Here is a 57,671-nt window from a genome sequence, read left to right as displayed (position 1 = left end):
ATATAAACCGAGGCAGCATTCGCGACCAGGTCATAGCCGTCGCCGAACGTCGCGGTGTGCATGCCGGCCGGCGCGAACTGGCGCTCGGCGAAAAAACGCTCGTGCGGCATCTTGCTCTGCCGGGCGATGATCTGGCCCAGCAAGGCATAGTTGGTCTGGTTGTAAGCGAAGCGCTCGCCGATGGGCGCATCCATGGGCAGTGCCTTCACCGCCTTCCACGCTTCGGCTTCGCCGCCGCCGCCGATCAAGCCTTGCGCGCCGACGATGTCGGGAAGTCCTGAGGTATGCGCCAGCAACTGGCGCACCCGCACCGCGCGCCATGCCTCGGGCAGATCGTCCAGGTAGCGCGAGACCGGCGCATCGAGATCGACCAGGCCGGCTTCGGCCAGCTGCATCAGGGCAACGCCGGCGAATGACTTGGTGGCGGAATTGATGGGAAACAGCGTGGTCTTGCTGGTCGCGATGCGGTCTTCGACATTGGCCAGGCCATAGCTTTCCGACAGTACGATCTGCGCGTCCTTGACGATGGCGATCTGCAGGCCTGGTATGCGCTGCTCTTTCATCGTCTGCCGGACGAATTGCCGGGTGTGTTCGTTCGCGGCATCGACGTCGCCGGCCGCGCTGCAAAGGCCGGGAATCAGCAGCAAGGCCGCAACGACGAACGCGGTGGCGCGGTACTTTCCAGACAGCATGAATCTTCCTCCGGCGAACTCGCCATTGACAGGGTGGTTGACGGTTGCTGCGCGCCAGGAGATGCCTGCCGGCGATCGATGGATCGGTTTCCCGTCGACGTCGACGCGCGCAGCCGCTAGCGCCGGATCGGTCGGCGCCTTCGCTTCGATGCGCGATGAGGCGCCGCGGTTTGCTGGCTATTGCATCGGACCGCCACGGCACTGCCGGTCGATCGCATGGCGCAGGCCATCGCGTAGGACGTCACGGCATCGAAGTGCGTCTTCTGCGCCAGATCGACAGCTCATCGAACGGAACGAATGATTGCTGCAGACACGACTCTGCGCTTGGATGTTCGGTGGGTCTGCCGCAGCAGGCGGCAGTCGCTGCGGCGAACGCCGCGAGAATCGCCGTTTCTGCGCATGTTCTGCGCCCGTCGATGGCGAATCAGGTCTTTTGTCCGATACGGCGGCGCCGTGTTTTTTGCTATGGTCCTCGTCGGACGTAATGGTCCGCTCGTCCCTGCTGTGGCCGTTTACGGGCTGGCAGGGAACAGGCGCGGACTCATGCGCAGGCGTCGATTGCTACGTTCGTCACTTCATTTTCAGGGGATCTCATGTCCACATCGTTGCGCCGTCATGCCTTGGCTGCGGCTGTTGCTCTCGTACTCTCGTCGTCGTCGATGGCGGCCACGTTGTTCCTCGAAGATTTCCAGACCCGTATCGATCCGGATACCCAGCAGCCGGTGCTGCGTTGCTCGGGTCCGGGCGGTCCAGGTACTTATCCGTTTCCGGCCGGCTGGCTGCTGCGCAATGTCGACAACCGCACACCGGCGGCGAACGTTTCTTACGTCAACGAGGCGTGGGAAGTGCGCGAGGACTTCGGTGGCGACGGTTTGGACGTCAACAACTGCGTGGCATTCAGCACCTCGTGGTACGCCCCGGCCGGTGCCGCGAACGACTGGATGTGGACGCCGGCGATCGGTCCGATCCCGGCCAGCGGCGGCGCACTGTCCTGGCGCGCCAAGAACTACGACGCGCTCTACCTCGACGGCTACGAAGTGCGCGTGATGGCCGCGCCGACCGTGCCCACGGGCGGCACCGGCACGATCGGCAACCAGATCACCAACAGTACCGTGGTGTTTTCCACGCCCGGCGAGGCGGCGGTCTGGACCAGCCACACCGTGGATCTTCTGCCTTACGCCAATCAGACGATCTATATCGGCTTCCGCAACAACGCGAACGACAAGTTCCTGCTCGTCGTCGACGACATCAAGGTGATCAGCACGACGACCGATCTGGCTGCCGTGGCGGCAACCGGCTTCGCCGTGGACTATCCGCGCGTGCCGGCGGGAATCAGCGTCGATGCGAACTTCAAGGTCGTGGCGTCCAACATCGGCACCACGACGTTCACCACAGTGGCGGGCAGCGCCCAGCCGGCACTCAACGGTTCGCCGCAGGGTTCGCCGCTGACCGCATCCGGCGCGCCGTCGCTGGCGCCGGGCGCCACCGCGAACATTGCCTTCACGCCCGCGTTCGCGCTGGGCACGGCGGGCACCTGGAGCGTGAGCTATGCCGTCACCTCGGACCAGAACGCCGCGGACAACGATCCGGCCAACAATCTGCTGCAGGCCAGCCTGACCACGATCGGCGGCAACGAGTGGAGCCGCCACGAAGGCGCCGTTACCGGCACGCTGGGCATCGGTGCCGGCAACGGCGGCGAGCTGGGTACGTCGTACACCTTGGGCCAGACTGCGTCGTTCGAAGGCATCCGCTTCGGCCTGGGCACGGTGACCGATCCGGCGCCGCCCGATCCGCCCTCTTCCTGGCCGGGACAGAACGTCGTGGCGAATCTGCGCGCGACCGACGGCACCGGCAAGCCGGCAGGCCTTATCGCCACCACCGAGGCGATCGTCAGTTCGTACCGGGGCGGCGTATACGACGTGAAATTCGTCGGCGGGCCGCAGACCCTGGCGCCGGGCACGTACTTCGTCAGCGTGGTGGAACCGACCGGCACGGGCGGCGCCATGCCGTTGCAGCTCAGCCTGAACCGCTACGTCGATACGGCCAACTGGGTGAACTGGCCGACCAGTCCGGCCGGCGACTGGAAGAACCTGTCGTACTTCGGCCCCACCTTCCAGCGTGTGCCGCACGTATCGCTGCTGAGCGAAGTGTCGCTGTTCAAGGACGATTTCGAACTGCACGGCGACGCGCCGGTCGCGCGGAACGCCGCGCCTGCGGCTGGCACGGCTTCGCCGAGCACGCGCCGGCAAGGCGAGCGCGCCGCGCTCGCTGCACCGCGCCGATAAGCGCAACGCCGTAGCCGGCGATGCATGCCGAACGCTATCGCCGTCGTCTCGACGGCCATGTCAGCCAGGGCCGCCTCGATGCGGCCCTGGCTGTACTGGCGAGCTGGCAGGCGAGTGCGCCGCACGATCTCGAACCGGAACTGCTGCGTGCGCGTGTCGAATTGGTCAGCGGCCACTACGTCGCCGCGCGGGCGCGTTTCCTGGCCGCCGTGCGCGAACGCGCCGTGCCGCCGGCACTTGCTGCGGAAGTCGTCGAAGGCCTGCGCCTGTTCGTCGCGCACGATGCCCTGGTGCAGTGGGCGCAGGCGTACGCGCAGCGTGCCGCGCTGCCCAGCGCCGAGCAGGCACGCATTGCCGCGGCCCTCAGCGCGGTCGGCGCCCATGCGCTGGCACGCGAGTGGGCCGATGCGGCCGTGGCGGCCTCGCCCGGCGATGGCGTCTGCCGCGTCAATCGCGCGCTGATCCACCAGTACGCCGGCGAGTTCGCGCAGGCCAGTGCCGATCTGGCGCACGCACTCGGCACGCCGCAGGAGTCGGCGATGGGCTATTGGCTGCAATCGCGCCTGCGCCGGCAGACGGCCGAATCCAATCATGTCGCGGTACTGCGCGCCTGCCTGCAACGGCAGGGGCTGGACCGGCGTGATCGCGAACTGCTGCAGTTCGCGTTGTTCAAGGAACTCGACGACCTCGGCGAAATAGATGCCGCCTGGCAAGAGCTGTCGGCCGCATGCGCCTCGGTGCGCGCCCGCGTGCCCTACGATCGTGCCCGGCATGAACGCATGTTCGAACAACTGAAGCAACCGATCGCAGTACCTGTTGCGCCGCCGCGCGCCGGCGATCAGGTTCCCCTCTTTATCGTCGGCCTGCATCGCTCCGGCACCACCTTGCTGGAAAGCATGCTCGGCGCCCACGCGTCGGTGCACACCTATGGCGAATCGCAACGCCTGGGCGCTGCGCTGCGCCAGGCGGCCGACTACCACTGCCCGACCATGATCGACGAAGAGCTGGCCCGGCGATTGCCGCATCTGGACTATCGCGGCGTGCGTGCGCACTTCCAGGCCGAAGGCCGCCACGCGACAGGCGATGCTGCCTACGTCAGCGAAAAGACGCCGGACAATTTTCAGTTGATCGGCGCGATCCGCCACGCATTCCCCGAGGCCAAGGTGCTGCATCTGCGCCGCGACCCCATGGACCTGTGCTTTGCCAATCTGCGCGAACATTTTTCCGGCGCCGTCGCCCACGCCAACGACATGGACGATCTGGTGCACTACCACGGCCTTTACCAGGATCTGATGACGCACTGGCATGCGGCCTATCCGGGCTTCGTGCTGGATATCGATTACGAAGACCTGGTATCCGACCCACTGGCCAGCTCGCGCCGCGTATTCGATTTCTGCGGCCTGGCCTGGGACGAGGGCGTGGTCGATCCGGCGCGCTGGAGCGGACGCTCCATCAACACGCTGAGTTCCGTGCAGGCGCGCAGCCGCGTCAACCGCGGCAGCATCGGGCGTTGGCAGGCCTATGCCCACTGGCTGGAGCCGTTGCGGCGCGGGCTGCAGGGGTAGGGCGCCGTGGTCCCGCAGGCTGCGGACATTCATGCCGCCTTTTCGCCGGAGTGGCGAAGAAAAATATAATCGTCAACAAGTCAGGTAAGCGTTTTTTACCCTCGGCACTCGAATAGCGCCCAGCCACGCAGCGGCCGGGTTTGACCGATGTAGCCGTTCTACCGGCGATCCGCTGTCCTTCGGTTCCGCGGCAGGTGCACTGCCGGTACCGATCGTTGCCATTGCGTATTTCCCGCTCCGAGCCAGTGCGGGAGCGTGTGCCGTCTATCCACTCCGGCGTGCAGTTCGTACCACGAAAACGGTGGCCGGTCACATCGGCGTTGCCGGCTATGGCGCAGTCGTGTCGACTCGCGCAGCAGCACCGCCCGGCGAATGCTTTGCCCCAATGCCTGCCCGCTTGCCGGGATTGCAGACGATGCGCGCATTCATCCTGACAGAAACAAGGCGGCGGGTGCGGCCACACCCCAGACAGGAGATTGGAAATGCGTTTGGAATTCGCAATCGGTTTGCTCAGTACATTCTTGCTTGTGCCGGCGCTGGCCTCGGCACAGGTTGTTCCTGCCGACGAGTATCAGAAGAAAATCAGGGCGGCTAACGAATTGTCGGCGCTGACGGACGATTCATTCGGCAACTCGACGTCCGATGCAACCGGCAGGACAGTGTTTACCAATGTCGACATCAGCATCCCTGGCAACAACTCGTTGCCTGTGCAGCTCGGCAGGCGCCTGGTCGTCGATCAACGCTATGTGCCGGAAGAATTGGGTGGCATCGGCAACTGGGACATCGACGTGCCGTTTATCGAAGGCACATTCTCGAAGCTGAACGGCTGGGCCGTCGCTGCGTCGAATTCTCCCAATCGCTACAAGCGCTGCTCCATTGCAGGCCGGCCGGTCATCGAAGGCGTAAATTTCGGCGTCGACGAGGTCTCGCACGGATACAACATTCATGTGCCCGGCGTCACCGACGAGGTGCTGCTCAAGGATGCGAATACCTATACCGATCCGGCCGATGGCGTCAGCTATCCCTGGATCCTGAAGTCGCAGGCCAGGCTCAGCTGCCTGGCTACGCTGAAGAACGGTTATCCCGGCGAAGGCTTCGTCCTGAAACTGACGGACGGCACCAAGTATTACTTCGACTATCCGGTCGAGCGGGAACTGCAGACGCTGCGCAAAGGGCCAAAGTACCTGCCGGGATACAGCATGCCGCGCAAGCGGATTTTCCTGCTGGCGTCGCGTATCGAAGACCGGTTCGGCAACTACGTCGACTATCAATACACCAGCGGCAAGCTCACCGGTATCAGTGCGAATGATGGACGCCAGATCACGCTGCAGCACGGCACAAACACGATAACTGCCAGCGCCAATGGCCGGGTCTGGACCTATGGGTTGCAGAATGGACATCTGGCCACGGTAACCAATCCGGACCAGTCGACCTGGACCTATTCTCCGCTGGGCGGCACTGCGGCACGCCCCCAGACAGCCGATGAGGGTCTCAATATTCTGTCGTTTGTTCCGGAGAATTTTTGTCTCAGCGTCGACAGCGCGTACGGTGGTACGTTCTCGTTCAACGTCAAGCACCCCAGTGGCGCGGTGGCGAATTTCGGCTTCGAAGGGCGTACGTTCTCCCGCAGCAGAGTGCCTTATGGCTGCGTCATCGACTTTTTCGATCACCAGGTGAGGCGCGTCAATCTGCACAGCATGTTCCGTGGAACGAATAGCGTGGATTGGGCGACCCTTGTGCATCTATTCGAATCCAATAATGGGCAAATGGATTTTGGAGTGCTTTTGGACATGTTGACTCTGCCGGACATGGACCCGCCGCCGGAAGAGTATTACGAGCTGTCGGGTTATGCGCGAATCAGCGTTCCGAATTACTTCGGCGTTTTCTCGCTCAAGGAAAGGACTGTTTCCGGGCCTGGCATGTTGCCGGGCGTGACCCGCTATGCCTACGGTGAAGATGTCTATCCCTACTGCGACCAGTTCGACAGCCAGACCGGTGAAATTACCGGCGTCCGCTGCAACCAGGACCCCTGCCCCGAATCCGGCTGTATCGACGGCGAAGGCCGCTGGACGGAAATTACCCTGCCTTCCGGTGACAAGGTGCGCAAGCGTCATGGCGTGATCTATGGCCAGAACGAGGGCATGCTGCTTGCCGAGCAGGTGATCAGCGCGACCGGCACGTTGATGAAGGATATGAAATACCGCTACTACGATCCGGCTACGCCGGCGACGCAGGCGTTTGCAAAGCAGATCGGCTGGGCGTTCTCGCCCGATCCCATGCAGGGCAAGCAGCTGCCGCTGCTGTCGAGCGAAACACTGCAGGGCGGCGTGACCTTCAAGACCGAAGTCAAACTCTGCGGCACAGGCGTGTACTGTTTCGACGGCTTTGCACGCCCGACCCTGCAGCAGCAGTCGAATACGCTGGGCTATAACCGCAGCGACGCGACCGAGTACCACGACGACCTGGGCAAGTGGGTGCTAGGCCAGATCAAGCGTCAGTACAACGCCGATACCGGCCTCGTCGCCAGCCAGACCGACTACGACGCGCAGGCCTTGCCCTGGAAATCCTATCGCTTCGGAAAACTGCAGCAGACCCTGACCTACAGTGCCGACGGCACGCTGGCCACGGTGGCGGACGGCGGCGGCAATGTCACCGCGCTGTCGAACTGGAAACGCGGCATTCCCCAGTTGATCCACTTTCCTCCCACGCCTGAGGCGCTGGCAGGAGCAACTGCCTCTGCCGTGGTCGACAACGACGGCCTGATTGCTTCGGCGACCGACGAGATCGGCGCCAGGACCTGCTACACCTACGACGCGATGGGACGTATCGCCAGCATCATCTATCCGTCGGAAACCCAGCCCGGTGTATGCGACGGCTCAGGCTGGAACCCGGTGAGCCTGGGTTTCCAGCAGGTCTCATCCGACGAGCACGGCCTGCCTGCTGGTCATTGGCGCCTGCATCGCTACGAAGGCAACAAGCACGCCTACACCTACTACGACGCCATGTGGCGGCCGGTGCTGGAAGAGGTGTTCGACTACAGCAACGCCGGCGATACCCTGAGCCAGACGGTCCGCCGCTACGACACCCTGGGACGGCCGAGCTTCGTGTCATATCCGCAGCGCGGCGTGGGCAGCTACCTCGATGTGAGCAACGGTTCGCGCACCAGCTACGACGCGCTGGGGCGGACGATCCGCGTCGAGCACGACAGCGAGTGGGGTGTACTGGCCACGACGACCGAGCACCTCGACGGCCTGCGCACGCGCGTCACCAACCCGCGCGGCCTGGCCACGACCAGCAACTACATGGCCTGGGGCGAACCGGACTACGCGCTGCCGCTGGGCGGCATCCTGCCCGAGGGCAAGGTCGTGGAGATCGAGCGCCATGCGCGCTTCGGCTGGCCTTTGCGCGTCGTGCAGCGCAGCGCCGATCATGCGCAGCGGCAGGAACGCCGCTATGTCTACGACGGCAATGCGCAGTTGTGCAAAATTGTCGAGCCCGAGTCCGGCGCCACGGTGATGGGCTACGACGCGGGCGGGAATCTCGCCTGGTCGGCGGCGGGGCTGAGCGGTGGCACGTACGACGCCGACAACTGCACTCACGCGGAAGCCTGGGATTCCGGCCGGCGCGTCACGCGCAGCTATGACGCGCTCAACCGGCTGAGCAGCCTGGTATTCCCCGACGGCCGCGGCAACCAGAACTGGACGTATACGCCCGACGGCCTGCCAGCCAGCGCTGCGGTGAGCAACGAACCCGCCAATGCGGCGCTGGTCACCACGAGCTATACCTACAACCAGCGGCGCAAGCTCACCAACGAATCGGTCAACCAGGCCGGCTGGTATATCTGGAACATCGGTTACTCCTACGACGGTATCGGCAATCTTGCCTGGCAAAGCTATCCGACCGGCCTGAGCATCGACTACGCGCCCAACGCGCTGGGGCAGGCGACCAAGGCCGGCAGCTACGCCAGCAACGCCCAGTACCATCCCAATGGCATGCTGAAGCAGTTCACCTATGGCAACGGCGTCAGCTATCTCATGCAGCAGAACGAGCGCCAGCTGCCGCTGGGCAGCTTCTCCGTCGGCGTGTCGCATCTGGAGTACAACTACGATGCCAACGGCAATATCGACCGCATCAAGGATGTGACCAAAGGGCCTGCCTACAGCGTGCGCAGCCGCAGCATGGTCTACGACGATCTGGATCGACTGACCGACGTCGGTGCCGGCGTATTCGGTGGCGACAACTGGCATCGCTTCACCTACGACGCGCTGGACAACATCGAGTCGTGGAAGCTCGCCGGCGTCAAGGACCATGCCGACTATGTCTACGATGCGCAGACCCACCGTTTGACCTCGATCCGCAACAGCCTGGGCGCGACCGTGATGAACCTGGGCTACGATGCGCAAGGCAATCTGCAAAGCAGAGACGGCCAGGCCTACGATTTTGACTTCGGCAACCGGCTGCGCAACGTACCGGGCAAGGAGCGCTATCGCTACGATGCGCTGGGCCGCCGGGTCATGTCCGAAGCGCCGAGCGGCGCCGCCAATGTCTGGCAATACAGCCAGGGCGGCCAGATGCTGTTCTCCAGTTCCTGGGACGGTGCGAACTATCTGAACCAGCAGACGCGCGAGCATATCTACCTCGCCGGCAGCCTGGTCGCCACTGTCGATCACAACTGGCCAAGCAATGCGGTGATCGCCACCCAATACCACCACACGGATGCACTGGGCAGCCCGGTTGCGGTTACCAATACCAGCGGGCAGGTTGTCCGGCAGAACGATTACGAGCCCTACGGCGCGGTGATCGGTCAGCCTGGCTATTCGGGCATCGGTTATGGCGGCCATGTCATGGACGGTGCTACGGGGCTGACGTATATGCAGCAGCGTTACTACGACCAGGGCGTCGGCCGGTTCCTGAGTGTCGATCCCGTCAGCGCGGACACTGCGACAGGTTCCAACTTCAACAGGTATCGCTACGCGGCGAACAATCCCTATACGTTTGTCGACGCCGATGGCCGTCAGGAAAAGCCGGCCAACGGCGGAGGCTTCCTGGGTGATCTGACGCGTAGGGTCAGAGCCGTCGGCGATGCGATTGCTGTCGAAGCCAAGCTGGGTCTTTTCCCGGGTTTCGAGGTCATGCTTGGCAGCGCCGCCAAGCTGAAGATCCAGCAGGCAAGCATCACCACGATTGGTCTCAACGGAACACTTTCCGACGAAAGAACCTTCTTCCAGGAAATAAAAGGCCCGTCGGCTGTGATCAGCGTCGGCAAGCGCGAAGCGGGCTATGAAGCCGCAGAAGTGCGCGACAACTACGAGTTCGGCGGGGGAAATCCCGACCGGAATTATCGTCAGCGCCGGGAAGGCGGTTTTGTCGGCAATCTTGGTCCGGTGTCGGCCAAGACCAACGGCAGGCATCAGGTAAAACTGATCAGCAAGGACGTCGAGTTCGGCGGCAAGACAGGATTCCTGGGGCTCGCCGTCAAGATCAATCAACAAAAACTCGGGTCCGCGTTCGGCCCGGCTCCGGCAGTACCCAAGGAAAGAATCGTGGTTCCTCCCTTGCCGGCAGAGCTGCGCGAATAGGCTCATTCAGCACCATGTTTGCCAGGACCGCCGCAACGGCAGTGCCGAGCCGGCAGCCGGCCATCGCTTCCGAGCCGATTTGCAGATGATCGGGCTTGGGTGACCGCACTGTCTGCACCAGGAGCCGGCAATGATTTGCCGGCTCCTTTCCACATTGCCGCAGCGAAAAAGCGCCAGGCATTCATTCCACTCACGCATTGCACGGCTACAGCCCTGCAATGCGTTTCTGCGAAGGACCGGTGGCACTACGCCGCCGGTCCTGCCCCTGTCCGAAGATCGCCTGCCGGAGACGCAGGTGCCAGTCGCGCCAGTTGCCGATGCTTTGCTCCATCGCGATACAGCTCCCCGCATCGGTCTGCGGACGTTTGCGCCCCATCCGGCGCCATGAGAAGCTCGCGCCCCCCTCGCGGGGCGGCGGCTGTGAAAAATGCCGCAAAATCTTTAATCAACCTAGGATGGGTAGATAGACATGCCGGATGTTTCAGTAACGCCGTTCACGCGCAACGCCAGCCAGGCAATCCGCATCGCCCTGGTCAGTGGCATCGCCGTTCTGCTGGGTGCATGCAGCTCGGCAGAACCCGAGGCGCGCAAGGCCGTCCTGGCCAAATTGCTCGCCGCCGACACGGCGCAGTTCGGTGCCTATACGGAAATCAAGCACAAGGCTGCCTGCCTCACCGTTAATTCGCTGGGCGGCAACGGCAAGCCCACCGGCGATCTGCAGGCGGTGGTGTTCAAGGTCGACGAGGTGTGGAAAGTGGCCGATATAACGCGCATCAGCCATGACGAATGTGTCACCGCGGTCGAACAGATCGTCGCGGAAGCGGGCAAGAAATCCGGCTGACGGCCGTACCCTCGGCGAATCGGCTGCCGCCGCCAGCGCCGAGGGGTTTTCCGCTGCGCCGGCAGCAGCAAGTCCTGCGCGGCCAGGACGACTGAGCTGCTATCGACTTGTCCGTTACAGGCCACTAGGGCAGGCGGCTTCCCCGGTCGCCGCCTGCGCCTTGCCAGTACGCAAGGCGGCGTAGTAAACGTGCAGCCTCAGCGAGGCGCGGCCCGCCGGCAGGGTGTCTTGCGACAGCGGCGCAGTACGAGCCGATGACTATCCCGCAACCGTCCCCAACGCCTCCCGCAGCTGCAGTGCCGCCCGATGCCTGGCTGCGCGCGAAGGAACTGTTTGCTGCCGTGGTCGCGCTGCCGCCCGACAAGCGTGCGCCGTTGCTCGACGCGGGCTGCGGCGACGACGCGGCCTTGCGGCGATTCGTCGAGGCGCTGCTGCGGTCCAACGACGCGCTGTCGACGGAGCGCAGCACGACCGCAGACCTCGGCCTGGGCCCGCTCGTGCGCCGCGCCATCCAGCAGCGCTGGCCGCAGGTCGAACGCGGCCGCCGCTTCGGCGCGTTTGCCGTGGTCGAGGAAATCGCCACCACGCTAGACGCGGCGCGTGCCGACGGCGAGGCCGACGAGCAGCGTTTCCTCTCGCCGCAGACGGCGGCGCCGGAACAGTTCCTGGGACAGCCGGCCAGCGTGGCGACCGACATCTATGCGCTCGGCGTGCTGCTGTGCGAACTGTGCGCAGGACAGCGGCCGTTCGACGGCACGGATGACCGCGAGGAACTGCGCCGCCGCGCGCTGCACGATGCGCCGCGTCTGCCCAGTCATGTCGCGACGGCTGTAGCTGCCGGCCTGAGTGCGTCAAGTGGCGGATCGTGCCGGTCAGATCCCGAATGTTGCCTGGTCGAACTTGCCGCTGCGGTAGGCGATGCTGCGCAAACGGGTTCCCGCGCCGCATGAGCGGTTCGCAGGTGTTATAGGCTTGGTGCTCGACCCACGGGGCTGCACTCGATCCGAATGAACCGCCAACAGCTTCAGGCCTATTGCCGGCGTCTGCGCGCGAGCGAGGAGCGGGATCTGGGCGAACCCAGCAACATCCTGGTGTATTCCGTCGGCGGTCGTAATTTCGCCTGGTTCAAGACCAGCGAGCCGGAGCGCTGGCGCTTCAGCCTGAAGGTCAGCAGCGAGCGTTTCGTCGAACTCACCGACATGCCCGGCGTGAAGCCGGCGCGCTACATGGCGCGCTTCCGCTGGATCACCATCGTCAAGGTCGAAGAATTTCCGCCGGCCTATCTGCGCGAACTGGTGGACTGGTCCTACCGGCATGCGCTGCTGGCACTGAGCCGGCGCCGGCGCCAGGCACTGGGGCTGGAATGATCGACCTGCTGCCTATCCCGGCGCTGCTGACCCCGCAGCAATGCGTGCACTGGTGCGACGCGCTGGACGATGCAACGGCCGCGCCGGCGGCCGTGCTGGACCCGGCCTACGGCGGCCGCGTCGCGCCGCAGATACGCCGCGTGGCGCGGCTGCAGCCACCCGCAGCGCTGCAATCGCAGGCGATGCAGCTGCTGGGCGCCCTGCAGCCGCAGCTGCAGGCGTATTTCGGCCAGGCGCTGGGCCGCTGCGAGCCGGCGCAGTTCCTGCGCTACGAAGTCGGCGATTTCTTCGTCGCCCACCAGGACGGCAATACACCGCTGCTGCGCGATGCCTCGCTGAGCCGGCGTGTCTCGCTGGTGCTGCTGCTCAACGATGCCTCGCTGACGGCGCAGGAGGGCTGCTACGGCGGCGGCGAGCTGGTCTTCCATCCGCACTACAGCAGCGCCGCCGCGCCCAGCCGGCACACGCCGGCTGCCGGCAGCCTGCTCGCCTTTCGCGCCGAGACCACGCATGAAGTGCTGCCGGTGACGCATGGCCGGCGCTACAGCATTGCCGGCTGGTTTCATGCGGCGGAACCTGCCTGAACGCTCCAGCCTCTGCGGGCCGCCGGCTGGCGGCCGGGGTCTCGCCATGTCTGTCGGCCGATGCCGGCGGATAGCGAGCAAGGCGCCGGTCATCGAGCCGGGCGTGGCTGGCGTGGGGTAATGGCGCGGCAGCAGCCGTACGACGACCCGCAACTTATGTATGTTTCCACGATGCAAAAAAGTGAAGCCGGGCGACAGTCGCCCGGCTTCGTTGTCGGCAGCAATAGTGCAGCTGCGGTTTATGGGAAGGTGGACTTGAAGTAGCTGATGGCGTCGAGCACATCCGGTGTCAGGCGGCGGATGCCGTTGGGATAGTCGTCCTGTGCCGAGCAAGTGGTGCAGACCTGGGTGCTGACGATACCGACGACGACGTTGTTGGCACCGGCCCAGCGGTTGGTATAGATGGCCGAACCGGAATGGCCGCCGGACAGGTCGCAGTTGGTGGTGAAGCGCGCATTCCAGCCGTCGCTGCCCTTGCTGCCGAAGTTGCCGATATTGCAGGGCTTCACGTCCTGATAGGCCCAGCCCTGCTTGCAGGTTTCATAGCGTACCGGCGCATTCGACAGGCCGCAGGCCGGATAGCCGCGGTTGTAGCACTGGCCTGCACTGAAGGTGTTGGCATCGCAATAGTCGCGCAGGCTGTCTTCGCCCAGGGCGACATAGCCCAGCCAGCCGGTTTCGTCGCCGGGTGCGGTGCCCAGCACCATGATCGCGTAGTCGTACGTCCAGTCGCTGTCGCTGGAGCGGAACGCATCGGGCGTGAAGTACCACACCGCGTCGTGGGCACCGTAGGGCTCGCAGGTTTCGCCGCTGCAGCCGCCTTCGCGGCCCGGACGGAAGCGCGTGGCGGAAAGCGGGTACCAGTAGTCGTCCTTGCGGTCGTACAGGCAGTGCGCGGCCGTCAGCACATGGCGGCGGCCGACCAGGGTGCCGGAGCAGCCGGATTTCTCGCCGCCGCCCATCTGGCCCAGCGCGCGGTTCGGGAATGCCGTGTTGTCGTAGCGGCGGGTACGCGTGTCGTCGCCGTCGCTCCAGCCTTTCAGTACTGCGTCACCACTGGCCTCGGCGAGCACATCGCCGGCACCTTTGGTATCGCCCGCGGCGACGCCCGATTGCAGGGCAAGACGATGCAGTTCATGCGCCAGTTCGCGCGGCATCTCGACGCGATACTTGGCGCCGGTGCGGGCGTTGACCGCGGTCCAGTACTGGTCGCCGCTGGCTACGGTTTTGTCGTCGCTGCTGCCGGCTTTGGCGCTGTCGCTGCCACGGCCTTCGGCCCAGGCGGCTTCCGCCGATTTCGCATCGGCCGGTGCGAAGCGCGCCGTGCCTTCATGGCGCCAGATTTCCTGCGTAAAGCCCTTTGCGCCCGGCAAGCCGGCGGTGACGTCGACAACCAGGTCGGCGCCGTCCGGCGACGCCTCGGCCGTGCGGCCGCCGGCGGCCAGCGCCGCATCGGCGCAACCCATACCCAACATCAGCAGCAGCGCTGCGCGAATCGTCGTGAACTGCATGGTCTTACCCTCCGTATCGTGGATGAGTGCCGGTGCTTCCGGCGGTGTCGACTACACGTACGCAGAAGCGCAGCGCAGGGATCACGGCAGCGCAAAGACGGTGATGCGGGCAGCGATCGGCTTGCGGCCGGCATCGCGGCGGCCGCGGAAAAGCGCCTGTCGATTTTTGCCGCCTCGCGGCGACGGCGGGCGCTGTACTGCGCTTAGTCGCGCGATTCGCGCGCGAAACGGAAGTACGGCGAATCCTCGCCGAACCCGAAGTTGCGGCCCTGATCCTGCCGTCCGTAGTGCAGCGACAGGCCGGACTGGCCTGTGCCCTGGAAGTAGTCGAGGGCGAGTTCGTGTTCGCCGGCATTCAGGCGTATGCCACAGGTCTGCAGCGGCACCATGGCCCGTGGCCGCGGGTCGGCACACAGCGGGCGGTTGTCGATGCGCAGCGAAAAGCCGTCGTCGCTGCCGACGAGGAAGCGATAGTCGCCGTCCGCGTTGACGCGGAAGCGTTTGCGCAGGCTCAGGAAGAAATGCTCGGCGTAGCCGATGTCGCCGAGTTGCACATGGCGCAGGCGTCCGCCCTGCGACAGATCGAGGCGATCGACGAATACCTCGCGCGATTCGATGACCTGGCGCACCTGGTCCAGGTGCAGGACGGGGCTGGCATTGCGCTCCAGCTTCAGGCGCAGCACCGGCGCCACGTGCTGCGGCCACATGGCGCAGGCGAGCACGCTGCCGCAGGTCAGCAGCAGTGCGCTGAGTGCCCAATCCTGGCGGCGACTATCCATCTCAGCGCACCGGCTGCAGCTGCCACACATCGAACCACGCACGCTGCTGCATCTGCGTGGTGCTCAGCGGCCAGCCGTAGGTCAGCGGTGCGAAGTAGACAAAGCCCGCGGCCACGAGCAGCAGAAACAGCAGCAGATTGACGCGCGCATGCCAGTGGCCCTGGGCCAGCCCTGCGCCGAACAGATAGTTCCAGACCAGGGCAAGGTTGGCGATGCCGAACAGCAGCGGCAGCAGATAGTGGTAGAGGTACATCACGCGCTCGATCTGCAGGATTGCAGCGAAATAGGCAATGTACAGACTGCTAAAAAGCAATATCCAGCAGAAGTCGCGCCGCCGGGCGGGATCGACGGCATGGCCGAACACCGCGCGCCCGAGCAGCAGCGCGACCGACAGCACCATCGCGCCGAGCACACCCAGCCATACCACCGGATTGGATACCAGGTAGGTGTATTCGACGTAGCTCACGCCTTGCACCATTTCGCGGTTCCAGCGGTAGTTGATGGTCTTGCCACCCAGCGGCCAGCGCGTCGCGTCGCTGCCGTTCTCGCCAGGCTTGCAGACATCCAGGCGCGGAACGCCGTCGGCGTATTCGGCCATGTAGCGCAGATGGTCGCGCAGGCCGGCGCGGAATCCGGCTGCTGTCCAGGTCGTGCGCTCGCGCAGGTGCTGCAGGTATTCGGCCGAGGCCTTGTAGGTATGTCCCGGCACGACCTCGGTCGCCGTGGCAATGAAGACATAGAAGCTGCCGAAGAAGACCAGCAGCGCCGGCAGGCAGAAGGCGGGAACAGCACGGGACAGTCGCCGCGCCACGGCGCGCCAGCGTGCTTCGTTCAGCACCGGCCATTGTTCGGCGAGGAACAAGGCCACGGGCAGGGTCAGCAGCACCGCGCCGTTGAGTTTGACGGCAATGCTCAGGCCGACCAGGGTGCCCAGCGCGGCGTAGTGATAAAGCCGTACCCGGCCGCCGCGGCGCAGGGCGAAGGCGAGCACGCCGATCGCGCCGAGTGCGAAGGCGAGCTGTATGCCTTCGAGCATGGCGGCGCGCGCGTGTACGACCAGGGCGTTGTCCAGCGCCGGCAGCGCGGCAAACACGAAGGCGAGCAGGCGCTGCCGCGTAATCAGCAGCAGCGTGGCGTAAAGCAGCATGACGGCGGCAATCATCGCCAGCACCGAAGCCAGCCGCACGCCGGCAAAGGAATAGCCTGGCGGCAGCTGTACCTGTTGCACATGGTCGCTGCGCAGCAGGGCGCTGGTGTCGAGCGCCGCGTTGCGCGCCAGTGCGGCTTCGCCCAGGGCGATCAGCATCTTCCCCAGCGGCGGATGCGATTCCATGTACATGACGCCGTCGATATGTTTCTGCGCCGAGGCGACATGGTAGTTCTCGTCCCAGAACAGCGAGGCCGGCAGCCAGTAGCGCGTGCCTATGCTCATTGTGGACAAGGCCAGCAGCACCAGTGCAACGAGCCAGTCCTGCCGGCGCGTTTTTGCCGGCGCCACTGCGGCCCGATCTGCTGCGGTTTCGCTTGCTGGCGTCATTCTTCACCCGGTGGGAGAGGCGCTGCCCGCCTGTCCCGCAGGACAAGGCGAGGCACATTTGCATTTCGCTGCAGTGCAGATTGACACCGGTGGCAGAAGCGGTCAACGTCGCCGCCGCAACGAATCCGTCCCGTACGGATCCGGGATTTCGTGCAGTCTGGGAGGGCTGACATGAGACAGGCCATGCCTGTAGAAAAGTGCATCCAGCAACCGTCCGATGTCGCAATCGGTGTTGCCCGGCGCGGCCTGCATACGAGTCCGTGGCCGTTGGTATCGCGTGCGGCTGGCTGCTGCGTTTCGCCGGCACTGCTCGGCAAAAGTCTGTCCAAAAATGATACCGGTGTCATTGCCTTGCCGGCGCGTCATCGATGGCGATGACGGCGCTATCCGTGGCGCTTGCCGTCGCGGTTTTTCGTGCCGGCGCACAGTCCCGGGTCTAGCCAGCGGCGGATAGCGGCGATGGCGTCCGTATTGCGCCTGTTGCCAGACTCTGCAGGCGTTCCGGCCCGCTGCGTTTGTTTCCAGAAATACAGTTGTTCACCAGAAATTCTGTTGGCCGGTTGCCCGAAGCGGCGCCCAAGTCCTGTCACGCACTTTTGTCCGGGGATTTCCACGATGGTCGTGAACTCACTGCAACGCGCCGCCCGCAGGGCAGCGCTGTCGATCGCCCTGCTGTTCGGCGCTGCGCCCTCTGCCGCGCTGGCACAGGCCAGCGTGCCGTTCGCCGAGAATTTCGATACGGCCACGACCGCCACCTTCACCACCGCCGGCTATCGCGCGCTGCCGGGCGACGCGGCCAGGCCGATGTATTTCGCCACCGGCGGCGGCAGCAATATCACCATCACCCCGGCCGGGCAGCTCAGCCTGACCAACGGCCGCTTCAGCATCGGCAATACCGATACCAGCGTCACGACCACGGCCGCCCTGGCGCCGGCCGGCATCTTCGACCTGAGCCAGCAATACACCGTGTCGTTCTGCCTGGTGAGCAGTTCCGGTGCGGGAAATTTCCAGATCTATATCAATAACAACACCACCGGCGCGGCCAACTCGCCACTGGGCAATGCTTCGCGCATCGCCAACCTCGCCGTGACCAGCCTGGCTGCGGGCACGGTGTATTCGGTCACCTCCAGCGTCGGCTCGCCGACCGCTTTCCTGCAATTGCGCGCCGAGAGCAGCGCGCTGGTGGTGATCGACAACTTTCGTATCGACTACGGCGCCAGTGGCAGCGCGAGCTGTCCGGCGCCGGGCCAAGCGCAACTCACGCTCGATCCGGCCGCTGCCAGCTGGACGGCACCGGCCGGCGGTGCCGCGTACGGCGTCAGCGTGAATGCGCTGACGGCGGCCGGCACCGCGGACACCTTCAGCGTTGCATCGAGCAATCCTGCCGTGGTCAGCGCCGTCGCCAAGGGCAGCGCCGTGACACTGAGCCCGCTCGCTGCCGGCAACGCCACGATCACCTTCACCAGCGGCTCGGATGCGACGGTGCAGAAAACCATCGCCGCCACGGTGCTGGCCGAATCGACGACGGTCTACGACCTGAGCGGCGTCGCATCGCCGCCGGCCCTGGCCAGCGGAGTACACGCCGACACGCGCCTGCGCCTGCACTTCGATGTGCCGCCCAGCCTGGGCACGGCGGGCAGCGTGCGCATCGTGCGTGCCAGCGACGGCGTGGTGGCCGATACGATTGCGCTGGCCGGCGACATCGATGCGCTGGGCTATCCGGGCCAGGACCGCGTGCGCGTGATCAGGCGCGATGCCATCAGCGTTGCCGGCAATGCCGTGACCATTGCGCCACATAGCCATGCACTGGCCTACGACACCGAATACCGCGTGCTGATCGACAACGGCCTGATCGTCGGTGCCACGCTGCATGGCATGGCGTTCGACGGCATCGGCGCGAATGCCGGCTGGCGCTTCACCACGCGCAGTGCGCCGGCCGTGTCCAGCCCGCTCATGGTCGACGATGACGGCCTGGCCGATTTCCGCACCGTGCAGGCCGCCATCGATTTCGCCGTGCAGCAGTTCCCCGGCGATACGCCGGTAGACATCCATATCGGCAACGGCAACTACCGCGAGCTGCTGTACCTGCGTGGCAAGAACCGTCTTTCGCTGATCGGCGAGACGCGCGACGGCGTGGTGCTGAACTACCGCAATTCCGAAGCCTTCAACAGCGGCACCGGCACTAGCCGCGCACCCGGCCCCGGCGCAGCCAATGGCGGGCGCAGCGTATTCCTGATCGAAAACGCCGACCTGCTCACGCTGGAAAACCTCACTCTGCGCAACACCACCTTGCGCTCCGCGGCGGCCAGCCAGGCCGAGACGCTGTACTTCAACGGCGACGGCACGCAGCGCCTGATCGGCAAATACGCACGCTTCCAGAGCGAGCAGGACACGCTGCAGCTGAAGTCATACGCCTGGTTCTATCGCTGCCTGGTCGAAGGCAATGTGGATTTCATCTGGGGCGCGAACCGCGTCAGCCTGTTCGAGGAGAGCGAGATCCGCTCGCTGGGCGATACGCAAAACCCCAGCCAGGGCGGCTATGTGCTGCAGGCACGCAGCGTTGCTGCCGGCGACAAGGGCTTCGTCTTCCTCAACAGCGCGCTGACCCACGGTCCCGGCCCCGGTCCGCTCGCCGGCGACGTGCCGCCGGGCGCGACGTATCTGGCCCGCAGCGGCGGCAGCACGGCGTATTTCGACAACGTGGTGTTCGTCAACACGCGCATGGATGCTCATGTGGCCGGGCTGGGCTGGGCTGCGGCAGGCGTGAACGGCCAGCCGGCGTCCAATCCGGCGACAGCGACGGCCAGCAGCGGCTGGCGCGAATACGGCAGCACCGACCTGTCCGGCACACCGCTGGATCTCGCCAGCCGTGTCGGCGGCTATCTGCTGCAGCCGGCCGAGGTCGCGGCGGAGTTCTCTACACGTGCACAAATATTTTCCGCCTATGGCGGCGGCGCGGGATGGGACCCCCTGGCCGACGGCAGTCCGGCCGACCGCGTATTCGCCAATGGCTTCGACGCGGCGGCCGGCCCGGCCAGCAACCTGCCGCTGACGGAAAGCTTCGCCGATGCCACGGTTGGTGCCGGCAGCGGCGGCAGCATCAGCAGTTTCTGGTCGCCGGCCTACCGTTCCATCCCGGGCCAGGCGCAGATACCGATGTACGTCGCGACCGGCGGCGGCAGCGGCCTGCTGCTCACGCCGGAAAAAACCCTGTCGCTGACCGGCGCGCGCTTCACCATCGGCAGCACAATCCCCAGCCAGGTGAGCAGCGCGACCAGCGCACCGCCCGGCGTGTTCGGCCTGGACCAGCCGTATACGATTTCGTTCTGCGTGCTGTCGCGCTCGGAGACGGGTTTCTTCTACGTCTATATCGACAACAACACCACCACGTCGGCCAACTCGCCGCTGGGTGCGGCATCGCGGCTGGGCGAATTCCCGGTCGCCGACATGGTGCCGGGCACGGTGTATTCCGTCACCGGCACTGTCGGTACGGCGGCCTCGTTCCTGCAGCTGCGCACCAACAGCGGCACGACGCTGGTGATGGACAATCTGCGCATCGACCGCGGCACGGTTGCCGGTGCCACCTGCAAGGGCGCGGGCAGTTCCAGCAGTTCGTCCAGTTCATCCAGCTCCAGTTCTTCCAGCAGCAGTTCGTCGAGCAGTTCCAGTTCTTCCTCGTCCAGCAGTTCCTCGTCCAGCAGCGGCCCGGGCACGCTCAGCTGCGAAGTGGCTAACACGGTGCCTGGCTTTGCCTCGCTGGGCGGCGGCACGACGGGCGGTGCCGGCGGCCGCGCCGTCACGGTAACGACCGGCGCGCAGCTGGTGACGGAACTGGCCAGCCAGGTCGGCAACACCCAGCCGCTGACGATTTTCATCGGCGGCGTCATCACCCCAGCCAACAGCGGCAGCGTGAGCAAGTTCGATGTGAAAGACATGAACAACGTCTCGATCATCGGCTTGCCCGGCTCGCTGTTCGACGGCATCGGCATCAAGATCTGGCGTGCCAACAACGTCATCCTGCGCAACCTGACCTTGCGCTACGTCAACATCGGCGACAAGGACCAGATCAGCATCGACGGCCCGGCCTCGAATATCTGGATCGACCACAACGAGATGTACAACTCGCTGGAGGTCGACCAGGACTTCTACGACGAACTGGTCAGCGGCAAGGGCAATATCGACAACATCACCATCTCGTACAACTACCTGCACGACAGCTGGAAAACTTCGCTGTGGGGTTCCAGCGACAGCGACAATTTCAATCGCCGCATCAGCTTCGTCGGCAACCACTGGGACAACGTGATGTCGCGCCTGCCGCTGTTCCGCTTCGGCGAAGGCCATGTGCTGAACAACTACTACCACAACGTGCAGCGCACCGCGGTCAACTCGCGCATGGGCGCGAAGATCCGCATCGACAGCTCGCACTTCGAGGATTCCACCAATGTGGTGATCTCGCAGGACAGCAGCCAGATCGGCTACTGGGACACCAATGCCGACAACATTTTCCAGAATGTGACCTGGACGACGTTGCCCGAGCCCAACTGCAGCAGCAATCCCTGTGCCTGGGGCAATACGCCGGGCACGGTGCAGAACGGCGGGCAGATTGCCTCGACGGTGAGCTACGTGCCGCCGTATGCGTATACCGTCGTGCCGGGAGCCGAGGTGCGCGCCCACGTGCTGGCCAATTCGGGAACGGGCCGCATCGACGCCTGTCTGGCCTTGCCGGGCGGCGGCTCGTCGAGTTCCAGCAGTTCCAGCAGTTCTTCGAGTTCGAGCAGCTCAAGCAGCAGCTCGTCGAGTTCCAGCTCCAGCAGCTCGTCCAGCTCGTCCAGTTCGAGCAGCAGCTCCGCTGGTGCCGTCATTCCGTTTGCCGAAGATTTCGACGCGGCGACCACGGCGACCTTCCGCACCGCCGCCTATCGCTCGCTGCCGGCCCAGCCCGCGGTCGAGATGTACTACGCCCTCGGCGGCGCCAGTGCCATCACGATCGGCGACGGCAGTCTGGGCCTGGCCGGCGCGCGCTTCTCCATTGGCAGCACCCAGCCCGGCGTGCAGTCGACGACGACGACTTCGCCGCCGGGCATCTTCGATCTGAGCCAGCCCTATACCGTGTCGTTCTGCGTGCGCGCCGCCTCGGGCAGCGGCAACCTGCAGCTGATGGTGGACAACACCACGACCAGTGGCTCGACCTCGCCGCTGGGCGCCGCCTCGCGCATCTACAGCAAGGCGGTGACCAGCCTGGTAGCGGGCAGTGTGGAGTCGGTGACTTCGACCGTCGGTACGGCTGCTTCGTACTTCCATCTGCGCACGGAAAGCAGCGCCAGCGTGGTGCTGGACAATCTGCGCGTGGACTATGGCGCAGTGGGCAGCGCGACCTGCGCGGGCTCTGGTTCCTCGTCCAGCTCCAGCAGTTCGTCGAGTTCCAGCAGTTCTTCCAGCTCCAGTTCCAGCAGTTCCAGCTCGTCGAGCGGCAATCCCGTCGATGCGGCCTTGCTGCCGGTCGGCAATGTATTGCCCGCCGCGATGGGCGTGCGCACCTATTCGGCGCCGACGACCAATCTGTCGTTCGTGGCGGTGCCGCCCACGCCGGTACATGTGAACCATTACCAGAATCTGCCGGCCGACCCGACCGGCGGCGTGCTGAGCTTCGAACGCGAGACCGCGCCGGCGAACGGCTGGCATGCCTGGTCGGAATACGGTCCGGTGCTGGTCACCGGCGGCTCGGCGGCGGCGCCGGATCGCATCTATACCGTGTTCACCAAGGAACAGCTGATCGCCGCGCTGCAGCAGGCCGGCAACGAGCCCAAGATCGTCCGTGTCGTTGGCGTGATCGATTTCCGCTTCACCAACGGCGTCTACCAGGAATACACCAGCTTCGCCGACCAGCACCAGGGCGGCACGGTGGTGATTCCGTCGAATACCACCCTGGTCGGCATCAACGGCAGCGATGGTGCGCCGGCGCGCTTTGCCGGCACGCAGATCGCCATCGGTCGCGAGTTCTCGCCGCCGCATGCCAACTCGCCCGCCGTGCCCGAGCCCAAGTCCAACTACGAAGCGTGGATCAGCCACGGCGGACTGGCCGAGGAATATCCGGGCTGGACGCGCAACGTGATCGTGCGCAACCTGCTCATCGAGAATCCCTGGGACGTGAACCCGGGCTCGGCCGATGCGGAGTTCGACGGCATCGTCGTGTCCTGGGCGCAGCAGGTCTGGGTCGACCATGTGACGGTCGGGCCGGGCCAGTACAACGGCAGCTATACCGCTACCCGGCGCGACGGTTCGCTCGACATCGTGCGGGCTTCGAACTATGTCACCGTGGCCAACAGCCGCTTCGAGACCAGCGACAAGACCAACCTGATCGGCAACGGCGACAGCGGCCGCGCCTGGAGCGACCAGGGCCGGCTCAAGGTGACCATGGCGGGCAACCATTGGTATTTCAACCAGTCGCGCATGCCGCGCGTGCGCTATGGACAAGTACACCTGTACAATAATTTCTACCAGGGCAGCATTGCCTCGGTGCCCAACCAGAAATGGGGCAGCGGCATGGCGCTGGGCACGCTGGGCGACATTCTCGCACACGGCAATTTCTTCCATGTGCTGGGCGTCAAGCTCAATGCCGGCAACGAGATCTGCGGCAAGCTGGTGATGAACCACGGCGGCGGCAGCGGTTTCCGCGGCGAAGCGCTGTGGTTCCAGAGCGACCATGCCTCGGCGCTGACGCCGCAGCAGGTCGATGCCTTCCTGGCCGGTTGCGACGGTTTGCCGCTGAGTACCTGGCAGCCGCCCTACGCGTATACGGTCAGTGCCGATCCGCCTGCGCTGGGCAGCAGCGTGCCGGCGGCGGTCGGGGCGGGCAAGCTGCCCTGAGCCGTTTTCCACAAAGCGACAGCGCGCGCCCGTGATGGCGCGCGCTGCATGTCACACCGGGCCGCGCTGGGCAAAACGCTGCTGCAGCTTGCCCAGCGCCAGTGCGGTTTCCCGGCGGATGCGCCAGCGCCCGATCACGGCATCGACCGCGCGCAGCCATAGTGGCTGCACCGCGTAGTCGAGCGTGCGCGTGAACAGCGTGCCGCTGCCGTCGGCGGCAAACTCGTAGCGCAGGCGCACGCGGCTGCCGTCGGCCATGCTCGCGGTTGCCTGCCAGTACGCCGGCCGCTGCGCGTCGGTGACGCGCCAGTGCAGGCGGCGGCGGAAGCCCGCTGTGCGGATGTTTTCCTCGAATGCCGCGTCCTTGCCCAGCGCTGCGCGCGTATCCGGAATCGTGCCCAGCGAGGCCGCATGCCATTCGTGCCAGCAGGCGGGCATGGTCAGGTAGTCGTAGGCCTGCTGCGGCGTGGTGGCCAGCAGCGTGTGGCTGGTATGGGTAGGCATAGCAAGGCTCCTGTCGTGGCAGCGGATGCGCGGCGGTCAGCGCGGCGGCGGGTCTTCCGCTTCCCAGTACAAGGTGCCGCACACCCAGTCCGTCAGCGGAAACACAAGGTTGAAATTGCGCGTCTGCATCAGGTTGCGGCGATGATGCAATTGATGCAAACGCCGCATATGCCGTATCCACGGCAATTTCGCCAGCCTGTGCTGTGGCGGCAGATGCTCACAGGCATGGAAGATCTCGTAGCTCAGGTAGCCGCCGAGCAAGGTGGCACAGAACAGCGCGGCGACATTGGCATCGACCAGTGCGATGGCCCAGTACAGCGGCAGCAGTGCGGCGCAGAACAGCACGATCAGCCAGGCCGGGAAAAAGATCACGCGCCAGTCGCGCGCCTGCTCGTACGGCATCTGCGTTGCAACGAAAAAGCTGTGATGGTCGCCGGTATGGCGCTTGTAGAACAGCGCGCCCAGGCGATGCTTGTGATGGCCGTAGCGCCTGTGCACGGTGTATTCGCCGGCGTTGAAGACGACCAGGCCCAGCGGAATCGCCAGCCATTGCCAGGCGCGCACCGCGTCGATGCTCGCCAGCAGCACGGCCAGCACCGTCACGCCGAATACCAGCACGAAGCCGCCGTGCAGCCAGGCGTTGTAGTAGCGGCCGATACCGGCGCGATAGCGGGCGCGAAAGCCTGCGGTGTCGTGGGTCATGCGGAACTCCGGCGATTCTGCACGGCGTGGCGGCGCCGCGCTGCGTGCACGGCGCCACCCGCGTGGTTTGCGCCAACGGCGTGGCGGTCGATGATGAGTCAACGGCAAGGCCGGCGCATTGACAGCAGCCTGCGCCGGGTTGACATTTCGCGCCAATCTGAGCGAAGTCCCGCATGCTCGACCCGCGTACCGTCTCCAATCCCTATGTGCGAATGCTGCTCGGTGTGCTCGACGCCGAGGGCGTGGACGTGGCCGCGCTGCTTGCCGGCCTGGGTGTCGATGCCGGTCTGCTCGACGATCCGAATGGCCGCATCGCGCCGGAAACCGTGCACCGCATCTGGCAGCACGGCCTGGCGCTGACCGGCGATGCGCTGCTCGGCCTGAAAGTCGCCGCTGCGGCGCGGCCGTCGACGTTTCGTGCGCTGGGCCTCGCCGCGGCCAGCAGCACCTCGCTGCAGCACGCGCTGAGCGTGATGTTGCGCTACTACCGCCTGGTCAGCGAATCCGGTGCACTGAGCGCGCAGCCCCGGGCCGGCGGCGAGGTCGCCATCGTCTATACCGAACAGCTCAAGCGCGTGCAGCTGTTTCCGCAGCAGGTCGAAGCGATCATCGGCGGTATCTGGGTGACCGCCTGTGGACTGGCCGAGCGCCCCCTGGTACCGGCTGGCGTGGCCTTCCGCCATGCGCGGCAGGGCGATGAAAAAACCTATCGCGAATTCTTCCGCTGTGCCGTGCAGTTCGACGCACCCGGGCACGAACTGCGCCTGCCTGCGGCCGAACTGGCGCGCCGCCTGCCCCAGGCCGATGCCGAGCTGCACCGCATCCATTGCGAGTGGCTGGGCCGCCAGCTCGCCGGCCTGCCTCAGGCTGGTTCAGTCAGTGCCTTTGCCCGGCAATGGCTGGCCGCCAGGGCCAGCGGCGCCCTGCGTATCGGCGACCTGGCCCAGTCCCTGGGCATCAGCGTGCGGGCGCTGCAGCGGCAATTGCAGCAGGAAGGCCAGGCCTGGACTTCGCTCGTCGATGCGGCACGCCGCGAGGCCCTGGAAACCCTGCTGCGCCAGCGCGTGCCGCTGGAAGAAGCCGCCCGGCAGCTGGGCTATCACGACGCCAGCAGCCTGAGTCGTGCGGCGCGGCGATGGTTTGGCAGGACGGCGGGGCAGTGGCGGCAGCTGGCTGGACCGTCAAACGTATAAGTGTGAATTCCTGCTGTGCAGCGTTGCCTCCTTCGGCCAGGCAGGCTGCCCCGACGTCGCTGCGCCGGAACGCTGTCAGGCCGGCACGGCGTCAACGGCGCGCAATGCCGCTGACCGCTTATCCGTGCGGACGACCGCTGGCTGTGCATGCCGACCGCAGGTCACGTATCGCTCGGTCATGCGCGGCGACAGTCCTACGCTGTCCCTGTCCACAGAAGGAGAGGGTGCATGCGGATTTTCGGAATACTGCTGCTGGCGACGGCGCTGGCGTCTGCTGGCGCGGCAGGGGCGAAGGAAGGCGTGCCGGCAAAGGCCGCCACAGCAGCGCTCGCGCGCGAGGCCGGTGAGTTCTTCAAGGGCCACCAGCCCGGCGGCGTGGTGCTAGTGACGCGGGGCGACGAGGTGCTGCTGCGGCAGGCCTACGGGCTGGCCGACATCGAGAACGGCGTGGCGATGCGGCCGGACGCGGCGCTTCGGCTGGCATCGATCAGCAAGCAGTTCACTGCCGTGGCGGTGTTGCAGCTGGTGCAGGCGGGCAAGCTGAGCCTGAGCGCGACGCTGGAGTCGCTGGACCCGGCGCTGAATGGGCCCTTGTCCGGCGTGACGGTGCAGCAACTGCTCACGCATACATCGGGCATCAAGAACATCAGCAGCATCCCGGCGTCGCGAGCTGCACGGCGGGAGGAAGCCGATGCGGCCGGCCTGATGGGTTACTTCAAGGATCTGCCGCTGGAGTTCGCCGCGGGCACGCGCTTCCGCTACAGCAATTCCAACTACATCGTGCTGACGCATCTGATCCAGCGCCTGTCGGGGCAGTCTTACGCCGACTACCTGCAACAGGCGATCTTCCAGCCGCTGGGCATGCAGCACACGCGCTATGACAATCATCTGGCCGTCATCGCCGCACGCGCGCACGGCTATCGGCGCGTGCAGGGCGAATTGCAGAACGCCGATTTCATCAGCATGTCGCAGCCGCAGGGCGCGGGGGGCCTGGTCAGCACGGCGGACGACCTGGCGATCTGGCATCGGGCCTGGCGCGACGGTGCGCTGCTGCCGGCTGCGGTGCTGGCGCAGGCCACGGCCAAGACCATCCTGGCCGACGGCAAGCCGTCGCCTTACGGCTTCGGCTGGATAATCGGCCAGGTGCAGGGGCTGTCCGATGTGGAACACGGTGGCTTCATCAACGGCTTCAACAGCTACGTGGTGCGGCTGAAGGAGCCGGACGTCTTCGCTACCGTGCTGACCAATGCGGAGTTCCTCGACCCCAGCCAGCTGACCGTGCGGCTGGCCGCCATCGCGGCGGGCAAACCCTATGCGCCTGCGGTCGCCGCGAGCGGGAAGGACAAGGCCTGGCTGGGCCGCTACGTACTTGGCGCAGACGACGTGCGGCTGCTGTCGGAAGCCGCCGGCAAGCTGCAGCTGCAGCGCGAGGGAGAAGCGCCTGTCGCGGTCAGCCCCGCTGCCGACGGCCGCTACTACCTGGACGGCGGCCTGGATTACCTGAGCTTTGCCACGGCCGGCGACGGCGGCGCGGTGATGACGCTGCACGATCGCCTGATGGGCGACAGCGTCGGCCGGCGCGAACCGGCTGCAGCGGCCGCACCGGCTACAGGCTCAACACTTCCCTGAAACGCGCGCTCTGGCGGCGCGACACTTCCACCTCCAGGCCGCCGCGCAGCGTGAGCATCAGCCCGCCGTTGCTCCAGGGAGCGACCTGCTCCACGTAGTCGAGATTGACGATGTACTTGCGGCTGGCGCGGAAGAATTTCTCCGGCGCCAGCTGCGTCTCGATGGCACCGAGCGGGCGGTACAGCAGCGGTGCATGCGTGTGGAAATAGATACGACTGTAATTTCCGACCGCCTCGATCACACGTACATCGCGCGGCTTGACCAGGAAGCAGTGCTCGCCGTCCTTGATGAAGATGGGGCTGTCCATCGAGCGCCGTGCCGGCGTGGCCGGCATGGCCTCGGTCAACTTGTATACCGCCTGTGCCAGCCGTTGCGGGTCTATCGGCTTGAGCAGGTAGTCCACCGTGTTGTAGGCAAACGCCTTGAGCGCATACGCATCGAAGGCGGTGGTGAAGACGATGCGCGGCACCTGGGTCAGGCGTTCGAGCACGGTGAACGCGCTGCCGCCGGGCAGGTCGATGTCGAGGAACACCACATCCGGCGCGGCGGATTCGATCAACACGATGGCGGCTTCCACATCGCCGGCATGGCCCACCACCGTCACCTGCGGATAGGCCTTGAGCTGGTGTTCCAGTTCGAAGCGGGCCAGCTCCGAATCCTCCACGATGACTGCTTCGATCACGCCACGCTCCCAATCCACACCTGCGCCAGGACACACCCGTCCTGCTCGTCCAGGCGCAAACCCGCGCGGGTGCCGAAGGACAATTGCAGCCGCTGCCGCAGATTGTCCAGGCCGGTGCCGCTGCCATCGGCCGTCGCCAGGCGGCCGCTGTTGCGTACGTCGATGCGCAGCGCGCCGCCTTGCGTCGCCGCATCGACACACAATTCGCCGCCGCTGCTGCTGGGGCCCAGGCCGTGCTTGATCGCGTTTTCCACCAGCAGCAGCACGCAGAAGCGGGGCACGGGCAGTGGCAGCGCCAGCGGGTCCACCTGCTCGCGGTAGCGCAGGCGCTGGCCGAGCTGCAGTGCAACCAGGCTGAGATAGTCGCGCACCACGGCCATTTCCTCCTGCAGCGGCACCAGTGCTTCCTCGCCGGCTGCGAACGGGTAGCGCAGCATGCTGGCGAAGCGCGTGATCTGCTCGCGCGCCAGCTCGGGGTCCTTGAGGATCAGGGCGCGAATATTGTTGAGGGTATTGAAGGTGAAGTGCGGGCTGATGTGGCCGAGCAGGCGTTGCAGCTGGGCTTCCTTGAGCGCCAGCCGCAAATCGTTCTGATGGCGCGCGGCTTCTGCCAGCCGCGTCTGTCGGCTGATGGCGAGGTACAACAGGCTCCACGCGACGAAGGCCGGTGCCAGCAGCGCCGCACGCGAGATCATCGGCTGTGCGTCGTACAGCGCGGCCAGGCCGGGCGAAAGGCCGGCCAGCAGCGAAAGCGTGGCGTGGAAGATCAGGTCGACGCCGAGTGCGGCCAGCACGCTGGCCACCAGCAGCACGCCGAGCCAGCGCAATTCACCGTAGCCATCGGCCTGCAAGGCCCGGTACAGCCAGCGCAGTCCGAGGCTGGCCAGCATTCCACCCACGCTCACGGCGGCTACTGCCGCGAACTGAAGCGCGTCCGGTACCGACGCTTCGCTCGGGCGGGCGAAATAGGCGATCAGCAGGAACAGCGACCAGCCCGGCACCTGCAGCAGCCAGAACTTCAGCGTCACAGCGCGAATTCGTTGGAGGGGGACGGCACTCTACCCGATGTTCCTCGGCCGCAAGCAGCGCCGGCAGCGGCCTGCTTGCTTGCGGCGGCTCGCGATGCGGAAGGGGAGCGACGCCGCGTCGGTGGGATGCCGGCTTGCAGACGGCCTCGCTTGAGGCAGCCCCTTGCGGCCTTATCTGGATTCACTCCGCGACCGCGCTTATCGCTAGCATCGCCCCATGCCCCTGGCCACTTTCCACCCTGCCGTCGCCCGCTGGTTCGAGCGGACTTTCCCCGCCCCCACGCCTGCCCAGCGCGCGGCATGGCCGGCGATCCAGGCCGGGCGCCACACCTTGGTCGCCGCGCCTACCGGCTCGGGCAAGACGCTGACGGCGTTTCTCGCCGCGCTGGATGATCTGGTGCGGCGCGGCCTGGAACACGGCGGCCTGCCGGACGAAACGGCCGTGGTCTATGTCTCGCCGCTGAAGGCGCTGTCCAACGATATTCGCCTGAACCTGGAAGCGCCGCTGGCCGGTATCCGCGAGGAACTGGCTGCGCTGGGCCTGCCCGATGTGGACATCCACACGGCGGTGCGCACCGGCGACACGCCGCCGGCAGAACGGCAGAAAGCGTTCCGCAAGCCGCCGCATATCGTCGTCACCACGCCCGAATCGCTGTACGTGCTGCTCGGCTCGGCATCGGGCCGCAGCCTGTTGTCGACGGTGCGCACGGTCATCGTCGACGAAATCCACGCCGTGGCGGCGAGCAAGCGCGGCAGCCACCTGGCGCTGTCGCTGGAGCGCCTGCAGGCGCTGTGTCCGCAGCCGCTGGTGCGGGTCGGCCTGTCGGCCACGCAAAAGCCCATCGACGCGGTAGCGCGCTTCCTGGTCGGTGCCGGCGACGGCATCGACGCGCCGGCCTGCGAGATCGTCGACATTGGCTACGGCAAGCAGCGCGACCTGGCGCTGGAACTGCCGCCGGCACCGCTAGGCGCGGTGATGTCGAACGACCAGTGGGAACAGGTCTACGACCGCGTCGCCGGGCTAGTGCGTGCGCATTCCACCACATTGGTATTTGTCAACACGCGGCGCATGGCCGAGCGCGCGGCACGCCACCTGGGCGAGCGGCTGGGCAGGGACACGGTCGCCGCCCACCACGGCAGCCTGGCGCGCGAGGCGCGCCTGGATGCGGAACAGCGGCTCAAGCGCGGCGCACTGAGTGTGCTGGTGGCGACGGCATCGCTGGAACTGGGCCTGGATATTGGCGACGTGAACCTGGTCTGCCAGCTCGGCACGCCGCGTTCCATCGCGGCCTTCCTGCAGCGCGCAGGGCGCTCCGGCCATGCGGTCGGCGGCGTGCCCAAGGCGCGCCTGTTTCCGCAGTCGCGCGACGAACTGGTCGAATGCGCCGCACTGCTGGACTGCGTGCGCCGCGGCGAACTGGATGCCCTGCGCATTCCCGTCGCGCCCCTGGACGTGCTGGCCCAGCAGCTGGTGGCCGAGACGTCCGCCCGCGACTGGGACGAGGATGCCTTGTACGCGCTGGTGCGCCGCGCCGCGCCCTACGCGCAGCTGAGCCAGGCCGACTACGCCACCGTCGTGCGCATGCTCGCCGATGGCTTCACCACACGCCGCGGCGCGCGCGCCGGCTACGTGCATCGCGATGCGGTGAACCGGCGCCTGCGCGAGCGCAAGGGCGCGCGCATGACCGCGCTGATGTCCGGCGGCACCATTCCCGATACCGGCGACTACGCGGTGATGCTGGAACCCGAAGGCCACACCATCGGCACGGTGAACGAAGACTTCGCCATCGAAAGCCTGTCCGGCGACGTGTTCCAGCTGGGCAACGCGAGCTACCGCATCCTGCGCATCGAACCCGGCCGCGTGCGGGTGGAAGACGCCAAGGGCGTGCCGCCGAATATTCCGTTCTGGCTGGGCGAGGCGCCGGGCCGCAGCGACGAGCTGTCGTTCGGCGTGGCGCGGTTGCGCGAAGGCGTCGCCGCCGCGATCGGCGAAGGTGGCACCAGCGCCGGCCTGCACTGGCTGGTGCACGAAACCGGCCTGGACGAGGAAGCCGCGCGGCAGATAGCCGACTACCTGGGCAAGGCCATCGCCGCGCTGGGCGAGCTGCCGACGCAATCGCGCATCGTGCTGGAGCGCTTCTTCGACGAGTCCGGCGGCACGCAGCTGATCATCCACTCGCCGTTCGGCAGCCGCCTCAACCGCGCCTGGGGCCTGGCCCTGCGCAAGCGCTTCTGCCGCCAGTTCAATTTCGAGCTGCAGGCGGCGGCGACCGAAGATGCCATCATCCTGTCGCTGTCGACCAGCCACAGCTTTCCGTTGCTGGAAGTGTCGCGCTACCTGCATTCGGCCACGGCACTGGACGTGCTGGTGCAGGCACTGCTGGATGCGCCGCTGTTCGGCGTGCGCTGGCGCTGGAACGCGACCACCGCGCTGGCGCTGCCGCGCTTCGTCGGTGGACGCAAGGTGCCGCCGCAGCTGCAGCGCATGAAATCCGAAGACCTGCTCGCCACGGTATTTCCCGACCAGGTGGCCTGCCTGGAAAACATCGTCGGCGAACGCGAGATTCCCGATCATCCGCTGGTCGCCCAGACCCTGCACGACTGCCTGCACGAAGCCATGGACGCCGACGGCTGGCTGCAACTGCTGCGCCGGCTGGAGCAGGGCGAGATCAGCGTGATCGCCCGCGACCTGCCGCTGCCGTCGCCGCTGGCTGCGGAAATCATCAACGCGCGGCCTTACGCGTTTCTCGACGACGCCCCGCTGGAAGAGCGCCGCACCCAGGCCGTGCAGAGCCGCCTGTACCGCGAAGCCGAATCGGCCGACGAACTGGGCAAGCTGGATGCGGCCGCCATCGCCGCGGTGCGCGAAGAAGCCTGGCCGCAGCCGCGCAGCGCGGACGAAATGCACGAGGCGCTGGTCGGCATCGGTGTTGTCAGCGGCGACGAAGCGCAGGCCAATGCCGGCTGGACAGATTGGCTGCAGGCCCTGGCGGTTGACGGCCGTGCCACGCGCCTGTGCGGTGATGAAACAGTGTCCACAGTGGAACTCTGGTCGGCGACCGAGCAATTGCCGCTGCTGCGCACGTTGTTGCCGGCAGCGGTCTGCGTGCCCGAGGTCGACGTGCCGGAGGAGTTCGCCCAGGCCGAGTGGTCGCGGGAAACCGCCCTGCGCGAACTGCTGCGCGCACGCCTGACCTGCCTGGGGCCGGCCCGGGCCGATGCAGTGGCGCAGTCGCTGGGCCTGCCGCTGGCCGAGATCGGGACGGCCTTGCTGGCCCTGCAGGCTGAAGGCTATGTCATGCAAGGGCGCTTCAGCCCGGATGCCACGGCGGAGGAATGGTGCGAACGCCATCTGCTCGCCCGCATCCACCGCTATACATTGAAACAATTGCGCCGCGAGATAGAGCCGGTATCACCGCGGGATTTCCAGCGCTTCCTGTTCGACTGGCAGCACCTGGGCGAGGGCGAACGCGTGCGCGGTCCGGAAGCGCTGGCCGGCGTGCTGGGCCAGCTGGAAGGCTTCGAGGCGCCGGCCGTGGCCTGGGAATCCGACCTGCTGCCGGCGCGCGTACGCGACTACTCCATCACCTGGCTGGACGAGCTGTGCACCGCCGGGCGCACGCTATGGACGCGGCTGCGGCCCAGCGCCGGCGACGGGGCAGGGCGCGGCAATGCCTCGCTGCGCGCTACGCCCATCCTTCTGCTGCCGCGGCGCAATGCGCCCTTGTGGACGCGGCTGGCCAGCCGGCCGGACGAGGCGCCGGAACTCAGCTCGCGCGCGCAGCGCGTGGCGGACTACCTGGCCGAACACGGCGCTTCGTTCTTCGACGAGATCGGCGATGCCACCCACCTGCTGCGCACCGAGCTGGAAGATGCGCTGGCCGAGCTGGTCGTGCGCGGACGTGCGCAATGCGACAGCTTTGGCGGGTTGCGCGCGCTGCTGGTACCCGCCTCGAAACGCGACGGCAGCGGCTCGCGCCAGCGCCGGCGCAAGGTGCCGCTGTTCGGCATCCGCGATGCGGGGCGCTGGGCCTTGATCCGCCCGTCTGCGCAAGCGGGGCAGGGCGAAGAGACAGAGCACGCCGCCCGCGTTCTGCTGCGCCGCTACGGCGTGATCTGCTGGCGCCTGCTCGAACGCGAAGCCGCCTGGCTGCCGCCCTGGCGCGAACTGGTGCGCGTCTACCAGCGCCTGGAAGCGCGCGGCGAAATCCGCGGTGGCCGCTTCATCAGCGGCATTCCCGGCGAACAGTTCGCCCTGCCCGACGCGGTCGCCGCCATGCGCCGCGTGCGCCGCGACGAAAAGAAAGACCAGTGGATCGCCGTCGCCGCGACCGATCCGGCCAATCTGCTGGGCAGCGTGCTTGCCGGCGACAAGGTGGCGCGCATACCGGGCCATCGCGTGGTGTATCGCGACGGCGTGCCCGTTGCGGTACTGGTGGCAGGAGAAGTGACTTTGCTCGAAACGCTGTCGCCGCAGGACGAACAGAAAGCCGCGCGCCTGTTGCGCGGCCTGGAACCGTATGCCGCTGCTGCAGTCGCGGCGTATGCGGTCCCCCCGCCCTGACTGCTACGGACAAGGCAATTCCCCAACGAGGTGGAATGGGGTTTTGTTTTTGCAGAACTTTTGCACGTGGCCACCTGCCTGCGTGGGAAAACCCGGCGAGTGTCGCTGCCGATCGATATTGCGTGGCTGCACGCCGGGCGGCAATTTCCGCGCATTCCGCTTTGAGGTGACGGTGCCTCGCTGCGCAAATTTCTTTTGCGCTTTGTAAACTTTACGCTCATAGTTGCGCCCGGCAGCTTTGGGGCGCTGTCGCCAGGGGAAGCCAGGATCTCGCGCCGGCCGTGCACTGCATCGGCCGCCCGCGGCGTGGCCAGGTGTCGCCCCGCGCTGCCGGCGGCCCACCTTGTCCACTGCCCCAGGAGCGTTTCATGAAGACGATGTCCTTGGTTTGGCTTTTCTTCGCCCTGTTCCTCGCCGGCTGCAGCACCAATCCGGCCCACGGCGACCGGTCCCACGCGCGCAAGGAAACGTGCAAGCCCACGAGCGAAGCGGAAATCCACGAGGAGTTCGTGCGCTGGAATACGGCGTTGCGCGGTGGCGTGGCAGAGCTCATCGTGGCTATTTATGCGCCGCGCTCCATCCTGCTGCCGACGCGAACCTACCCCGTGCGCATCACGCAGCAGGAGAAGATCGGCTATTTCACGGAACTCATGCGGGCCCATCCCTCCGCCGAAATCGACCTGGAGTTCATCGAGATCGGCTGCAACAGTGCTGTCAATTCCGGTTTGTATACATTTAATCTCGATGGCCAGTACGTCAAGGCGCGCTATTCCTTCAGCTATCGCTGGGCCGGCACGCAATGGCTGATCACCAGCCACCATTCGTCCGTCGTGCCCTGACCGCTGCGCACGCCTGCCGCGGGCAACGCTGCCCGCGGTTCGGCGAGGCCACACCGGGCTGATCGCAGAAAGCCTGTGGCCGATGGCGCAGCCGCAGCGTGGCTGCGCCACGGGCAGGTACGTGGTCAGTAGCGGTTTTGATCACGCCGTGCTGGACAGCTTGCGCATCAGCGTTTCGGCCAATGGCAATGCCACGCTGCTGATCAGGGCGAAAATGCCGATCAGCCACTGCTGGCCCTCGAACACGGTGGGTACCGCTGCGCCCCAGACGGTGAACGCTGCGGTTCCGAGCAGCAGCTCGATGACGGGAAGGTTGTGCCAGCCCAGCTGTGCCTTTGCTTCGGCCGCGTTCGCGACATACAGCGCATAGATGACGATGGGAGTGGCGGCCAGAAAACCGAGGTAGTTCCAGAGAAGATAGAGGCTTGCATCGGGCTTGAACTGTTCTGACACGATGGCGACCACGGGCAGGTAGATGGCCAGCAGTTCGGTCGGGATATAGCGCTTGAGCAACTCCAGCGAGTTGTTGATTTTTTTTGCGTTGGCTTCGGCCGAGCCGGGCGCTGGAGTGGCGGTTCCGTCCTTCCTGGCCGACTCCAGGGCAGCGGTCTGCGCCGCGGTGAATACGGTGGGCTGATTCGGATTGAGCCGCTGGAATGCGGTTCCTGCGATGGCTTGTAGCGACATGGAATACTCCGGCAGTTGGCGGGGAACTATCGCGGCATCCCTGCAAGGACACGCTGCCTGCGTTTGATCGGGCGCAGGAGCGATGCGCACTGCCGACCGCGCAGCAGCGAAGTGCCGTTACGGCCGCGTACGTCGACCTGGCTGCGCAGAAACGCCGCAGAAACGGGGGCTAAAACACGACTGGCGCGTCTTGCGATGCGCGCTATGCCCGCGCAACCTGGCTGCCCGTCGACAGTGCCGCCGCGGCTGCATCCGAACAGGTTCGTGCACTCAGTAAGTGCGGCAGCGGGGGCGATTCTCCCGGCGCGGTTTGCCGGCTCGCTGCGGACCGTGGCTTTCGCGGTACGCTGCCTGTCTGCCGCCGGGACGAATTGCGCTGCTCAGGCAGCGAGCGCTTTGTATCGCGCGTTTCGCAGGCGCAGCCCGGCCGTGCGGCGTGGACAAGCGCGCTGCCGGCAAAGGAAGGCTGCTATTTCACGCGCTTGCCGATCTGTATCCCCAGCCATGCCATCGGCAGATAGGCAACCAGCAGATCCAGCGCCATGAACCACGCCGGCGCCGGAATCATGAAGCACGCGGCAATGCCGCCGCACAGAAACGCCACGCCGATCGCATAGGCGAATCTGGCCTTGTGGCTGGCCGCGATCAGATAAGCCACCAGCGCGCCGGCCAGGGTGCCCAGCGCATGCGCCAGGAACGGCATGATGAAATGCCGCGGCTCGAACAGGGGCATGGCCTTGGCCAGGCTTTCGGCGTTGCTGACATCGACACCTGCAGGTGGCGGAATCAGCGCCGGGCTGAGCGTGATGAGCGCGCCGTTGACGACGGCGCCGACGACGATGCCCGCGAGGACGGCGAGCACGTTGCGCAGCAGCTTGGGCATGGCGATTCTCCTGAGTCGAAGACCTGGAGTGGCGAAGAGCGGAACGCCCGTCGCTTTTAGCGTGTTTCCCGCCACCGATCAAACCGGCGCCATTCCGCGCTGCAGCATCGCACTCCGGCAACGGCGGGCCGGTGCGGAAACCCGCCTGGCGAGCAGCAGGGAAACCTCGCATGCTGAAGATGATCACGGCAGCCGGGTTTGCGCCGGCGGCGGCGAGCCGCCGGCCTGGAGACAGAAGTGAACTATTTTAATTGTTTCTCGGCATCGACGATATCCACGCCCTGCATCTGCCCCAGCAGGCCGTCGAACCAGGGCTTGTGCGAGCTGCCGACGATGGCGAGTACGCGCGCACCGGGCCGCTCGCCGAAGGCCACGCGGATACTGGCCACCATGCGCAGGTTGCGCGCCTCCCAGCCGGCGACATAGAGGCGGCCGTACTGCTGTGGCGAGGGATCGCGCAAGGCCGCGCCGAAGTCGCTGTCGATGGCCTTGCGCAGCACGTCGGGCCGGTTGATGAAGCGGTACAGCGCGAGCAGGTCGTCGCCCTTGGCCAAGGCATCTTCCCGCGCGCGATTGGCCTTGACGTTGTCGGCAGCGGCGTCCCAGGCCGCCTGCATGGCCTTGCCAAAGGCTTCCGTGTCGCCGATCTGCACATTGTCGCCCGTGTGGTCGTCGGCCAGGTACACGCGGGCCAGTCCCAGCTGTGCCGCCAGCCGCGCGCCGATGCTGTAGCTCTCGTTGGCGCTGGCGGCGAGTTTTTCCAGCCGGGCTACCAGTACCGCGTCGAGACCATCGCCCGCGTGCCGCTCGCCGGCGGGCAATTGCAGCCACTGCACCAGTGCCGAGGGGTGTTCGCCCGCGGCGAGAAATACCGCGGCAAGACGCCGGCGCTGTACCGCGCTGGGTTGGGCCGGCCAGTCTTTCAGCGTCTGGTGGAATTCGGCAATCGCCGCCGGCACGTCCAGGCCGGTGGCGGCCTTGGCCGGTGCGGTATCGACGCAATACGGCGACAGGTTGTCAGGCAGATAGACTGTGGGATGGCGCGCGACCAGATCGCATTGCTCGCCGCCGAGGCTTTCGACCGTGATGATGTCGGGCTTGAACGCGGCGAGCCGGGCCAGCAGCGGCTGCAGTAGTTCCGGCGTGATGGTTCTTTCGATCTGCGACAGATGCACCGAGCCCAGTACCAGCACTTGCGTGCGTGGCCCGGGCATTTTCCGGTCGAGTTGCGGCAGCGGTTTTTGCGCCTGTGCGCCGAAGGCGGAAAGGGCGAGGAACAGGCCAAGGGCAGCGCAGCGCAAGTACATGTCGTGATCCGAAGCGATGGGAGTGAGCTAGGGATGCAGAAGCGGTGTCTAGCGTTTAAAGCGCGGTGACGCCTGCGCGGGCAGGGAGGGGCTGCAAGGCAGCGCAGCGTGTGCGAACACCGTGCTCGCCGTGACCGCTTCGCCCCTGCCGCGCCGCCTTGCGGAAAGCGGCGCTCTACTTGTCGCGCTTGCGTTCGATGTCCTTGCGCACCGCGTCTAGCGCGGGATCGCGCTTGGCCAGGTAGGCCACGCTGGTCAGCGGTGCGGCGATCTGCGGGGCGAGTGCGACGAAGTTCACGTCGACCAGCTTGTCCAGGCATTGCGGTATCGCGGCGCAGCCGTCCTTGAGATCGAACGTGCCGTTGGTATAGCGCAGCCCGAAATGCGAGTTGGGCAGCGCCACGCGGCCGCCCTCGGACCAGAAGGCCAGGCGGTCGCCGAGTTCCTCGCCGACGACAGTCACACGCTCGCCGCCGCCTTTCTTCACCGCGGCGGCCGAGACGATGCCGGCGGAATAGGTGTAGTTGCCGACCAGCAGATAAGTGCGGCCGGTGGCCTTGGCCGGCAGCGCGCGCATGAACTGCAGCGTCGTGAGCAGGTTGCCGCCGATGTCGAAGCGCAGGTCGAGAATCAGGTTGTGCGGCTTTTGTGCGGCGATTTCCGCCTCGACGCGGGCGGTGAATTCGGCGATGGGACGGCCGGGTTCGTCTTCGTTGGAGCGGAACTGGATATACAGCGCATCGATTTCCGGCAGGGGCACCGTGCGGAAAGGCTCGCCTGCATCGGCCAGGTAGATGGGCAGCGCATCGTTGCTAATGGCCGTTGTCCACTTTGCCTCATGGGTTACTGGCTGCGGCAGCCACAGGCGTTCGTCCTCGGCGGTTGGCGCTACCGCGTCGTTGGCGACCATCGCCACTACACGCTCGACGACCCTGCCCGAGGCGAGCCTGAGCTTCAGCGCAATGCGGTCGGCGTCCTTCGCCACGCCGATGGCCTGCAGCACGCCCAGCGATTCGATCAGCCCCGGCAGGTATTTGCGGCGATTGATCTCGCTGCCGCCCTGCAGCGACCGGGTGCGCTGGTACAGCGCTGCCGGTGCCAGTCCTTCGACGGCGAGCACGCGCGCGCCGGCCAGGTCGGCCGCGTCGCCCGTGGCGCGCGCAACGATCAGTGCATCGGGAAACCAGAGCAGGCGTAGCGGCAGGCGCGCGGCCGGCAGGGCGCGCGGATCGCGATAGCGCAGGCCGCTGTGGGCGTTGTCGGTCAGCGCGCCGACCTGGGCGAGGCCGACCAGCAGTTCGGCCGGCGACAGGCTGCCGGCGCGGGCTTCGAGTTCGCCCAGTTTTGCCTGCGCAAGCGCGCGCGTGGCGGCTGTATAGGCAAGTTCCTTGGGCAGGTAGTCGTCGCGCACGACAGCAAGATCGGCGAGCTGCGCGGTGCGCAGCGCGTCATCGGCATGCGCTGTCAGCGCGAGGCCGAGGCAGAAAAGCAGAGCGGTAAAGTTGCGCATCGGTAGTTCCTGGCGGGCGGTGGAAACACTGGATCGGTGGGAAAGCAGTTCGAGATTTTTTCCGTCCGCTGGCGGCGAGAGAGCGGTCATCTGCCGGCGGCGGCGTTGCGGCAGCCGGGCGCACGGCAGCAGCACTGCGGTTGCCCGTTGCGGCGGCTGTTCAATGCGCTGCGAATGCGGCGGCGAGTGTCGCCACGGCGCAGCCGGCAAGGCCCAGCGCCATCGCCGCATTGAATGCGCGGCGCCGGCGCGCATCGGCCAGCCAGCGCTGCAGCCGCGCGCCCAGCGCCAGCCAGGCCATGACGCTGGCAAAACAGATCGCCGCTTCGAGCACACACATCGCAAACAGCCGCAGCGCGCGCGCGTCGGGCGGCGCAAGCACCAGCGCGGTGCCGGCCAGTGCCATTGCCCAGCCTTTCGGGTTGACCAGCTGCAGCGCAACGGCTTCGAAGAAACGCGGCGGCTGTGCGGCGTCGCGCCGCGGGCCGGCGTCGCTGCGCAGCAGCCGCCAGGTCAGCCAGGCCAGATAGCCGGCCGAGGCCAGCGCGAGTACGCGCGACAGCCACGGCGTTGTCGCGATCGCGCCGGCAACGCCCAGCGCCGACAGCAGCACCAGGCCAGTACAGCCGACCGTGACGCCGCAGGCGAGCGCGATACCGGCGGCTGCGCCGAAGCGCGCACCGGTTGCTGCGGCCAGCGCGTTGTTCGGCCCTGGCGTAATGCAGCTGACGAATGCCAGCACCGCGAAGGCGGACAGTTCGGCAATCATCGCAGGCTCCAGAGGATCAGGCTTCCAGCCTACGCCGCGGCGGCAGTACAGTACCGATACACTTCCGGTCGAACCGGTCAGTACAGTCGAGCCGCATGGACACTGCCCCGCACGCCTCATCCCGCGTCGACGCCTGCATCGAATGGCTGCGCGCACGCATCGACCGACGCGTATTTCCCGGCGGTGCGCGCGTGCCGTCGATTCGCGCGCTGGCGCGCACGCTGGCGGTTTCGCCGTTCACGGCGGCCGAAGCCTACGAGCGCATGGCCGCAGCCGGGCTGATCGCGGCGCGGCGCGGTGCCGGCTACTACGTCTGCGAAGTGGCCGCGCCTGTGCCGAACCTGGCGCGGGCATCGGCGCAGGTCGACCTCAAATGGCTGATGCAGCAGATGCTCGACAGCGGGCGCGCGGCGAGCGGCCCGGGTCTGGGCGTGCTGCCGGCGGCCTGGCTCGATGGCGATGCCCTCGGCGCCACCCTGCGTGCGATCGGCCGCGAAGGCCCGGGGCGCCTGCTCGAAGGCGGTACGGCGCAGGGTTATGCGCCGCTGCGCGAAGTGCTGGCGCGGCGGCTGGCTGCGTTCGGCATCGCCGCGCATGCCGAGCAGATCGTACTGACGACCGGCATCACGCATGCGATACACCTGGTCCTGCAGACCCTGGTCATGCCCGGCGACACGGTACTCGTGCTCGACCCGTCGTGGTTCGGTGCACTTGGCATGCTCGCGCTGCGCGGTGCGCGCGTGATCGGCGTGCCGTATGCCGCCGGCGGCCCCGACCTGGCTGCGCTCGACGCCATTGCCAGGGAAACGCGGCCGCGCCTGCTGCTGATCAACAGCGTCGTGCAGAACCCGACCGGCCTTGCCCTCGATGCCGCCGCGGTTGCGCGCATTGTGCAGATTGCAGCAAGGTACGATTTTCACGTGATCGAGGACGACGTCTACGCCGACCTGTGCGATCCGCTGCTACCCCGGCTCGCCGCGTACGATGGGCTGCAACGTGTGATCTACGCGGGCGGCTATTCGAAAACCCTTGCTGCGAATCTGCGCGTCGGCTACCTCGCCTGCAGCGAAAACCTGGCGCGCACGTTCGCCGATACCAAGGTGCTGACCGGCTACACCACGCCCGAAGTCAACGAGCGCGCGCTGCACAAGCTGCTGGCCAACGGCCGCTACGGGCGGCATGTCGCGGCCTTGCGCGAACGGCTGGACCTGCAGCGGCGCAAGGCGCTCCGGCTGCTGGAGCGCGAAGGTTTCGCCGTCTACGGCCGTCCCGCGCACGGCCTGTTCGCCTGGGTCGACATGGCCTGCGATACCAACGAGCTTGCACTGCGCGGCCGCGAACGCGGCCTGCTGCTGGCACCCGGCAGCCTGTTCTCGCCCACGCAGCGTGCCAGCCGCTTCATGCGCTACAACGTCACTACGGCGGCCGATGCGGCGCTGCGCGAACTGTTCGCTGCCGCGCGGCAACTGGCGCACGACTGAGCGCTGCTCCTGCTGCTGCCCTGCGGCCTCGTGCCCGCGACGGAACGGAATGTCCGACTGCCCTGGCGCCGGTGCACAGCGCGCGGCGGCTGCGGCGCAATTGCCCCGCATCGGCGCGCTTGTGCAACTGCGCTGCAATACGTTTCCCCTAGCGTGCCGCGGTGCGGAACGTTCCGCCACGATGCCGTCAGTGCACTGCACGCCGGACCGCATCGCGCCCTGCGCACTACGAAAGGATTGCCCTCGATGTCTTTGTTTCCTGCATTTCGCCCTGCGCCGCCGCGTCGCGCCGACCACGCTTTCCCCTCGATTGCGCTGCCGCGCCGGCGTGCGCTGGTGCGGGCCTTGGCCAGTCTGTTGCTGGCCTCCGCGGCCGTTGCCGTGTCGGCGGCGGAAAGCGCGGAAGCCGAGGCCGTCGCCGATGCGCAGACGCAGCGCGGTTCGGCCAGTGGCGCAACCCCGTCGCTGGAAACCGTGACCGTCACCGCCGAGCGGCGCGAAGAAAACCTGCAGGAAGTGCCCGTCTCGGTCGGCGTGGTGCAGGGCGATGCGATGCGCGACTACACCGCCGGCGGCGACGACACCCTGCTGGCGCTGGCTGGCCGGGTGCCGGCGCTGTACGCGGAAACGACGACCGGCCGCATCTTCCCGCGCTTCTATATCCGCGGCCTGGGCAATATCGATTTCTATCTCGGCGCGTCGCAGCCGGTGTCGATCATCCAGGACGACGTCGTGCTCGAACACGTGGTGCTGAAATCGAACCCGGTCTACGACCTCGACCAGGTGGAAGTGCTGCGCGGTCCGCAAGGCTCGCTGTTCGGCCGCAATACCACGGCCGGCATCGTCAAGTTCGACAGCATCAAGCCGGGCCAGGAACATTCCGGCCGCGCCCAGCTGAGCTATGGCAGCTACGGCTCTTTCTCCTTCGACGGCGGTGTCGGCGGTCCGCTCAGCGACATCGCGTCGTTCCGCGTGTCGGCGCTGTACCAGCATCGCGACGACTGGGTCAGCAATCGCTACCGTGGCCCCAGCGCCGACGGCACGGCCACGCCGCAGGACGATGCCATGGGCGGCTATGACGACCGCAATGTGCGCCTGCAACTGCTGCTGCAGCCGTCGGAAAATTTCTCGCTGCTCGCTTCAGGCCATGCGCGCGACTACGACGGTACCTCGACGCTGTTTCTGCGCAACGCCATCGTGAAGGGATCGAACCGCGTCGACGTGCCGCGCGACGAAGTGGCCTACGACGAGGCAAACAACAATCCGCAGGCCTACAAGACCCACGGCGGCTCGCTCAAGGCGATCTACAACTTCGGCGGCATCTCGCTGACCTCGATCAGCGCGTACGAGAGCACCGCGGGCTATAGCCGCGGCGATACCGACGGCGGCGCCGCGGCGAACTTCCCGGTCAATGGCCTGCCCAACGGCTACGGCCAGTCGATGGGGCAGGTACGCGATCTCGACCAGTACACGCAGGAGTTTCGCCTCGCCAGCGAAAACGACACTGCGCTGCAGTGGCAGGCCGGCGCGTTCTATTTCAACGGCCGCGACACCACCGATTTCTACCAGCGCGCCTGGTTTCTCACGCCGCCGGCGAACAATCCGAACAACTGGGTGCGCCTGCGCAACAGCAATACCTCCTGGGCACTGTTCGGCCAGCTCAGCTACCAGGTCAGCGACGCGCTGACCTTGACCGCCGGCGTGCGCGAAACCGACGACCGCAAGCGCACGCGCCTGCTCAAGACTGCCGATACCGCGGCTGGCGTCGTGACCTATACCGGCCGTCGCGACGTCAGCCTGTCCGACCGCACGCCGAGCTGGGATCTGAGCGCCATGTATAGCGTCAGTCCGGAAATGGGCTTGTATGCGCGCGTGGCGCGCGGTTTCCGCGGGCCGACCATCCAGGGCCGTTCCGCGGTATTCAATGCCGATTTCACCACGGCCGATTCCGAAACCATCCTGTCCTGGGAAGCGGGCATCAAGACCAGCCTGCTCGACAATCGCCTGCGCCTTAACGTCGCCGGCTTCGCCTATAGCGTCGATGACATCCAGCTCAACGGTAACGACTCCAACGGCAACGGTGTGCTGTTCAATGCCGACAAGGCCAAGGCCCACGGCCTCGAAGCCGACCTGGACTGGCGCCCGCTACCGAACCTCGCGCTGAGTGCGGGCCTGAGCCTGCTCAAGAGCGAAATCCAGGACAAGCGCGTGTATGCGCAGGTCTGCGCGCTCAACGGCGTGGTGGTCTGCACGGTCAACGACCCGACCCTCCGCATCGGCGCGAACACCTTCGCCCAGATCGACGGCAACCCGCTGCCGAACGCGCCCAAGTACACCGTCAACCTGGCCGCGCGCTATGACATTCCGCTCAGCGACAGCGGCACGTTCTTCATAGCGACCGACTGGAACAAGCAGGGGCGCACCAGCTTCGTGCTGTACGACTCGGTGGAATTCAATGCCAACGGCAATGTCGAAGGCGGCCTGAAGCTGGGATACAGCGGTGGCTACGGCGCCTACGAAGTCGCGCTGTTCGGCCGCAATATCACCAACGAGAAGAACCTCAAGGGCGCGATCGAGAACTACATGGCGGCGGTCTACAACGAGCCGCGGATCATTGGCGTGTCGCTCAATTACACCTGGTAAAAAAATAGTTCTGCACATTGTGCGGGCGCGTTTTCCTGGCGCCCGCCGTTTCCCGCCTGCGATCCGCGATGGCGCACGTTCGTGCGGATGCTATTTCTTGCCCTCGCCGACCTGCTCGTCGCGGCAGAACTCACCCGGCGAGCGTCCCACGAGCTTGCGGAAATCGCGGTTGAAATGCGCCTGGTCGTAATAGCCCAGGGCCAGCGCCAGGTCGGCCCAGTCCACCGTGGTGCCGGCGGCCAGGCGTTCGATGGCCTCGTGCAGGCGATAGCGGTTGATCACCCATTTCGGGCTGGCGCCGACATAGTCGTTGAACAGGCGCTGCAGCGCGCGCAGGCCCAGACCGCTGTTCTGTGCCAGTTCCTCGGCGGTGTTGATGCGGCGGTCGGCCACCACGCGCGCCACGATGCCGGCGACGCGCTCGACCGTCGGATCGGGCGCTGGCAGGTGGGCGGCCAGCAGTTGGGCGGCGAATGCCACGCACTGCTCCACATCGGCACAGGCGATCACGTCGTGCTGGTATGCCTCGCCGTCGGCGCCGAACACCGCGGCGATGGGCGTCGACCGGTTGGCCAGCGACGCCACCGGCCCACGCAGGAAGGGGCGGAAACCGCCGGGCCGGAACTTGATGCCGAAGACGCGGCCTTGCCCGGCCAGCTCGGTGGCGAAGCGGCGCGTATGCACGCCGAAGATGCCACTGCCCGCCGCATCGGCGACGAGATGTACGTTCGGATGCGGCAGGGTTTCCTGCAGGCGCGGCGGCTGTCCGCGCAGATCCCAGCTGACGCACCAGTAGTGTTCGACATAAGCAGCCAGCGCGGCATCCGGCAGATAGCGGCCGTGGTGCATCGGCGACGTGTCGAATTGCCGGCGCAGAATGCCGCGCGCGGCGCTGGGCGCCGGTCTCAGCATGGGCGGGCGACAGACAGGCGTCGCGTTTTTACAATCATCGCGGGCAGCAGTTCCGGTTGAATGACGGCGCAATCATTCAACAGGAGCCTGCCGTGGACAATGCCTCGCGGAAACTGGTCTTGCGCAGATGGCTGGCTGCCGCCCTCACCGGCGCCACGTTGTTTGCGGCCCATGCCGCAGCGCCCGGTACCCCATCGAAGGAGAACAGCATGAGCACACCCATCAGCGGGCCTTTCGACGTCAAGCTGGTTCCACAGGAAGACAAGGACGATCCCTCGGGCATCGCCCGGCTGCTGCTGGACAAGGCTTTCCATGGCGAGCTGGAAGCGACCAGCCGCGGCCAGATGCTGGGCGTGCGCACGGCGGACAACCGATCGGGCGGCTATGTCGCCCTGGAAAAAGTCAGCGGCAGCTTGCAGGGGCGCAGCGGTACGTTCTACCTGCAGCACTACGGCCTGGCGACGCGCGGCGTGAACACATTGACCTTGCAGGTGGTGCCCGATTCGGGCACCGGCGAGCTGGAGGGGCTTGGCGGGGTGATGAAGATTGTGATCAAGGAAGGCGGTAAACACTTCTATGAATTCGAGTTCGGGTTCGACACTGGCATGCACCAGGCCGGTGCACCTTGACGCCGCTCTCCACCGAACAACGCGATGCGTTGCGCGAAATCACGGCGGCCATCGAGTCGATGGATGGCGGCGCGTTCGATGACGCGCTCGTTCGCGCCTTCAGTACAGGTTTGCACGAGTCTCTGGTCGAACCCCTCATCGCCGCTGCGAACGCAACTTGGCATACGCGGCATGAGGATGTGGTACATGCACTTCAGCAGCTTCGTCCACCACTGGCGGTTGCAGTATTGGAGCACTTGGCCCTCTCGGATCACACCGCGCTGCACTACGACGGCGGCTTGGCGCTGGTGCGCAAATGCACATGGGCGCTTGCGGATATCGGTACGGCCGAAGCGAAGCAAGCGCTCGCGCGGCTGGCGACCAATCACAACACAGCGTTTGCGGCGTTTGCCGTCAGGCGCATCGAGCGCTGGGACGACGAGCTGGGGCGCAAGCGCGGTAGGTAGTGGCTGCCAACGGAAAAATCGATAGCCGCTCACTCGTCCTGGCCGCGCAGGACGTGCTGCTGACCCGGCCAATAGCAGGGGCTGTTCGCCTCGCTCCGCAGCGGCGTCCTGCACGGCCAGTCCTTCGCGATCTCACTACCGATTTGTCCATTACAGGCCAGTAGTCGCAGCGCAGACCAGGTTCGCCGAGCGGTCCGCTGCGGCCTGCGCCGCCCTATGCCGCGCCCAGGCGCAAACGCCTGTCCTGGCTTAGCCAGATCGGAAATGCCCTTGCGTCCTATCGCTGCTTGTCGTGTACGCCGGTAGTGCGTCTCAGGAAAAAGCCCGCTTCCACCCAGGCCCGCCTGACATCCGCCCGCCACGATTGCCTTACCGCATCCAGCGTCCGCCCCGTCCAGGCAGAGATCTCCTGCAGCGCAGCGTCGATCGATGCCTGCTGCTGCACCAGGCTGAGAAAGCGAAAGTGCAGCTCGCTGACCGGAAACGTCGTCGTGTCGTAGTCGCGGCGCAGTACCACGACCCAGCAATCCGACCGCGGCGGAAACGCCGGATCGCGGCCGGCGCGCACCTCGTGGTAATACCCGGCGACGGGATAGCGGTACTGCGCCAGTGTCAGGCAGGGCTGCAGCACCAGTTCGCTGTCATCGGCTGATGCGTCGGGCCAGGGCTGGTCTTCGGCGCCCGGTGCGTCGAACAAGTGGAAGAGTTCACGTTCGTAGCGCGCCAGGTCGACCAGGAAATCGATCCAGTCCTCGCGTTCGTCGGCAGGGCTGTCGCGGTCGGGCCGGTTGCGTTCCAGCCAGTCGGCATAGCGGCGGCCGAGCTGGTACAGCGTCGTGCTGTCCGAGGGGCAGTCGCGCAGATAGGTATCAGCAAAGTCGTCGAACAGCGCCGCGCCCAGGGCGTGGCGCGTGGCGGGAAACTGCTCGGCCAGGCAGCGGCGCAGGCGCAGCACGTAGCTGCGGCGGTAGATATCGAGGCAGGCGGCGGCGTCGATACGCGCACCGGGCTGTATCCAGTCGGCGGCGCTGGCGCGGTCGGCCGGCGCGGGGGCGATCAGCGCCTGCAGCAGGCGCTGCTGCAAGGCCGGCAGCGTCGGGGCCGCGCTCATGCGGGCTGGAGCCGGCTGCGCTGCATCACGTCGGGAACGAGAAAATCGACGGGTGTCGACAGCCCCTCGTCCACAGCCGCCGGTGTTGCAGCCAGGGCTGCTGCCGTCGCGTGCGCGGGGCTGGCATCGTGCATGAACTGGCGTGCCCGCAGCACTTCCGCATGCAGCTGCGGAAACGCAGGCACGTTGCCGTCCCATTCCAGCAGGGTCGCAGCGCCGCCGCTGCGCTGCCAGGCGCAGCGGAACAGTTGCCACACCGGCTCGCTGACCGCGCGGTCGTGCGTGTCGACGATATGCGTGCCGCAGTGCTGGTGTCCGGCCAGGTGCAGCTGCACCACGCGCTCGAACGGAAACGCATCGAGGTAGGCCTGGGCATCGGTGCCGGCGTTGTAGCAGCTGACAAAAACGTTATTGACGTCGAGCAGCAGCTGGCAGCCGGTCGCTTCGCACAGTGCGCGCAGGAAATCCGGTTCGCCCAGGGTCGAGTCGCGAAAGCGCAGATAGGTGCTGGGGTTTTCCAGCACCAGTGGCCGGCCTAGCCATTCCTGCACGGCGTGTACGCGCGACGTCACATGGGCCAGCACTTCTGCGTTGAGCGGCAGCGGCAGCAGGTCGTGGCTGTTGATGCCCAGTACGCCGGTCCAGCACAGGTGGTCGCTGACCCAGCGTGCATCCACTTCGTCGGCCAGGCGGCGCAGGCGCTGCACGTAGCCGCGGTCCAGCGGATCGGTGCTGCCTATCGACAGCGATACGCCGTGCAGCACCAGGGGGTAGCGCTGCGCGATCTGGCGCAGCACCGCGCGCGGCCGGCCGCCGGAGTCCATGAAGTTCTCCGAGATGGCCTCGAACCAGTCCACCGCCGGCTGCTCGGCCAGGATATGGTCGAAATGCGTGTTGCGCAGTCCCACGCCCAGGCCGAGTGCGCTTTGTGGCCTTGTCCCTTTGTTCTGCTGTGCCGTTGCCGCCTTGTCGCCGCTCGCTGCGGTGGCCTCAGGCACAGCTGCCGGCGCCGCTCATGCCGCTGGAGCCGCAGGCAGTCATGCCTTCGCCGCTGTAGTCCTGAATCCACTCGATGGTCGGGCCGTACTGGAACAGTTGCGCATGCGGCACCGCAGGCGGCTGGGCCGGCAGTTTCGGCTGCTGGTGCCGCAGCGACGGCCAGGTCTTTTGCGTAAAGACTTCGCGCGCCCTGAGCCAGACACCCTTGCCGCGATTCGGGCCGTCGGTGCTGAAGCGCTCGGCATTGATCGGCGTGGCGCAGGAGCCCAGCGTGGCGCACTGGTTGTGGCCCGGGTCGTTCTGCTCCTCGCCGGTGCCGTACAGGCCGCAGCCGCCCTGGCCGGCGCAGGCGTTCTTGACGTGGCAGGTATGGTCCGAAACGGTCGGCGAAGCGGGCTGGGCGTAGTTGTATTCCAGCGCGGTAGAGCAGTAGCCCTGGCCGGCGCAGGCGTTGTCGCGCGTGCGGCCCTGGCCGGCGCAGTGGTTCAGGCCCATGCAGGCGTGACGCACTTCGTTGTCGCCCACCGTCGCCGGCGGGCTGGCCGGGAATTTCGGTACACCTGTGTACTTCGATACATCGCAGCCCGGCTGCGCCGGTGCGGCCCAGAACGCGCTGACGTCGGGCAGGCTGGGCACCATGTCGACGTAGTACTTCAGATCCTGGCTGTACCAGGGTTCGTTGCCGTAGCGCGCATCCAGCTCGCTGCACATCGTCACCAGCGTGGCGAAGGCCTGGTCGCGCGGCCCCAGGTCAAGGTTCTCGAAGGTCGGCGCGAGGCGCGGGTTGCCGGTGACGCTGCTGCTCTGCTGCAGGAACACACCGCGCATGGTGCGGATGACCTTGTCGAGTATCCAGATCATCGAGCGGTGCAGGGCCTGGTTGAAGTACAGCTTCTGCCGGGCCGGCTCCTGCAGGAAGATGGTCTCGGTCAGGATCAGCATGTACTGGTACAGCCCGCTCACCACGTTGGCCAGCTCGCGCCGGCCGGCCGGATAGGCCGAGGCTACCGGGTTGTCGGGAAAGTCGAACACCACCTGGGCGAGTTCCTCGGGCGTGAACTGCCGCGCTGCCGGCGCCGGTGGCTTGGGGTGTTTCGGCAGGTGCTCGTGCTGCGCGTCATAGCCGGCGAGCTGCGACTGCAGGCTCAGGAATTTGTAGTAGTGCGATTCTTCCTGTTTCGACGGATCGTCGAACTTGCTGGTGCCGAAGCCCTCGCCCTGGGCGTCGATGGTCTGGATCGCCTGCAGCGCGGTCTCGCGCGAATCGATGGTGATCAGCTGGGCGCGGCCGGCATGGCTGTCGCCGCGGCTGGGGTATACGGCGACCGTCGCGGCCGAGCCGGCCACCGGCGCCGGTACCGGACAGGTCTTGTCGAAGCTGCCGCCGGGAAACACCGTGTCGATATTGTTCGGCGAATAGTTGGTCGACTGGATCTGGCGCAGCCTGGCGCCCTGGTGAAAATCCGCGTCGGTGATGTGCCGGCAACTGATGATGCAGCGCACGTAGGAATAGATCTGGCCGATGGTCGTCCAGGCGCCGCCCTGCGGTGGTGCGTCGGACGCGGCGGGGTATTCGATCTCGAGGAACTGCCACAGCTGCTGCAGCGAGAACGGTGCCAGCGGCAGGGCCAGCGGCCTGGCATCGGGGCCGAGCTTCTGGTGACCCGGCAGGTTGGTCGGGTAGGGTGCCGGCGAGCGCAGGTAGAGCTGCGGCTGCACGCCCAGCGAGAAAAGTACATTGGAAGAAAGCGACATGTGCAGCATCTCTTCCACCGCGACGCTCATGATCACCGCGCCGGCCTGGTCGGCGAAGCGCGACAGCGCCGAGTCGGGAAACGAAGCCGGCGTGCGGTCGATCGAGTAATAGGTGTAGAGATAGATCGGAATGGTGGCGAGTTCCACCTCGATGGCGATCTGCAGGTGTTCCTTCAGCTCGGCCAGGGCGCGTTCGCGGGTCCAGCTGCGGTCGATATGCTCGACCAGCTTGATCTCGGCGGGCGAAAGCGGCCGCACCGGGTCGCTGTGCTTGTGGCTGTCGGTCATGGCGATCCTTTGGCTGATACAACGGGCTGGTGGATGCGATCGTGCGGCGATGCGCCCTGCGTGCGCAGCGCGGGAATTGCACATGTCGACGAATCGACGTGTGTACATGACCGGTGCCCCGCCATCCCCTGACAGGCGGCCCGCAGGCGCATTGGCGCGCCATGCCGCGGGCAAAATATCAACTTTCCCGCGAGGCTTACAAGCGCCGGAATTCCGTCGCCGAGGGTGATAGGCGGGTGCCTGGGATTGCGCTTGGAGAGAACAGGAATACGGCTTGCAGACGGCTTTTTCCCGGTCATTGCCGGCTGCACCGGCGCGTGGTGGCAGCGCTGTCTGCAGGCTGCGGGAACGCGTCCGCGGCCCTCAGCCGGCGATAGGGGCCGGCCCGTCCGGTGGCGCCAGCCGCTGCAGCAGGAAATCGACAAACACGCGCACCCGCCGCGGCGTGCTGGCGCCGCCGACGAACAGCGCGTGTACATTTTCCGTATCGCCGGGATTGTACTTTTCCAGCAAGGCAACCAGGTTTCCCGCCGCCACCTCGGCATCGACATGGAAGCTGCCCAGGCGCGCAATGCCGCTGCCCTGCAAGGCCAGCTGCGCCAGCGTCTCGCCGTTGTTCGCCTCGATGTTGCCGCTGACGTCGAGCACATAGTCGCGGCCGTCCTGGCGGAACGGCCAGCTCGGTTCGGCGCGGCGGAAATTGAAATTGAGGCAATTGTGCCGGGCCAGGTCCTGCGGCACCTGCGGCGTGCCGGCGCGGGCCAGGTAGGCTGGCGAGGCGACGATGGTGCGGCCGTTGCTGCCCAGGCGGCGCGCGGTCAGCGGGCTGTCGGCCAGCGGGCCGAAACGGATGGCCACGTCGGTCTGCCCGGCCAGTATGTCGACCAGGGCATCGCTCAGGCTGATGTCGACCAGGATCTCCGGATAGCGCGCCACGAACTCGGCCAGCAGCGGCACGATCACCAGCCGCCCGTAGGCCGGCCCCACACTGACCCGCAGCCGGCCGCGCGGTGCGGCCTGGTAGGCGATGGCGCCTTCCGATTCGTCCAGGTCGGCCAGGATGCGCTGCGCCGCCAGGTGATAGGCCTTGCCCTCCGGCGTCAGCGTCAGCGCCCGCGTGGTGCGGATCAGCAGGCGCACGCCAAGGCGCTGTTCGATGCGCGACAGGATGCGGCTCAGCGCCGACGGCGTCAGGCCCAGCGCGCGTCCCGCCGCCGACAGGCTGCCGCTGCGCACGACCGCATCGAAGGCTTCCATCTCGCTGGCCCGGTCTACGCGCATTTTCCTCACCTGTGATTTCAACGCAAAGGTGCTTGCCCGGATTGCCGACTACTGCGGGTTGGGGCTTGCCTTTATCTTTGCCGCGGATTCAACAGGGAACGCACATGAAACTCAATACCGCCATCCTGGCACTGGCCGTCGGCGCCTTCGGCATCGGCGTCACCGAATTCGCGCCCATGGGCATGCTGCCGGCCGTCGCCAGCGACCTGGGCATTTCCATACCGACTGCCGGGCTGCTGGTCAGCGCCTACGCCTTCGGCGTGCTGATCGGCGCGCCGCTGATGACCCTGACCACCGCGCGCGTGCCGCGCCGCACCTTGCTGATCGTCCTCATGGCCATCTTCACCGCCGGCAACCTGCTTGCCGCGCTGTCGACGGACTACCTCACCCTGCTGGTCGCGCGGGTGATCACGTCGCTCAACCATGGCGCCTTCTTCGGCGTCGGCGCGGTCGTCGCCGCGCGGCTGGTGGCCGAGGACAAGCGCGCCGGCGCGGTCGCCGCCATGTTCATGGGCCTGACCATCGCCACCGTCGGCGGTGTGCCGCTGGCGGCCTGGGCGGCGGAACAGTTCGGCTGGCGCAGTGTATTCGGTGCCATCGCCGGGCTGGGCGTGCTGGCCATGCTCGCGCTGCGCCTGGCCCTGCCCGCTGTCGCCGCCGACGCACGCAGCGACCTGCGCGCCGAACTGCGCGTGCTGCGGCGCGGCCCGGTACTGCTGGCCCTGGCCATGACCGTGATCGCCTCCAGCGCGATGTTCACCGTGTTCACGTACTTCGCGCCCATCCTGCTGCAGCAGACGCAGGCCTCGACAGGTTTCGTTGCCGCAATGCTGGTGGTCTACGGGCTGGGCCTGACCGCGGGCAACTGGCTGGGCGGGCGCTACGGCGACCGCTCCATCGACGGCACGCTGATCGTCACCCTGGCCGGCACGGTGCTGTTGCTGCTGCTGTTCTCCGTGGGCATGCGCTGGCCCGTGCCTGCCGCGCTGCTGATCTTCCTCTGGGGCGTGACCAGCTTCGCCGTCGTGCCGCCGCTGCAGATGCGCGTGATGGCCGCGGCGGCCGATGCGCCCAACCTGGCCTCGGCCATGAACATCGGCGCGTTCAACCTGGGCAATGCCGTGGGTGCGGTAGTGGGCGGGGTGGTGATCGGCACCGGTCTCGGCTTTCCTGCCGTGGCGCTGGCCGGGGCGGCGATGGCCGCCTGTGGCCTGGCCCTGGTGCTGGCGCTGCGCGAGCCGCGTTCGCGGTCGCTGGCATCGGCTGCCTAGGCACGATGTCGCCGGCCCTGCGTTTTGCCGCCGCCGATCCGGCAAGCGGATGTTGCGGCAGAGGCGGGTGCCCGCTCAGCCTGAACTGAAGGCCGCCGCAGGTTACCGCCGGGTGCCCCAGCCTTGCGAGCGCGTCCCGGCGGCCGCCTGCTGAGTCCGCAACTTGACTATGGCGTATGGTTAATGGAACGTAAGACCTCGCCTCTGGGAGAGAGGGGCGGCCATCCTTTTCCAAAAATCCATTTCATCGGCAGTGACCACGGCTCGCTGTACCGGCGCGGGTTCTGCTGCTAGCTCAGCGGAGACTTTTCCATGATCGTGAAGAACCTGGCCCTGGCGGCAACGCTCGTGCTGTTGCCTGGCGCTGCCGCGCTGGCGCAGAACCCCGTCAACCTCGATGGCTACAAGGCGCAGTACCCGACGGCGACGCCGGCGGTACGCAGCGCGCTGGACCAGGCCCTGGCGGCGCAGTATTCCGCCATCAGTTCCACCTGGCCGGTGCCCAATGGCCCGGTCGAAGGCGACGTGTGCACGCCGGCGTCGCCGGCACCGGTCAACCCCTTCACCATTTCCTCGACCACGTTAGGCGCCACCAACAACTACGACATCGCCACGACCTGCGGCGTCGGACAGACCTTGTTCGCCGGCACCGGCGCCTCGCTGGACGTGGCCTATGGCGTAGTGACCGACCAGAACTGTTCCGTGACGGTCTCTGCCGACCCGACCGGCACCAACTGGGACTTGGCCCTGTACGTACTGGCAGCGCCCGGCGCGGCCTGTACCGCGCTGCCGACCCTGGCCGACCCGCAGTGCATCACCATGGACGACGACGGCGCTTCCAATACCACCGAGACGGTCACCTTCAACGCGGTGGCGGGCACGCAGTATTTCGTCATCATCGACGGCTTCAACGCCGCCACCGGCACCTTCGACCTGAACATCACCGGCACCGGCTGCAATCTGGTACCGGTCAGCCTGCAGAGCTTCTCGGTCGATTGATGCGGTGACCTGACCCGATATACCGGCGCCGCCGGCCGCCAGCGCGGCCGCGGCGCCGATGCGCTCAACCCGCGCTCGCGCCCCGCTGCGCCAGCGTTTCCACCGACAGCGTCAGTCCGGCGGCGGCCAGGTATTCCTGCAGATGCTGCAGCGATGACGTGCCCGGAATCAGCAGGACATTCGGCGCGCGGTGCAGCAGCCAGGCCAGCGCGACCTGCAGCGGCGTTGCGCCCAGCCGCTGCGCCGTGTCGCTCGGCGTCGACGACTGCAGCGGCGTGAACCCACCCCGCGGAAAGAACGGCACATAGCCGATGCCGTTCGTCGCGCGAAAACGCCGGCCGCCACGATGCATCTTCGCCGCCGCGGATCTTGCCGTGGAAGCCGCGCTGGCCGGTGTCGGCATTGTGTATTTGTTCGAAGACGGGCTGCGCCCGCATCTGGACAGCGGCGCGCTGCAGGCCCTGCTCGAAGACGGGTGGCAGCCGTTTTCCGGCCCGTTCCTGTACTACCCGGGGCGGCGGCGGCTGCCGGCGCCGTCGCGGGCGTTCGTGGATTTTGTCAAAGCGCAGGTGCCCGGCTGACATGGCTACGGGCGCGGCGTGCGGTGGCGCGGCGGGGTTCTGCTTCCCGGTGGCGAACGGCAGAAAACGTCTGAAGCACCGCTAAAATTTTTCTAAAGTTATTTTTTGCAGAGGCTGAAAATGCCGGCGCAATGAAAAATGTGCTCGTTGACCAGCGCCGCGCCGCCCCGTGGCGCCCTGCCTACGCTGGTGAACGTTAGCGGCCGTATGGCCTTTTCATTGCAATTGCCTAGGAAATGCACTGCATGAGTCAGAACCTGATCTCGCTCCGCTTCACGCCCGAAGACCTCGCCGCCATCGACGCGGCGCTCAACGCACTCGAAGAAAAACTGATTGGCCTGGTATCGCTGCAGCCCAGCGAAGTGCGAACCCTGAACAAGATGGGCGCACGCTCCGAATGGTATTGCCGCGAAACCCTGGTCATCCTCGAACAAAATCCGCAGATTGTTCCGCCCGCCCTCGACCTGCAGGAAGCCAAGGCCGACCTGGCCGCGCTCGACGCCTTGCGTCCGCGCCTGGCGCGCCTCAACCAGTTGCGCAAGCGCGGCAGCGACACCTTGATGGTGCTGGGCAGCGACCTCGATGCCGTACAGCGCGAAGGCTATGCCCTGATCCGCGTCTCTGGCACCGGCAGCGGCCTGGAAGAACTGCACCGTGGCCTGTCCGGACGCTTTGCCAAGCGGCGCAAGGTCAAGCCGGAAGAGCCGAAGAGCTGACGACTGTGCGGCTGCCGTCGTAGCCATTGCCGCAGCCCTCACCCGAAAAAAAGCCCCGCGACGCGGGGCTTTTTCTGCGTGTCGACCGTGCGGGAAATTTTCAGCCCAGTGGCTGAGGCGGGGCGTCTTCGGCGGCCAGTTGCGCCAGGCGCGCGCAGACGTCGGCGTGGTCGCCACTGACCAGTCCCAGCGCAGGGTGATGATAAAAGCCGGACGTCTTTGCTGCGGCCGCCACCAGCGCCTGCCGTGCCAAGTCCTTGGCCATCGCTCGCTGTCCACGGGCCTGCAGCATCAGCGCCGCGCCGGCCGTCTCGCGAAATACCTCCGATGGAAACACTGGAAATTCGCCGGGCAGGCCGATCAGCGACAGTGCGTGATCGAAGCGGCTGGCCAGGCCCAGTGCGCCCACCCAATACACGTAGTCCAGGCGCGCCGGGCTCTTGACCAGGGCGGCGTCCGGCGCGTATTCCATCGCGAGCGCCCGAGCCCAGCAGTCGATTGCGCGCTCCCAGTCGCCCAGCGCCCGGTACGCCACGCCTTCGTAGTACGGCGCCAGCGAGGCAAATGCATCGCCCCCCGCAATGGCCTGGTACTCAGCCAGCAAGCCCAGCGCGGCGTGTGGCCATCGAGGCGCCAATGCGCCAGCCTTGGCCCGCAGGTAGTCGCGCTTTTTGCGCGAGCGCTTCAACCGCGCGCGGAAATCCGTTTCGACTGCCTCGCCCCAATCGGGGGAGGCAAACCAGGGCTTGATCGGTGAAACCGTGAACATGGCGAACTCCAGTCAGCAGACGCGACCAACAGACCGTCTGTCAGCAGGGCGAGACCTGCGATTGCCCGAGACCAGGAAGGTCCGGAACGCTCCAGCCCCCCATTCGTGCGCATTGCCCGATTTTCCCGTTCCGTTGAGCAAAAATGGGTCAACGGAGCGCAAACGTCATGCTCCAGAGAGCCATTGCCGGTCTCCGTTCGGTAATTTTTACCGAATGGAGACCGACGGTGAGCCTCGGGAAAGTGGCCGTCACTCTCCGGACGGTAAAAATTACCGAGCGGAAGGTGACGGTGGCTCTACGGAAGGCAATTTTTACCGAACGCCACGCGGCCGTCGCGTTCCGGAGAGAAAATGCCGCGCTCCGTCTGGAAATCGATGGAACGCAGGCGCCGTGGTGGCGTGGCAGGGCAGGGGCGCCGGTGCTGCGCAGGGCGGTAGCGGCAAGGGGGTTTGGTTCCCTTGCCAGCCAGCAGCCAGGCCTTGCCGGGCGCCGGCGAGGGCCGGTGTGACGATGGCGGGCGACCACATGCGCACCCGTGGAGACTGGCCTGTGCAGCCCTCGTTGGCTGGCGCGGCAGCCTGCAGTTGGCTTAGGTCAGCGCCGCCGCCGCAATCCACTGGCGCCATAGAGGGAACAACAACCACGGTTAGGGCGTTTAGCCACGATGCAACAATGATGCTCCTAACCGGAACACCACGGGTTCAGCGTGCTTTCTTGCGCGTGGCGGCGCGAGGGGATTCGCGGGCCTCCCGCCCCGATTCGGCTGCCGACTCGAACGCCTGCGCAAACGCAGGACTGGTTTCCAGCTCGCCCATCAGCCGCCGTACTGCCAGCAGCCGTTCGCTGGCTTTGCCGATGTCCACGTCTGTTGCGGTAGAGGCCGGGCGCTGCTTCAGCTGATCGAGTTCGGTCTGTACGTCGATGCGTTGGGCACGCAGGAAAAGCCAGTGCAGCAGGGTCGGCGAGGGGGCGTCGCCGGGTGCAGTGCCTTGCAGGCTCTGCTCAAGGCGGTGGACGATTTCGGCGTTCATGGATCTGCCAGCCGTTTCGGCGATCTTGGCGATGCGTTCACGCATGCCGTCAGGCAGGCGCAGCATGAACTTGTTGAGATCCCTGCTGGGATACGCTGGCGAATCGCGATTTGGATCTTTTGCCTTTGGCATAGTGGCCGGAGTCTATCGGCCAACACGCATTCATTGACATGATAGCCAGTGGGCATATATTTTTATGCCCACTGGGCAGATCTTGTCTCTCTGGCCCTTGTCATGCAGCGCAATGCAGCCCATGAAGACAGGAGAATTGAAATGGAAGCCAGCGCCACTCGCAGTCGCTCGACGAAAGCCACGAAGCCAGCGAGCAAGAAAGCCGCAACGCCTCCCGCCGAGAATTCCCGTCAGTCCACCGGGCGACGCGCAATGCAGCGCCGCATCGACAATGACTACCTGGACGGCAAGCCCGTCAGCGCTGCTGCAAGAGGCGCGACCGTAGCGACCAAAGTCGACCGCGTGGCGCTGCTGGGGCTCAACCATGTTGTCGACCCGGATGCGGGCATCGAAGACCTGATGACAGAAGTCATCTGCCATCTGCAGGCGGCCCACCAGATCGGCGAGCTGGTATCGGCGGAACTCTACGACGTCGGCTCGCAGATGGCGGCGAACCCGCGCGATGCGAGTGTAAGCGTCCGGCACAACCACCTTCTCCACAGCCCCACCAGCCGCGATAGTCAGCGCCAGCGATGCGGCAGCAGTTCGGCGATGCGGCGATCAGGATGTGTCGGCAGGCGGGTCAATACATCTTTGAGGTACGCGTAAGGCTCATAGCCGTTCTGCCTGGCGGTGGCGATCAGGCTCATGATCGCGGCGGCACGCTCGCCGGCGGCTTTGGA

The 57,671-nt window shown here is 66.4% G+C and carries 44 protein-coding genes (1 of these 44 running past the window's edge); 21 read left to right on the top strand and 23 right to left on the bottom strand.

The genetic code is table 11. The annotated features are described in order from the left end of the window. A protein-coding gene (locus tag DFR29_RS26420) for a serine hydrolase domain-containing protein (RefSeq protein ID WP_425598896.1) crosses the window boundary here: on the bottom strand, window positions 1–644 show its 5' portion. 427 nt of this gene lie to the left of the window's left edge; 644 of the gene's 1,071 nt are visible here — the first part of the coding sequence; its start codon is at window positions 642–644; its stop codon lies beyond the left edge, outside the window. Between the two features lie 641 nt (window positions 645–1,285). On the opposite strand from DFR29_RS26420, the gene DFR29_RS26415 reads away from it, so the two are divergent. The 7 genes from DFR29_RS26415 to DFR29_RS26380 all read left to right on the top strand — a co-directional run bounded on the left by DFR29_RS26415 (window position 1,286) and on the right by DFR29_RS26380 (window position 12,913). Further along, window positions 1,286–2,977: a choice-of-anchor J domain-containing protein gene (locus tag DFR29_RS26415; RefSeq protein WP_133821647.1), complete on the top strand. Its 1,692-nt coding sequence runs from the start codon at window positions 1,286–1,288 to the stop codon at window positions 2,975–2,977. A gap of 20 nt (window positions 2,978–2,997) precedes the next feature. Beyond that, window positions 2,998–4,542, top strand: coding sequence for a tetratricopeptide repeat-containing sulfotransferase family protein (locus DFR29_RS26405; protein WP_166654356.1), 1,545 nt, complete (start codon window positions 2,998–3,000; stop codon window positions 4,540–4,542). Window positions 4,543–5,024: 482 nt separating this feature from the next. After that, on the top strand, window positions 5,025–10,121 hold the full coding sequence (locus DFR29_RS30205) for an RHS repeat domain-containing protein (protein ID WP_133821645.1): 5,097 nt from the start codon (window positions 5,025–5,027) through the stop codon (window positions 10,119–10,121). 469 nt (window positions 10,122–10,590) lie between these two features. Continuing rightward, window positions 10,591–10,962, top strand: a complete 372-nt coding sequence (locus tag DFR29_RS26395) for a hypothetical protein (protein ID WP_133821644.1) — start codon at window positions 10,591–10,593, stop codon at window positions 10,960–10,962. A 254-nt stretch (window positions 10,963–11,216) separates the two neighbouring features. Further along, window positions 11,217–11,912, top strand: coding sequence for a protein kinase family protein (locus DFR29_RS26390; protein ID WP_133821643.1), 696 nt, complete (start codon window positions 11,217–11,219; stop codon window positions 11,910–11,912). A gap of 57 nt (window positions 11,913–11,969) precedes the next feature. Further along, the gene (locus DFR29_RS26385) at window positions 11,970–12,329 is read left to right on the top strand and encodes an MmcQ/YjbR family DNA-binding protein (RefSeq protein WP_133821642.1); all 360 of its coding nucleotides are present in this window, start codon (window positions 11,970–11,972) and stop codon (window positions 12,327–12,329) included. After that, a complete protein-coding gene (locus DFR29_RS26380) occupies window positions 12,326–12,913 on the top strand; it encodes a 2OG-Fe(II) oxygenase (protein ID WP_133821641.1) in 588 nt (195 codons plus the stop codon). The genes DFR29_RS26385 and DFR29_RS26380 overlap by 4 nt, the downstream gene beginning before the upstream one ends. A gap of 239 nt (window positions 12,914–13,152) precedes the next feature. On the opposite strand, the gene DFR29_RS26375 is transcribed toward DFR29_RS26380, so the two are convergent. The 3 genes from DFR29_RS26375 to DFR29_RS26365 form a co-directional block, all read right to left on the bottom strand. Next, window positions 13,153–14,424, bottom strand: coding sequence for a trypsin-like serine peptidase (locus DFR29_RS26375; RefSeq protein ID WP_133821640.1), 1,272 nt, complete (start codon window positions 14,422–14,424; stop codon window positions 13,153–13,155). A 203-nt stretch (window positions 14,425–14,627) separates the two neighbouring features. After that, entirely contained in the window at window positions 14,628–15,203 is a 576-nt protein-coding gene (locus DFR29_RS26370) for a PA14 domain-containing protein (RefSeq protein ID WP_133821639.1), read from the bottom strand. A gap of 1 nt (window position 15,204) precedes the next feature. Continuing rightward, window positions 15,205–16,701, bottom strand: coding sequence for a phospholipid carrier-dependent glycosyltransferase (locus DFR29_RS26365; protein ID WP_166654355.1), 1,497 nt, complete (start codon window positions 16,699–16,701; stop codon window positions 15,205–15,207). A 654-nt stretch (window positions 16,702–17,355) separates the two neighbouring features. Between DFR29_RS26365 and DFR29_RS26360 the strand changes: the two genes are divergently transcribed. Next, window positions 17,356–23,607, top strand: coding sequence for a pectinesterase family protein (locus tag DFR29_RS26360; protein WP_166654354.1), 6,252 nt, complete (start codon window positions 17,356–17,358; stop codon window positions 23,605–23,607). Between the two features lie 51 nt (window positions 23,608–23,658). Here the strand turns inward: DFR29_RS26360 and DFR29_RS29810 are convergent, their stop codons facing one another. Together DFR29_RS29810 and DFR29_RS29805 are read right to left on the bottom strand one after the other, a co-directional pair. Continuing rightward, window positions 23,659–24,111: an SRPBCC family protein gene (locus DFR29_RS29810; RefSeq protein WP_208113743.1), complete on the bottom strand. Its 453-nt coding sequence runs from the start codon at window positions 24,109–24,111 to the stop codon at window positions 23,659–23,661. Between the two features lie 36 nt (window positions 24,112–24,147). Beyond that, entirely contained in the window at window positions 24,148–24,813 is a 666-nt protein-coding gene (locus DFR29_RS29805) for a sterol desaturase family protein (RefSeq protein ID WP_208113742.1), read from the bottom strand. A 173-nt stretch (window positions 24,814–24,986) separates the two neighbouring features. Between DFR29_RS29805 and DFR29_RS26350 the strand changes: the two genes are divergently transcribed. Both DFR29_RS26350 and DFR29_RS26345 read left to right on the top strand, forming a co-directional pair. Next, window positions 24,987–26,006, top strand: coding sequence for an AraC family transcriptional regulator (locus DFR29_RS26350; protein ID WP_133821636.1), 1,020 nt, complete (start codon window positions 24,987–24,989; stop codon window positions 26,004–26,006). A gap of 228 nt (window positions 26,007–26,234) precedes the next feature. Then, window positions 26,235–27,635 (top strand): serine hydrolase domain-containing protein, encoded by a 1,401-nt coding sequence (locus tag DFR29_RS26345; RefSeq protein WP_133821635.1) that lies wholly within the window; start codon window positions 26,235–26,237, stop codon window positions 27,633–27,635. Here DFR29_RS26345 and DFR29_RS26340 read toward each other — a convergent pair. Both DFR29_RS26340 and DFR29_RS26335 read right to left on the bottom strand, forming a co-directional pair. Further along, on the bottom strand, window positions 27,613–28,317 hold the full coding sequence (locus DFR29_RS26340) for a LytR/AlgR family response regulator transcription factor (protein WP_133821634.1): 705 nt from the start codon (window positions 28,315–28,317) through the stop codon (window positions 27,613–27,615). The two genes, DFR29_RS26345 and DFR29_RS26340, sit on opposite strands and share 23 nt — an antisense overlap. Further along, entirely contained in the window at window positions 28,314–29,345 is a 1,032-nt protein-coding gene (locus DFR29_RS26335) for a sensor histidine kinase (RefSeq protein ID WP_243746190.1), read from the bottom strand. Before DFR29_RS26335 ends, DFR29_RS26340 begins: the two co-directional genes overlap by 4 nt. 217 nt (window positions 29,346–29,562) lie before the next feature. Between DFR29_RS26335 and DFR29_RS26330 the strand changes: the two genes are divergently transcribed. Both DFR29_RS26330 and DFR29_RS26325 read left to right on the top strand, forming a co-directional pair. Further along, window positions 29,563–33,909 (top strand): DEAD/DEAH box helicase, encoded by a 4,347-nt coding sequence (locus tag DFR29_RS26330; RefSeq protein WP_133821633.1) that lies wholly within the window; start codon window positions 29,563–29,565, stop codon window positions 33,907–33,909. A 368-nt stretch (window positions 33,910–34,277) separates the two neighbouring features. Then, window positions 34,278–34,748, top strand: coding sequence for a DUF4440 domain-containing protein (locus tag DFR29_RS26325; protein WP_133821632.1), 471 nt, complete (start codon window positions 34,278–34,280; stop codon window positions 34,746–34,748). 141 nt (window positions 34,749–34,889) lie between these two features. On the opposite strand, the gene DFR29_RS26320 is transcribed toward DFR29_RS26325, so the two are convergent. Both DFR29_RS26320 and DFR29_RS26315 read right to left on the bottom strand, forming a co-directional pair. Next, window positions 34,890–35,435 (bottom strand): hypothetical protein, encoded by a 546-nt coding sequence (locus tag DFR29_RS26320; protein ID WP_133821631.1) that lies wholly within the window; start codon window positions 35,433–35,435, stop codon window positions 34,890–34,892. A 469-nt stretch (window positions 35,436–35,904) separates the two neighbouring features. Further along, window positions 35,905–36,318, bottom strand: coding sequence for a hypothetical protein (locus DFR29_RS26315; protein ID WP_133821630.1), 414 nt, complete (start codon window positions 36,316–36,318; stop codon window positions 35,905–35,907). Between DFR29_RS26315 and DFR29_RS26310 the strand changes: the two genes are divergently transcribed. Next, window positions 36,317–36,559 (top strand): hypothetical protein, encoded by a 243-nt coding sequence (locus DFR29_RS26310; RefSeq protein ID WP_133821629.1) that lies wholly within the window; start codon window positions 36,317–36,319, stop codon window positions 36,557–36,559. The two genes, DFR29_RS26315 and DFR29_RS26310, sit on opposite strands and share 2 nt — an antisense overlap. A 1-nt stretch (window position 36,560) precedes the next feature. Here DFR29_RS26310 and DFR29_RS26305 read toward each other — a convergent pair whose 3' ends face one another. The 3 genes from DFR29_RS26305 to DFR29_RS26295 all read right to left on the bottom strand — a co-directional run bounded on the left by DFR29_RS26305 (window position 36,561) and on the right by DFR29_RS26295 (window position 39,904). Next, window positions 36,561–37,619, bottom strand: a complete 1,059-nt coding sequence (locus DFR29_RS26305) for a DUF5694 domain-containing protein (RefSeq protein WP_425598895.1) — start codon at window positions 37,617–37,619, stop codon at window positions 36,561–36,563. Between the two features lie 181 nt (window positions 37,620–37,800). After that, a complete protein-coding gene (locus DFR29_RS26300) occupies window positions 37,801–39,135 on the bottom strand; it encodes a S41 family peptidase (protein ID WP_133821627.1) in 1,335 nt (444 codons plus the stop codon). A 160-nt stretch (window positions 39,136–39,295) separates the two neighbouring features. Further along, on the bottom strand, window positions 39,296–39,904 hold the full coding sequence (locus tag DFR29_RS26295; protein ID WP_166654353.1) for a LysE family translocator: 609 nt from the start codon (window positions 39,902–39,904) through the stop codon (window positions 39,296–39,298). Between the two features lie 95 nt (window positions 39,905–39,999). On the opposite strand from DFR29_RS26295, the gene DFR29_RS26290 reads away from it, so the two are divergent. Beyond that, window positions 40,000–41,385 carry an aminotransferase-like domain-containing protein gene (locus tag DFR29_RS26290; protein ID WP_166654352.1) on the top strand — a complete coding sequence of 462 codons (1,386 nt, stop codon included), beginning with the start codon at window positions 40,000–40,002 and terminating at the stop codon, window positions 41,383–41,385. 246 nt (window positions 41,386–41,631) lie between these two features. Beyond that, a complete protein-coding gene (locus tag DFR29_RS26285) occupies window positions 41,632–44,028 on the top strand; it encodes a TonB-dependent receptor (protein ID WP_133821624.1) in 2,397 nt (798 codons plus the stop codon). Window positions 44,029–44,118: 90 nt separating this feature from the next. Here DFR29_RS26285 and DFR29_RS26280 read toward each other — a convergent pair whose 3' ends face one another. Continuing rightward, a complete protein-coding gene (locus tag DFR29_RS26280; RefSeq protein WP_133821623.1) occupies window positions 44,119–44,940 on the bottom strand; it encodes a helix-turn-helix domain-containing protein in 822 nt (273 codons plus the stop codon). Between the two features lie 209 nt (window positions 44,941–45,149). On the opposite strand from DFR29_RS26280, the gene DFR29_RS26275 reads away from it, so the two are divergent. Then, complete coding sequence (locus DFR29_RS26275; RefSeq protein ID WP_133821622.1) at window positions 45,150–45,569, top strand: DUF3224 domain-containing protein; 420 nt, start codon at window positions 45,150–45,152, stop codon at window positions 45,567–45,569. Next, entirely contained in the window at window positions 45,566–46,015 is a 450-nt protein-coding gene (locus DFR29_RS26270; protein ID WP_133821621.1) for a hypothetical protein, read from the top strand. Before DFR29_RS26275 ends, DFR29_RS26270 begins: the two co-directional genes overlap by 4 nt. 277 nt (window positions 46,016–46,292) lie before the next feature. Here the strand turns inward: DFR29_RS26270 and DFR29_RS26265 are convergent, their stop codons facing one another. From DFR29_RS26265 to DFR29_RS26250, 4 genes are all read right to left on the bottom strand, one after another. After that, window positions 46,293–47,126 (bottom strand): HvfC/BufC N-terminal domain-containing protein, encoded by an 834-nt coding sequence (locus DFR29_RS26265; RefSeq protein ID WP_133821620.1) that lies wholly within the window; start codon window positions 47,124–47,126, stop codon window positions 46,293–46,295. Beyond that, the gene (gene bufB / locus DFR29_RS26260) at window positions 47,123–48,124 is read right to left on the bottom strand and encodes an MNIO family bufferin maturase (RefSeq protein ID WP_208113741.1); all 1,002 of its coding nucleotides are present in this window, start codon (window positions 48,122–48,124) and stop codon (window positions 47,123–47,125) included. The genes DFR29_RS26265 and bufB overlap by 4 nt, the downstream gene beginning before the upstream one ends. Next, a complete protein-coding gene (locus DFR29_RS26255) occupies window positions 48,117–50,168 on the bottom strand; it encodes a ferritin-like domain-containing protein (RefSeq protein WP_166654351.1) in 2,052 nt (683 codons plus the stop codon). The genes bufB and DFR29_RS26255 overlap by 8 nt, the downstream gene beginning before the upstream one ends. A 363-nt stretch (window positions 50,169–50,531) precedes the next feature. After that, complete coding sequence (locus DFR29_RS26250; RefSeq protein WP_133821618.1) at window positions 50,532–51,449, bottom strand: LysR substrate-binding domain-containing protein; 918 nt, start codon at window positions 51,447–51,449, stop codon at window positions 50,532–50,534. Between the two features lie 104 nt (window positions 51,450–51,553). Here DFR29_RS26250 and DFR29_RS26245 point away from each other — a divergent pair, with 104 nt between their 5' ends. Beyond that, complete coding sequence (locus tag DFR29_RS26245; protein WP_133821617.1) at window positions 51,554–52,720, top strand: MFS transporter; 1,167 nt, start codon at window positions 51,554–51,556, stop codon at window positions 52,718–52,720. Window positions 52,721–53,032: 312 nt separating this feature from the next. Then, on the top strand, window positions 53,033–53,719 hold the full coding sequence (locus DFR29_RS26240; protein ID WP_133821616.1) for a hypothetical protein: 687 nt from the start codon (window positions 53,033–53,035) through the stop codon (window positions 53,717–53,719). 64 nt (window positions 53,720–53,783) lie between these two features. Here the strand turns inward: DFR29_RS26240 and DFR29_RS26235 are convergent, their stop codons facing one another. Then, complete coding sequence (locus DFR29_RS26235; RefSeq protein ID WP_425598893.1) at window positions 53,784–54,071, bottom strand: aldo/keto reductase; 288 nt, start codon at window positions 54,069–54,071, stop codon at window positions 53,784–53,786. A gap of 22 nt (window positions 54,072–54,093) precedes the next feature. On the opposite strand from DFR29_RS26235, the gene DFR29_RS26230 reads away from it, so the two are divergent. Both DFR29_RS26230 and DFR29_RS26225 read left to right on the top strand, forming a co-directional pair. Beyond that, window positions 54,094–54,300 (top strand): LysR substrate-binding domain-containing protein, encoded by a 207-nt coding sequence (locus tag DFR29_RS26230; RefSeq protein ID WP_243746189.1) that lies wholly within the window; start codon window positions 54,094–54,096, stop codon window positions 54,298–54,300. A gap of 245 nt (window positions 54,301–54,545) precedes the next feature. Beyond that, window positions 54,546–55,016 (top strand): hypothetical protein, encoded by a 471-nt coding sequence (locus DFR29_RS26225; RefSeq protein ID WP_133821615.1) that lies wholly within the window; start codon window positions 54,546–54,548, stop codon window positions 55,014–55,016. Between the two features lie 100 nt (window positions 55,017–55,116). Here DFR29_RS26225 and DFR29_RS26220 read toward each other — a convergent pair whose 3' ends face one another. The 4 genes from DFR29_RS26220 to DFR29_RS26205 form a co-directional block, all read right to left on the bottom strand. Continuing rightward, window positions 55,117–55,785 carry a hypothetical protein gene (locus DFR29_RS26220; RefSeq protein WP_133821614.1) on the bottom strand — a complete coding sequence of 223 codons (669 nt, stop codon included), beginning with the start codon at window positions 55,783–55,785 and terminating at the stop codon, window positions 55,117–55,119. Window positions 55,786–56,487: 702 nt separating this feature from the next. Further along, the gene (locus DFR29_RS30595; protein WP_133821613.1) at window positions 56,488–56,949 is read right to left on the bottom strand and encodes an Arc family DNA-binding protein; all 462 of its coding nucleotides are present in this window, start codon (window positions 56,947–56,949) and stop codon (window positions 56,488–56,490) included. Window positions 56,950–56,979: 30 nt separating this feature from the next. Then, window positions 56,980–57,489: a hypothetical protein gene (locus DFR29_RS26210; RefSeq protein WP_133821612.1), complete on the bottom strand. Its 510-nt coding sequence runs from the start codon at window positions 57,487–57,489 to the stop codon at window positions 56,980–56,982. Between the two features lie 20 nt (window positions 57,490–57,509). Next, window positions 57,510–57,671: transposase domain-containing protein (locus DFR29_RS26205; protein ID WP_133819445.1), on the bottom strand; the 162-nt coding region annotated here is incomplete at its 5' end.

It is taken from the genome of Tahibacter aquaticus (genome assembly GCF_004363655.1).
Taxonomy (GTDB): domain Bacteria; phylum Pseudomonadota; class Gammaproteobacteria; order Xanthomonadales; family Rhodanobacteraceae; genus Tahibacter; species Tahibacter aquaticus.
This window is presented reverse-complemented; position numbering and strand designations above follow the sequence as displayed.

Coding starts and splice junctions, on each gene's coding strand:
- DFR29_RS26415 (WP_133821647.1), top strand. CDS start 1,286: ATGTCCACATCGTTGCGCCGTCATGCCTTGGCTGCGGCTGTTGCTCTC.
- DFR29_RS26405 (WP_166654356.1), top strand. CDS start 2,998: ATGCATGCCGAACGCTATCGCCGTCGTCTCGACGGCCATGTCAGCCAG.
- DFR29_RS30205 (WP_133821645.1), top strand. CDS start 5,025: ATGCGTTTGGAATTCGCAATCGGTTTGCTCAGTACATTCTTGCTTGTG.
- DFR29_RS26395 (WP_133821644.1), top strand. CDS start 10,591: ATGCCGGATGTTTCAGTAACGCCGTTCACGCGCAACGCCAGCCAGGCA.
- DFR29_RS26390 (WP_133821643.1), top strand. CDS start 11,217: ATGACTATCCCGCAACCGTCCCCAACGCCTCCCGCAGCTGCAGTGCCG.
- DFR29_RS26385 (WP_133821642.1), top strand. CDS start 11,970: ATGAACCGCCAACAGCTTCAGGCCTATTGCCGGCGTCTGCGCGCGAGC.
- DFR29_RS26380 (WP_133821641.1), top strand. CDS start 12,326: ATGATCGACCTGCTGCCTATCCCGGCGCTGCTGACCCCGCAGCAATGC.
- DFR29_RS26375 (WP_133821640.1), bottom strand. CDS start 14,424: ATGCAGTTCACGACGATTCGCGCAGCGCTGCTGCTGATGTTGGGTATG.
- DFR29_RS26370 (WP_133821639.1), bottom strand. CDS start 15,203: ATGGATAGTCGCCGCCAGGATTGGGCACTCAGCGCACTGCTGCTGACC.
- DFR29_RS26360 (WP_166654354.1), top strand. CDS start 17,356: ATGGTCGTGAACTCACTGCAACGCGCCGCCCGCAGGGCAGCGCTGTCG.
- DFR29_RS29810 (WP_208113743.1), bottom strand. CDS start 24,111: ATGCCTACCCATACCAGCCACACGCTGCTGGCCACCACGCCGCAGCAG.
- DFR29_RS29805 (WP_208113742.1), bottom strand. CDS start 24,813: ATGACCCACGACACCGCAGGCTTTCGCGCCCGCTATCGCGCCGGTATC.
- DFR29_RS26350 (WP_133821636.1), top strand. CDS start 24,987: ATGCTCGACCCGCGTACCGTCTCCAATCCCTATGTGCGAATGCTGCTC.
- DFR29_RS26345 (WP_133821635.1), top strand. CDS start 26,235: ATGCGGATTTTCGGAATACTGCTGCTGGCGACGGCGCTGGCGTCTGCT.
- DFR29_RS26330 (WP_133821633.1), top strand. CDS start 29,563: ATGCCCCTGGCCACTTTCCACCCTGCCGTCGCCCGCTGGTTCGAGCGG.
- DFR29_RS26325 (WP_133821632.1), top strand. CDS start 34,278: ATGAAGACGATGTCCTTGGTTTGGCTTTTCTTCGCCCTGTTCCTCGCC.
- DFR29_RS26320 (WP_133821631.1), bottom strand. CDS start 35,435: ATGTCGCTACAAGCCATCGCAGGAACCGCATTCCAGCGGCTCAATCCG.
- DFR29_RS26310 (WP_133821629.1), top strand. CDS start 36,317: ATGGCGATTCTCCTGAGTCGAAGACCTGGAGTGGCGAAGAGCGGAACG.
- DFR29_RS26315 (WP_133821630.1), bottom strand. CDS start 36,318: ATGCCCAAGCTGCTGCGCAACGTGCTCGCCGTCCTCGCGGGCATCGTC.
- DFR29_RS26300 (WP_133821627.1), bottom strand. CDS start 39,135: ATGCGCAACTTTACCGCTCTGCTTTTCTGCCTCGGCCTCGCGCTGACA.
- DFR29_RS26295 (WP_166654353.1), bottom strand. CDS start 39,904: ATGATTGCCGAACTGTCCGCCTTCGCGGTGCTGGCATTCGTCAGCTGC.
- DFR29_RS26290 (WP_166654352.1), top strand. CDS start 40,000: ATGGACACTGCCCCGCACGCCTCATCCCGCGTCGACGCCTGCATCGAA.
- DFR29_RS26285 (WP_133821624.1), top strand. CDS start 41,632: ATGTCTTTGTTTCCTGCATTTCGCCCTGCGCCGCCGCGTCGCGCCGAC.
- DFR29_RS26280 (WP_133821623.1), bottom strand. CDS start 44,940: ATGCTGAGACCGGCGCCCAGCGCCGCGCGCGGCATTCTGCGCCGGCAA.
- DFR29_RS26275 (WP_133821622.1), top strand. CDS start 45,150: ATGAGCACACCCATCAGCGGGCCTTTCGACGTCAAGCTGGTTCCACAG.
- DFR29_RS26265 (WP_133821620.1), bottom strand. CDS start 47,126: ATGAGCGCGGCCCCGACGCTGCCGGCCTTGCAGCAGCGCCTGCTGCAG.
- DFR29_RS26255 (WP_166654351.1), bottom strand. CDS start 50,168: ATGACCGACAGCCACAAGCACAGCGACCCGGTGCGGCCGCTTTCGCCC.
- DFR29_RS26250 (WP_133821618.1), bottom strand. CDS start 51,449: ATGCGCGTAGACCGGGCCAGCGAGATGGAAGCCTTCGATGCGGTCGTG.
- DFR29_RS26245 (WP_133821617.1), top strand. CDS start 51,554: ATGAAACTCAATACCGCCATCCTGGCACTGGCCGTCGGCGCCTTCGGC.
- DFR29_RS26240 (WP_133821616.1), top strand. CDS start 53,033: ATGATCGTGAAGAACCTGGCCCTGGCGGCAACGCTCGTGCTGTTGCCT.
- DFR29_RS26235 (WP_425598893.1), bottom strand. CDS start 54,071: ATGCATCGTGGCGGCCGGCGTTTTCGCGCGACGAACGGCATCGGCTAT.
- DFR29_RS26225 (WP_133821615.1), top strand. CDS start 54,546: ATGAGTCAGAACCTGATCTCGCTCCGCTTCACGCCCGAAGACCTCGCC.
- DFR29_RS26220 (WP_133821614.1), bottom strand. CDS start 55,785: ATGTTCACGGTTTCACCGATCAAGCCCTGGTTTGCCTCCCCCGATTGG.
- DFR29_RS30595 (WP_133821613.1), bottom strand. CDS start 56,949: ATGCCAAAGGCAAAAGATCCAAATCGCGATTCGCCAGCGTATCCCAGC.